This window comes from Solibaculum intestinale, from assembly GCF_040096205.1.
Classification (GTDB): domain Bacteria; phylum Bacillota; class Clostridia; order Oscillospirales; family Acutalibacteraceae; genus Solibaculum_A; species Solibaculum_A intestinale.
The window spans coordinates 1-57,671 of the sequence record NZ_JBBMFD010000014.1; the positions used below are offsets into that span (position 1 = coordinate 1).

The 57,671-nt window shown below is 55.4% G+C and carries 50 protein-coding genes and 1 riboswitch (1 of these 51 running past the window's edge); of the genes, 25 read left to right on the forward strand and 25 right to left on the reverse strand.

The window, feature by feature from the left end:
* Positions 1-82: 82 nt before the first annotated feature.
* Positions 83-772 carry a response regulator gene (locus WMO26_RS08630; RefSeq protein ID WP_349219649.1) on the reverse strand — a complete coding sequence of 230 codons (690 nt, stop codon included), beginning with the start codon at positions 770-772 and terminating at the stop codon, positions 83-85.
* Positions 765-2,303, reverse strand: a complete 1,539-nt coding sequence (locus tag WMO26_RS08635; protein ID WP_349219651.1) for a DUF4118 domain-containing protein — start codon at positions 2,301-2,303, stop codon at positions 765-767. The genes WMO26_RS08630 and WMO26_RS08635 overlap by 8 nt, the downstream gene beginning before the upstream one ends.
* Before the next feature lie 484 nt (positions 2,304-2,787).
* On the opposite strand from WMO26_RS08635, the gene WMO26_RS13605 reads away from it, so the two are divergent.
* The 14 genes from WMO26_RS13605 (at position 2,788) to lexA (ending at position 20,999) form a co-directional block, all read left to right on the forward strand.
* Positions 2,788-2,877 (forward strand): potassium-transporting ATPase subunit F, encoded by a 90-nt coding sequence (locus WMO26_RS13605; protein WP_353963368.1) that lies wholly within the window; start codon positions 2,788-2,790, stop codon positions 2,875-2,877.
* Complete coding sequence (gene kdpA, locus WMO26_RS08640) at positions 2,874-4,559, forward strand: potassium-transporting ATPase subunit KdpA (RefSeq protein WP_349219653.1); 1,686 nt, start codon at positions 2,874-2,876, stop codon at positions 4,557-4,559. The genes WMO26_RS13605 and kdpA overlap by 4 nt, the downstream gene beginning before the upstream one ends.
* 12 nt (positions 4,560-4,571) lie before the next feature.
* Positions 4,572-6,629 carry a potassium-transporting ATPase subunit KdpB gene (gene kdpB / locus WMO26_RS08645; RefSeq protein ID WP_349219654.1) on the forward strand — a complete coding sequence of 686 codons (2,058 nt, stop codon included), beginning with the start codon at positions 4,572-4,574 and terminating at the stop codon, positions 6,627-6,629.
* 15 nt (positions 6,630-6,644) lie between these two features.
* Entirely contained in the window at positions 6,645-7,301 is a 657-nt protein-coding gene (locus WMO26_RS08650; protein WP_349219656.1) for a potassium-transporting ATPase subunit C, read from the forward strand.
* A 188-nt stretch (positions 7,302-7,489) separates the two neighbouring features.
* Positions 7,490-10,141, forward strand: coding sequence for a DUF4118 domain-containing protein (locus WMO26_RS08655; protein ID WP_435431552.1), 2,652 nt, complete (start codon positions 7,490-7,492; stop codon positions 10,139-10,141).
* A gap of 98 nt (positions 10,142-10,239) precedes the next feature.
* A riboswitch (cobalamin riboswitch) is annotated at positions 10,240-10,426 on the forward strand.
* A gap of 156 nt (positions 10,427-10,582) precedes the next feature.
* Positions 10,583-12,067: a prenyltransferase/squalene oxidase repeat-containing protein gene (locus tag WMO26_RS08660; protein WP_349219660.1), complete on the forward strand. Its 1,485-nt coding sequence runs from the start codon at positions 10,583-10,585 to the stop codon at positions 12,065-12,067.
* A gap of 89 nt (positions 12,068-12,156) precedes the next feature.
* Positions 12,157-12,942: a DUF4430 domain-containing protein gene (locus WMO26_RS08665; RefSeq protein ID WP_349219661.1), complete on the forward strand. Its 786-nt coding sequence runs from the start codon at positions 12,157-12,159 to the stop codon at positions 12,940-12,942.
* Positions 12,939-13,829 carry an energy-coupling factor transporter transmembrane component T gene (locus WMO26_RS08670; protein ID WP_349219663.1) on the forward strand — a complete coding sequence of 297 codons (891 nt, stop codon included), beginning with the start codon at positions 12,939-12,941 and terminating at the stop codon, positions 13,827-13,829. Before WMO26_RS08665 ends, WMO26_RS08670 begins: the two co-directional genes overlap by 4 nt.
* Positions 13,802-15,487 (forward strand): ABC transporter ATP-binding protein, encoded by a 1,686-nt coding sequence (locus WMO26_RS08675; protein WP_349219665.1) that lies wholly within the window; start codon positions 13,802-13,804, stop codon positions 15,485-15,487. Before WMO26_RS08670 ends, WMO26_RS08675 begins: the two co-directional genes overlap by 28 nt.
* Positions 15,451-16,170 carry an ECF transporter S component gene (locus WMO26_RS08680; protein WP_349219666.1) on the forward strand — a complete coding sequence of 240 codons (720 nt, stop codon included), beginning with the start codon at positions 15,451-15,453 and terminating at the stop codon, positions 16,168-16,170. The genes WMO26_RS08675 and WMO26_RS08680 overlap by 37 nt, the downstream gene beginning before the upstream one ends.
* A gap of 119 nt (positions 16,171-16,289) precedes the next feature.
* A complete protein-coding gene (gene metG / locus WMO26_RS08685) occupies positions 16,290-18,260 on the forward strand; it encodes a methionine--tRNA ligase (protein WP_494338189.1) in 1,971 nt (656 codons plus the stop codon).
* A 175-nt stretch (positions 18,261-18,435) separates the two neighbouring features.
* A complete protein-coding gene (locus WMO26_RS08690; RefSeq protein ID WP_349219668.1) occupies positions 18,436-19,242 on the forward strand; it encodes a TatD family hydrolase in 807 nt (268 codons plus the stop codon).
* Positions 19,239-19,841: a TIGR04100 family radical SAM protein gene (locus tag WMO26_RS08695; RefSeq protein ID WP_349219669.1), complete on the forward strand. Its 603-nt coding sequence runs from the start codon at positions 19,239-19,241 to the stop codon at positions 19,839-19,841. The genes WMO26_RS08690 and WMO26_RS08695 overlap by 4 nt, the downstream gene beginning before the upstream one ends.
* 564 nt (positions 19,842-20,405) lie before the next feature.
* Positions 20,406-20,999: a transcriptional repressor LexA gene (gene lexA / locus WMO26_RS08700; RefSeq protein ID WP_349219671.1), complete on the forward strand. Its 594-nt coding sequence runs from the start codon at positions 20,406-20,408 to the stop codon at positions 20,997-20,999.
* A gap of 110 nt (positions 21,000-21,109) precedes the next feature.
* Here the strand turns inward: lexA and WMO26_RS08705 are convergent, their stop codons facing one another.
* Complete coding sequence (locus WMO26_RS08705) at positions 21,110-21,277, reverse strand: CDIF630_02480 family spore surface protein (RefSeq protein WP_349219672.1); 168 nt, start codon at positions 21,275-21,277, stop codon at positions 21,110-21,112.
* Between the two features lie 255 nt (positions 21,278-21,532).
* Between WMO26_RS08705 and glnA the strand changes: the two genes are divergently transcribed.
* Positions 21,533-22,864 (forward strand): type I glutamate--ammonia ligase, encoded by a 1,332-nt coding sequence (gene glnA, locus WMO26_RS08710; RefSeq protein WP_349219674.1) that lies wholly within the window; start codon positions 21,533-21,535, stop codon positions 22,862-22,864.
* Positions 22,865-22,961: 97 nt separating this feature from the next.
* On the opposite strand, the gene WMO26_RS08715 is transcribed toward glnA, so the two are convergent.
* The 3 genes from WMO26_RS08715 to WMO26_RS08725 are packed head-to-tail and all read right to left on the reverse strand — an operon-like array spanning position 22,962 to position 24,831.
* Positions 22,962-23,843, reverse strand: coding sequence for a DUF4097 family beta strand repeat-containing protein (locus tag WMO26_RS08715; RefSeq protein WP_349219676.1), 882 nt, complete (start codon positions 23,841-23,843; stop codon positions 22,962-22,964).
* Positions 23,844-24,515 (reverse strand): DUF1700 domain-containing protein, encoded by a 672-nt coding sequence (locus WMO26_RS08720; RefSeq protein WP_349219677.1) that lies wholly within the window; start codon positions 24,513-24,515, stop codon positions 23,844-23,846.
* Positions 24,508-24,831 carry a PadR family transcriptional regulator gene (locus WMO26_RS08725; RefSeq protein WP_349219679.1) on the reverse strand — a complete coding sequence of 108 codons (324 nt, stop codon included), beginning with the start codon at positions 24,829-24,831 and terminating at the stop codon, positions 24,508-24,510. The genes WMO26_RS08720 and WMO26_RS08725 overlap by 8 nt, the downstream gene beginning before the upstream one ends.
* A gap of 262 nt (positions 24,832-25,093) precedes the next feature.
* Between WMO26_RS08725 and WMO26_RS08730 the strand changes: the two genes are divergently transcribed.
* The 8 genes from WMO26_RS08730 (at position 25,094) to WMO26_RS08765 (ending at position 34,750) form a co-directional block, all read left to right on the forward strand.
* Positions 25,094-25,939, forward strand: coding sequence for a DegV family protein (locus tag WMO26_RS08730; protein WP_349219681.1), 846 nt, complete (start codon positions 25,094-25,096; stop codon positions 25,937-25,939).
* A 615-nt stretch (positions 25,940-26,554) separates the two neighbouring features.
* Positions 26,555-28,165 (forward strand): sensor histidine kinase, encoded by a 1,611-nt coding sequence (locus tag WMO26_RS08735; protein ID WP_349219683.1) that lies wholly within the window; start codon positions 26,555-26,557, stop codon positions 28,163-28,165.
* Positions 28,143-29,012 carry a response regulator transcription factor gene (locus WMO26_RS08740; protein ID WP_349219684.1) on the forward strand — a complete coding sequence of 290 codons (870 nt, stop codon included), beginning with the start codon at positions 28,143-28,145 and terminating at the stop codon, positions 29,010-29,012. The genes WMO26_RS08735 and WMO26_RS08740 overlap by 23 nt, the downstream gene beginning before the upstream one ends.
* Before the next feature lie 93 nt (positions 29,013-29,105).
* Positions 29,106-30,452 carry an ABC transporter substrate-binding protein gene (locus WMO26_RS08745; protein ID WP_349219686.1) on the forward strand — a complete coding sequence of 449 codons (1,347 nt, stop codon included), beginning with the start codon at positions 29,106-29,108 and terminating at the stop codon, positions 30,450-30,452.
* 161 nt (positions 30,453-30,613) lie between these two features.
* The gene (locus WMO26_RS08750; RefSeq protein ID WP_349219688.1) at positions 30,614-31,576 is read left to right on the forward strand and encodes a carbohydrate ABC transporter permease; all 963 of its coding nucleotides are present in this window, start codon (positions 30,614-30,616) and stop codon (positions 31,574-31,576) included.
* Positions 31,577-31,672: 96 nt separating this feature from the next.
* Entirely contained in the window at positions 31,673-32,434 is a 762-nt protein-coding gene (locus tag WMO26_RS08755) for a carbohydrate ABC transporter permease (protein WP_349219689.1), read from the forward strand.
* A gap of 36 nt (positions 32,435-32,470) precedes the next feature.
* A complete protein-coding gene (gene bglB / locus WMO26_RS08760) occupies positions 32,471-33,511 on the forward strand; it encodes a beta-galactosidase BglB (RefSeq protein WP_349219690.1) in 1,041 nt (346 codons plus the stop codon).
* 216 nt (positions 33,512-33,727) lie between these two features.
* A complete protein-coding gene (locus WMO26_RS08765) occupies positions 33,728-34,750 on the forward strand; it encodes a PfkB family carbohydrate kinase (RefSeq protein WP_349219691.1) in 1,023 nt (340 codons plus the stop codon).
* Positions 34,751-34,838: 88 nt separating this feature from the next.
* On the opposite strand, the gene WMO26_RS08770 is transcribed toward WMO26_RS08765, so the two are convergent.
* From WMO26_RS08770 to WMO26_RS08780, 3 genes are all read right to left on the reverse strand, one after another.
* Positions 34,839-35,780: a DUF975 family protein gene (locus tag WMO26_RS08770; RefSeq protein WP_349219693.1), complete on the reverse strand. Its 942-nt coding sequence runs from the start codon at positions 35,778-35,780 to the stop codon at positions 34,839-34,841.
* A 77-nt stretch (positions 35,781-35,857) separates the two neighbouring features.
* Positions 35,858-37,300: a flotillin family protein gene (locus WMO26_RS08775; protein WP_349219694.1), complete on the reverse strand. Its 1,443-nt coding sequence runs from the start codon at positions 37,298-37,300 to the stop codon at positions 35,858-35,860.
* A gap of 18 nt (positions 37,301-37,318) precedes the next feature.
* Positions 37,319-37,975 (reverse strand): NfeD family protein, encoded by a 657-nt coding sequence (locus WMO26_RS08780; RefSeq protein ID WP_349219695.1) that lies wholly within the window; start codon positions 37,973-37,975, stop codon positions 37,319-37,321.
* 233 nt (positions 37,976-38,208) lie between these two features.
* On the opposite strand from WMO26_RS08780, the gene WMO26_RS08785 reads away from it, so the two are divergent.
* Complete coding sequence (locus tag WMO26_RS08785; protein ID WP_349219697.1) at positions 38,209-39,156, forward strand: helix-turn-helix domain-containing protein; 948 nt, start codon at positions 38,209-38,211, stop codon at positions 39,154-39,156.
* Between the two features lie 162 nt (positions 39,157-39,318).
* Here WMO26_RS08785 and WMO26_RS08790 read toward each other — a convergent pair whose 3' ends face one another.
* Genes WMO26_RS08790 through WMO26_RS08805 form a run of 4 tightly spaced genes read right to left on the reverse strand, consistent with a single transcriptional unit; the run spans position 39,319 to position 41,942 of the window.
* On the reverse strand, positions 39,319-40,206 hold the full coding sequence (locus tag WMO26_RS08790; RefSeq protein WP_349219699.1) for a hypothetical protein: 888 nt from the start codon (positions 40,204-40,206) through the stop codon (positions 39,319-39,321).
* Positions 40,203-40,841, reverse strand: coding sequence for a hypothetical protein (locus WMO26_RS08795; protein ID WP_349219701.1), 639 nt, complete (start codon positions 40,839-40,841; stop codon positions 40,203-40,205). The genes WMO26_RS08790 and WMO26_RS08795 overlap by 4 nt, the downstream gene beginning before the upstream one ends.
* Entirely contained in the window at positions 40,838-41,407 is a 570-nt protein-coding gene (locus tag WMO26_RS08800; RefSeq protein ID WP_349219703.1) for an anti-sigma factor family protein, read from the reverse strand. Before WMO26_RS08800 ends, WMO26_RS08795 begins: the two co-directional genes overlap by 4 nt.
* Positions 41,361-41,942: an RNA polymerase sigma factor gene (locus WMO26_RS08805; RefSeq protein WP_349219705.1), complete on the reverse strand. Its 582-nt coding sequence runs from the start codon at positions 41,940-41,942 to the stop codon at positions 41,361-41,363. The genes WMO26_RS08800 and WMO26_RS08805 overlap by 47 nt, the downstream gene beginning before the upstream one ends.
* A gap of 413 nt (positions 41,943-42,355) precedes the next feature.
* Between WMO26_RS08805 and fusA the strand changes: the two genes are divergently transcribed.
* The gene (gene fusA / locus WMO26_RS08810) at positions 42,356-44,419 is read left to right on the forward strand and encodes an elongation factor G (protein WP_349219707.1); all 2,064 of its coding nucleotides are present in this window, start codon (positions 42,356-42,358) and stop codon (positions 44,417-44,419) included.
* A gap of 159 nt (positions 44,420-44,578) precedes the next feature.
* On the opposite strand, the gene WMO26_RS08815 is transcribed toward fusA, so the two are convergent.
* From WMO26_RS08815 to WMO26_RS08870, 12 genes are all read right to left on the reverse strand, one after another.
* On the reverse strand, positions 44,579-45,175 hold the full coding sequence (locus WMO26_RS08815) for a hypothetical protein (RefSeq protein ID WP_349219709.1): 597 nt from the start codon (positions 45,173-45,175) through the stop codon (positions 44,579-44,581).
* Between the two features lie 164 nt (positions 45,176-45,339).
* Complete coding sequence (locus tag WMO26_RS08820; RefSeq protein ID WP_349219711.1) at positions 45,340-46,107, reverse strand: acyl-[acyl-carrier-protein] thioesterase; 768 nt, start codon at positions 46,105-46,107, stop codon at positions 45,340-45,342.
* Positions 46,104-48,422 carry an ATP-dependent Clp protease ATP-binding subunit gene (locus WMO26_RS08825; RefSeq protein ID WP_349219713.1) on the reverse strand — a complete coding sequence of 773 codons (2,319 nt, stop codon included), beginning with the start codon at positions 48,420-48,422 and terminating at the stop codon, positions 46,104-46,106. Before WMO26_RS08825 ends, WMO26_RS08820 begins: the two co-directional genes overlap by 4 nt.
* 141 nt (positions 48,423-48,563) lie before the next feature.
* Positions 48,564-49,136, reverse strand: a complete 573-nt coding sequence (locus tag WMO26_RS08830) for a CDP-alcohol phosphatidyltransferase family protein (RefSeq protein ID WP_349219715.1) — start codon at positions 49,134-49,136, stop codon at positions 48,564-48,566.
* Between the two features lie 54 nt (positions 49,137-49,190).
* Entirely contained in the window at positions 49,191-49,922 is a 732-nt protein-coding gene (locus WMO26_RS08835; RefSeq protein ID WP_349219717.1) for a hypothetical protein, read from the reverse strand.
* Positions 49,923-50,178: 256 nt separating this feature from the next.
* Positions 50,179-51,345, reverse strand: coding sequence for a molecular chaperone DnaJ (dnaJ, locus tag WMO26_RS08840; RefSeq protein WP_349219719.1), 1,167 nt, complete (start codon positions 51,343-51,345; stop codon positions 50,179-50,181).
* Positions 51,346-51,498: 153 nt separating this feature from the next.
* Positions 51,499-53,340, reverse strand: a complete 1,842-nt coding sequence (gene dnaK / locus WMO26_RS08845) for a molecular chaperone DnaK (protein ID WP_349219722.1) — start codon at positions 53,338-53,340, stop codon at positions 51,499-51,501.
* 63 nt (positions 53,341-53,403) lie between these two features.
* The gene (gene grpE, locus WMO26_RS08850; protein ID WP_349219724.1) at positions 53,404-53,964 is read right to left on the reverse strand and encodes a nucleotide exchange factor GrpE; all 561 of its coding nucleotides are present in this window, start codon (positions 53,962-53,964) and stop codon (positions 53,404-53,406) included.
* Positions 53,965-53,979: 15 nt separating this feature from the next.
* Complete coding sequence (gene hrcA, locus WMO26_RS08855; protein WP_349219725.1) at positions 53,980-55,041, reverse strand: heat-inducible transcriptional repressor HrcA; 1,062 nt, start codon at positions 55,039-55,041, stop codon at positions 53,980-53,982.
* A 168-nt stretch (positions 55,042-55,209) separates the two neighbouring features.
* A complete protein-coding gene (locus WMO26_RS08860; RefSeq protein WP_349219727.1) occupies positions 55,210-56,700 on the reverse strand; it encodes a glycosyltransferase family 39 protein in 1,491 nt (496 codons plus the stop codon).
* 20 nt (positions 56,701-56,720) lie between these two features.
* Positions 56,721-56,990: a DUF6171 family protein gene (locus tag WMO26_RS08865; RefSeq protein WP_349219729.1), complete on the reverse strand. Its 270-nt coding sequence runs from the start codon at positions 56,988-56,990 to the stop codon at positions 56,721-56,723.
* Positions 56,987-57,671, reverse strand: partial view of an alpha-N-arabinofuranosidase gene (locus WMO26_RS08870; RefSeq protein WP_349219731.1) — the 3' end only. Its footprint extends 779 nt past the window's final position; 685 of the gene's 1,464 nt are visible here — the last part of the coding sequence; the start codon falls outside the window, past its right edge; its stop codon occupies positions 56,987-56,989. Before WMO26_RS08870 ends, WMO26_RS08865 begins: the two co-directional genes overlap by 4 nt.

Sequence of the window (57,671 nt, forward strand, 5' to 3'; positions counted from 1 at the left end):
CGAATTTCTTCGTCGCCGGGCCCTTTTTATTTCTTTTATAAAGATCACCGGGCCAAGCATGTAAAAGAAGACCTCAAGGCGGTTATTCGTCTACAAACCGGTACCCCACGCCCACCTCGGTCAGGATATACCGGGGATGGGTGGTATCCTTCTCGATTTTGCGGCGGATGTTGGCCATGAATACCCGCAGAGACTGGGGTTCCTCCACGTTGCTGTACCCCCAGACCTGCTTGTTGATGAAGCTGTGTGTGAGCACCTTTCCGGCATTGTCCACCAGCAACACCAGCAGCTTATATTCAATCGGGGTCAGATGGACTTCCTTACCCTCCACAAACACCTTGCGCTTTTCAAAGTCGATGGTCAGCGTGTCCAGAGTAAACACGCTGTTTCTGGCTACCTTAGGCTGGTGCTTGCGCAGCGCCACCCGGATGCGGGCCAGCAGCTCGTTGATGTAAAAGGGCTTGGTAATGTAATCGTCCGCCCCCATGTCCAGCGCCTGCACCTTTTCTTTCTCCTGCCCTCTGGCCGACACTACGATCACCGGCACGTCGGAAAAGCTTCGGATCTGCTCGAGCACCTTAAGCCCGTCAATATCCGGCAGCCCCAAATCCAGAAGAATCAGATCGGGATTATTGGAGAGAAAGAGGGAAATCCCCTCTAAGCCGGTGGCCGCCGTCTCGTGGCGGTAACCGTTGGTTTTCAGGGAGATGGACAGAAAATTTTGAATGTTCTTATCGTCCTCAATGATGAGAATGCTGGGCTCGTTATTCATCCGGTTGCGCCTCCTTATCGAGAGGAAGTGTGAAGCGGAAGGTGGCTCCGCCGTGGGCGTTGTTTTGGGCGGTGATCCTGCCGCCGTGGGCTTCGATGACCGACTTGCAGATGGACAGCCCCAGCCCTACGCCCCGGGAGGAATCCGACTTCTCCGTTCTCGAGGAGACGAAGCTTTCGAAGATATGGGGAAGCAGGGTGGGATCGATTCCGCCGCCGTTGTCGGACACTTCAAATACCGCTTCATTTTTCTGGCGGAATACCCGCAGCAGAATCTGGCTGTCGGGCTTCGTGTGCTGAAAGGCGTTGTCCAGAAGATTCACCAGCACCTGCACCATCAGCCGGCCGTCCATAGGAACCAAAAGCAGCTCGTCCGGCATCTGGATAGACAGCCGGTGCTCCCTCTGCTGTTTTGCAGCCCTGCCGCAGGCTTCGGATACAATGTCGTCCACCACCTCGTCCTGCTTTTGGATGAGAAGCCGGCCGTCCTGAATCCGGGTCATGTTCAGTAGGTTCTCCACCATGTTGTTGAGCCACATGGCGTCATTTGTGATGTCGGACAAGAGACTCTTAACCGTGTCCCGGTCTAGCTCGCCGAAGGATTCCATCAGAAAGCTGGTAGATCCGGCAATACCGGTCAGCGGGGTGCGCAGGTCGTGGGAAATGGAACGCAGCAGATTGCTTCGGAGCTTTTCTTTTTCAATTTCCATGCGGATTTCTTCCTGTTGGCGGCGAAGCTGTTCGCGCTCGATGGCCATCGCCGCCTGGGACAGGACGGTGTTCAGAAAAAGGGAGCGATCTTCACTCCACTTTTGGTCTCCCCTGTAAAAAGACGCCACTCCCAGCACATGGTTGCTGCTTTGCAGAGGAGTGAACTGCCAGCTGGAGTTCTTATAATGGCCGGTGCCGCAGCCGCACGCCTCTTTATGAGAGAAGCACCACTTGGCCAGGTCCCGGTTCATGTCGGCCACTTTTGCGTCCTCCCCGTCAAAGGAAACCACGCGCAGCCCCTGTCCGTCCTTGTCGTCGCTTTCCAGATAAAGAATGCACCGGTACTGGTATTCGCTTAGGATTTTTAAGGCGTGCAAGGCGATTTCCTCCACGCTCGTCAAATTCAAATACCGTTTGCTGATTTCGTACAGCCGCCTGGCCTGACGCTCGTTGCGTTTGGCCGTATCCGCGTGCTGCTGCAGCCGCTTGGCCAGGGTACCGGTAAGAGTAGAGATCACCAGAAAAATGAGAAAGGTGATGATATAGTTGGGATCGCTTACCAGGAACGTCCACACCGGGTCGGTAAAGAAGAAATTGAAGGCGAAGACGCATACCACTGAGGAGAAAAATCCCCAGCCGTAACCCTTCGTACTGATATTTACCAGAAGCACCCCGGTCAGATATACCATTAATATATTTTCTTCCCGAACGCTTTCCAGGTGTTTAAACCCGATGGAAATCAATGTGCAGAGAAGCAAAATCCCCGCTGTCTTGAGAAAGTTGATCCAAAACCGGCTGGCCGCCGAAACGGATGTGTTCATCCCCATCTCCGCCCTTTCTGCAAAGGTAACGTATACCTTATTATACACTGTTTTTTCATTCAGCAAAAGTCTCCCATAAAAAAACGGGAAATAAAAACAAACGGGTTTCTGCTGATAGCTTAGGCAAAAACCCGTTTGTTTTTATTTGTATTCATTATAGCATCGCGAAAATAAACCCTGCATAAAGAAGAAGAACGATCACATAAAGATTCCATTAAGATCAATCAAGCTTTTAAAAATGCAAATGAAAATAGGCCCCAGGGTACGCAGAGGAAGAAGAAAGGCGTTTCCTGTATTGCCGGCGGCCCTTGGTGAGAATCACCAGTAGAATTTCCACGAACCGGCTGTGGTTTGTCAAAACAAGGAATGCCGTCTTGTTCTTAACGAAATCTTAATGTGCCTTGTCTGTACCTTCACACCGTTTTTACTGCAAAGGCTCTATAATACATCCTGTTCAAAAATAAACTGAAAAGGAGCAAGAAAAATGGAAGCTGTTGTAGCCATCGCAGGCGTGCTGGCGCTTGCACTGCTTTCGTATTTGTTCTATGTACTGTTTCGAGGTGAGAAGCTATGAGCTATGTAATTATGCAGGACGTGGGGTTTCTGATTTTGCTCATCGGCCTTGGCATTCCCTTGGGCATCTACATGTACAAGGTTATGCTTGGCAAAAAGGTTTTTCTCACCCGGATCCTTCGTCCGGTGGAGAACGTTACCTATAAGGTGATGGGCGTCAACCCCAACGAAGAAATGGGCGCGAAAAAATACGCGTTATCCGCATTGGCATTTTCTCTGTTTGGATTCATTTTCTTGTTTTTGCTGCATCTGTGTCAGGGCTTTCTGCCGTTAAACCCCGAAGGACTGCCCGGCACCAGCGCGGACTTAGCCTTTAACACCACATCCAGTTTCGTTACCAACACCAACTGGCAGGCGTATTCCGGCGAGTCCACCCTTTCTTACCTGACCCAGATGCTGGGCCTGGGCGTGCAGAACTTTGTTTCCGCCGCCACCGGTATCGCGGTGCTCTTCGCCCTCATCAAGGGCTTTACCCGCCGCCAGTGCAGAACCATCGGCAACTTCTGGGCGGACCTGATCCGCAGTACCGTATATATCCTTCTGCCTCTCTCCCTGATCGTGGCCGTTCTGCTGGTCTCTCAGGGCGTGGTGCAGACCTTCAGTTCCTATCACGATATTGTTACTTTGGAAGGCGCGGCCGGGAGCGTTCCAGTAGGCCCGGCGGCCAGCCAGATCGCCATCAAGCAGTTGGGTACCAACGGCGGCGGCTTCTTCGGTGTCAATTCCGCCTTCCCGTTGGAAAACCCCACCGCATTCTCTAACCTGCTGGAATGCTGGTCCATCTACATCATCCCGGTTGGCCTGTGCTTCTCCTTCGGCAAAGCGGTCAAAGACAGCAAGCAAGGCCGGGCGATTTTTCTCGCTATGCTTATTTTGTTCGTTGTCGCTCTCATCGGCGTTACGGCGGCTGAGATTTTCACCGCGCCCCAGTTTGACGGCGCTGTGGTGTCTGGCAACATGGAGGGCAAGGAAGTGCGCAACGGCGTAGGTGCTTCCAGCCTGTGGGCGGCGGTAACCACTGGCGCGTCCAACGGCTCGGTAAACGCTATGCACGACTCTTTTACGCCGCTTGGCGGTATGATTCCCATGTTCCTCATGCAGCTGGGTGAAGTGGTCTTCGGCGGCGTGGGCTGCGGCCTTTACGGAATGCTGGCCTTTGCATTGCTGGCGGTGTTCATCGCCGGCCTCATGGTGGGCCGTACTCCCGAGTACTTAGGAAAGAAGATCGAAGCCTTTGACATGAAGATGGTGTGCCTTGTGATTCTGGCCCCGCCTCTTCTTATGCTTATCGGTCCTATGCTCACCGTTATGAATCCCCAGACGCCAGAGTGGCTTACCAACTCCGGCCCCCACGGGTTCTCAGAAATTCTCTATACCTATGCCTCCACCGGCGGCAACAACGGCAGCGCCTTTGCCGGTTTTAACGCGAACACACCCTTTACCAACATTCTTACCGGCTTGGTTATGCTCATCGTCCGATTCGTCCCCATGGTGGCGATTATTTTCCTGGGCGGCAACCTGGCGAAGAAAAAGATTGTGCCGGTCAGCGACGGAACTCTCTCCACCTCCAACGGCATGTTTGTGGGACTTCTGATCGCCGTCGTCCTTCTTGTGGGTGCTCTGAGCTTCCTGCCGGCGCTGGCTCTGGGTCCGATTGCCGAATTCTTTACAACCTTAGGTTAAAGGGGGATCACGATGAAACAGACCCATTCGAAAAAAGACATCTATCTGGATGCGGTAGGGCAGTCGTTTCGCAAGCTGTCCCCCCGGATTCAGATTAAAAACCCGGTGATGCTGGTAGTTTACATCGGCGCCATCTTCATCACCGCCCTGTATTTCCTCACCTTTGCCGGTATCAAGGACGGCGAAGGCTGGTATGTACTCACCATTGCATTTATCCTCTGGTTTACCGTCCTGTTTGCAAACTTCGCGGAAGCCATCGCTGAAGGCCGCGGCCGGGCGCAGGCGGATACCCTGCGCCGGTCCCGCCGGGACTGCAAGGCCAAAAAGCTCAAGGAGCCCCGGCCCGACGCGGACTATACCGAGGTGCTCTCCAATGAATTGAAACCCGGCGACGTGGTTCTGGTAAGCGCCGGCGAACAGGTGCCTATGGACGGCGAGGTCATTGAAGGCGTCGCTTCGGTGGACGAAAGCGCCATCACCGGCGAGTCGGCCCCGGTCATCCGTGAGTCTGGCGGCGACCGCAGCGCGGTTACCGGCGGCACCACGGTAGTGTCCGACTGGCTGGTGGTCAAGGTTACCGCCCAGGCGGGCAACAGCTTCCTGGATAAAATGATCGCCATGGTGGAGGGGGCCTCCCGCAAAAAAACCCCTAACGAAATTGCCCTGCAGATTTTGCTGGTTACCCTGACCATCATCTTCCTAGCGGTGGCGGCCACCCTGTTGCCCTTCTCCGAGTTTTCAAGCGAGCAGGCCGGGGCCGGCAGCGCCGTTTCCCTGACGAACATTGTTGCTCTCCTTGTCTGCTTAGCGCCCACCACCATCGGCGCTCTCCTTTCCTCCATCGGCATCGCCGGTATGAGCCGTTTAAACCAGGCGAATGTCCTGGCCATGAGCGGCCGGGCCATCGAAGCGGCGGGCGATGTGGACGTGCTGCTTTTGGATAAGACCGGCACTATCACCCTGGGAAACCGCCAGGCCAGCGAGTTTCTGCCCGTTTCCGGTGTTACCGAAAGGGATCTGGCCGATGCGGCCCAGCTTTCCTCCCTGGCGGACGAAACGGCGGAAGGCCGCAGCATCGTGGTTTTGGCCAAGGAACGCTTTGGCATCCGCGGCCGGGACCTGTCGGATAAACACGCGAAATTCATTGAGTTCTCTGCCAAAACCCGCATGAGCGGCGTGGACTTGGATGGAGAAGAGATCCGCAAAGGCGCCGCCGACGCGGTAAAGGCCTACGTAGAGCAAAAGGGCGGAGAATACCCCCAGGAGTGCCAGACCATGGTCGAGCAGGTGGCAAATGCCGGCGGCACGCCCTTGGTTGTCGCCAGAAACGGCAAGGTGCTGGGCGTGGTGTACCTCAAGGACATCGTCAAAAACGGCGTCAAGGAAAAGTTTGAGGACCTGCGCAAGATCGGCATCAAGACCATCATGATCACCGGTGACAATCCCATGACCGCCGCCGCCATCGCCGCGGAAGCGGGTGTGGACGACTTTATGGCGGAGGCCACTCCGGAAACCAAGCTCGAGCTCATCCGCCAGTACCAAAAGGAAGGCCATCTGGTCGCTATGACTGGCGACGGCACCAACGACGCCCCGGCCCTGGCACAGGCGGACGTGGCGGTCGCTATGAACTCCGGTACCCAGGCGGCCAAGGAAGCGGGCAACATGGTGGACCTGGATTCCAGCCCCACCAAACTGATTGAAGTGGTGCGCATCGGCAAACAGCTTCTGATGACCCGCGGCGCCTTGACCACCTTCTCCATCGCCAACGACGTGGCCAAGTACTTCGCCATCATTCCGGTGCTCTTCGCGGGAATTTTCCCCCAGCTTGCGGCTCTCAACTTTATGCATCTGACCAGCGCCACCTCCGCCATTCTGTCAGCCATCATCTATAATGCCCTGATTATCGTGGCGCTCATTCCCTTGTCTCTCAAGGGCGTCAAATACCGGGAAGTTTCCGCCGGCAAGATGCTCAAACGCAATGTGCTCATCTACGGCCTGGGCGGAATCGTCGCTCCCTTTATCGCCATCAAACTGATTGATATGATTCTGACCTTCTTCGGCATCGTATAAAGGAGGAAAACAAGCATGGAGAAAACACAAGTGCCCGCCAAGAAGGAAAAAATGCGGGTTTTAAAACCGGCGCTCATCTGCGTGCTGGTGCTTACCCTGCTGTGCGGCGTGATTTACCCGCTCCTGGTGACCGGCATTTCCCAGCTGTTCTTCCACGACCAGGCAAACGGCAGCATCATCACCGTGACTCTGAAAAAGGATTTGACTGTCACCACCACCGACGAAGAAACCGGAGAGGAATCCACCCAGGTCTATCCGGCCGGGGAAACGGTGGCCATCGGTTCGGCCTACATGGGGCAGGAATTCACGAGCCCTCAGTACCTGATCGGCCGGCCTACTCCCGGCGCGCCCACCAACCTTTCCCCGGAAAGCGAGGAGCATGCCCAGATGGTGCAGGAGCGCATCGACTTCTTTCATGAGCTCGATCCTTCCAACACCGCCGACATCCCCATGGACCTGCTGACCGTTTCCGGCAGCGGCGTGGACCCGCAGATTTCTCCCGAAGCGGCCGAATATCAAGTCAGCCGTCTGGCGAGGGAGCGGGGCATGAGCGAGGAGGATGTGCGCAAGATTATTGAAAAGCATACCTCCGGCCGTTTCCTGTGGATTTTCGGAGAACCGGCGGTCAACGTATTGCTGGTAAATCTGGAGCTGGACGGATACATTGCGTAACCGTTCTACAGTACCCGCCGCCTTTGTACTTTTTAGAAAGCGCAAGGGCGGCTCGTCTATAATCGCAACCGGCCGTGTTCTTTGCTCGGGCGTTTCGTCCGAAAGAGCGCGCGGCCGTTGGGCAGAGCGCTTTGAAAAACGAATTCAAAGCGCGCTTTGCCATTTTTATAAGAGAGGGGATGACCGTTGTGTCCGAAGACGAACTGCGCCCGGATCCCGATGCGCTGCTCGAACAGGTCAGTACAGAAGAACCAAAACAGAACAAAGGCAAGCTGAAAATCTTTTTTGGCTACTGCGCCGGTGTTGGCAAGACCTACGCCATGCTCCAGGAAGCCCACGATTTGCTCGACAGCGGAGTGGACGTGGTGGTAGGCTACATCGAGCCCCATACCCGGGCGGAAACCATGCGCCTGGTGGAAGGGCTGCCGATTCTCCCAGTCAAGGAAATCCCCTATAAAAATATTATTCTGCGGGAGTTCGACCTGGACGCAGCCTTAAAAAGGCATCCCCAGGTGATTCTGGTAGACGAACTGGCCCATTCCAACGCCGTCGGCGTACGCAACAAAAAGCGTTATCAGGACGTGGAGGAGCTTCTCAACGCGGGCATCGACGTATACACCACTGTCAACGTCCAGCACATTGAAAGCCTCAACGACGTCATTCAGGAGATCACCAATGTCTCGGTGCGGGAAACGGTGCCCGATTCCATCTTCGACGATGCCCAGAAGGTGGAACTCATCGACATCGAGCCGGAAGAGCTCTTAAAGCGGTTTCAAAGCGGGAAGATCTACCGGCCAGACCGGGCCGCCACCGCCATGCACCACTTCTTTACTCGCCAAAACCTGGACACCCTGCGGGAAATCTCCATGCGCCGCACCGCCGACCGCATCTACCGGGACAGCGCGGCCAAAAACGGTCCCGCTGCCCGCACGGGAAGCACGAAGCTTTTGGTCCTCATCGGCATGTCCCCCTCCTCGGCGAAAAACATCCGAGTAGCCGCCCGGATGGCGGAGTCCTTCCATGCGCCCTGGACGGCGGTGTTCGTGGAAACCCCCGAGACCGAAAACGCATCTCTGGAGGAAAAGAAAATCCTGCGCGATCATATGACCCTGGCCGAACAGCTTGGTGCCCAGGTGGTCACCCTCTACGGGGAGGACGTGGTGCTCGTGGCCGCCCGGTACGCTCAGCTAAACGGCATTACCAACATCGTTATTGGCAAAAGCCGGCGAAAACGGGGAATTCTTCACTGCTTCGAGGAGGATTTCGAGGACCGGCTCATCGGGGAACTGAGCGACGTAGAGGTGCACATCATCCCCGACGCCGGCCGCCGGGAAATTCCCTATAAAAAGCCGGGGCATGTGGACGTTAAAAACAGCTTTCCTTTTTCTGTGGCGGACCTGCTCAAAACCCTTCTGGTTCTGGCGGGAGCCACTGTCGTTTCCATCCTTCTGCGGGGGGCGGATATCGGCGCGCAGAACAGCGCCATCGTCTACATTCTTTCCGTGGTGCTTATTTCGCGCTTTACCACCGGGTATCTTTACGGCATCCTCGCATCGGTCATTGGTCTAATCGGTTTCAACATCATCGACACCTATCCGTATTTTACCTTCGATTTTATGAAGACCGGGTATCCCATCACCTTTGTCATCATGCTCTGCCTGGCGGTAATCACCAGCGCCCTGACCGTGCGCATCAAAAAACAAGTGCAAAATTCCGCCGCCCGGGAGCAGCGCACCCAGATTTTATACGAAATCAATAAAAAGCTTCTTTCCACCCGAGGTCTGCGCAACATCGTCAATCTGGTCAACGGCTATATCGTCAAGCTGTTCGGCCGTTCGGCGGTCTTTTATACCATGGACAAGGACGGCCAGCCCGGCGGCGTACTGCTGGAGGCGGAGGATGAACGCAGTGCCGAAACCCTTCTGAGCGAAGAGGAAAAGGCGGTGGTCCAATGGGTGTTTCTCAACCGCAAGCGGGCGGGCTGCGGCACCGATACCCTGCAGGGGGCTTACGGGTTTTATACGCCGGTTATGTCCCAGGGCAGCGTGCTGGGTGTGCTGGGCGTTTCCTGTGAAAAGGGGGCATTGAGTCCGGACAGCCGGGCCTTTCTGCGGATGATCATTTCCCAGGTGGCTATGGCCCTGGAGCGCCAGCGCCTGTCCGACGAGCAGCGGCAGGTAAGCGTGGATTCCGAGAAGGAGAAAATGCGCAACAATCTTCTGCGCGCCATCTCCCATGATCTGCGCCAGCCCTTGACTGAGATTCACAAGGCTAGCGAAACCCTGGTCAGAGAGGATCGAACGGACGCAAAACTGGCGGGCTACATCGAGAAGGAATCGGCATGGTTAATGCGCATGGTGGAAAACTTGCTTTCGGTCACCCGGCTGCGGGAGGGAAGCCTACCTCTCAAAAAGGTTCCCGAACGTGTCAAGGCGGTGGCGGAGGAAGCGGCCGCCCGGATGAAAAACCGATATCCGGACCGTATTTTTTCCGTTTATGCAGCGGATCCCTCTCTCCTTGTTTTCATGGACGCCACGCTGATTGAGCAGGTGCTGATGAACCTGATGGAAAACGCCGTGCAGCATTCCCCGGCGGATACCGCCGTCGATATCCGCATCCAAAAGCGCATCCGCACCGTGCTCATTGAGGTGTGCGACCATGGCAGCGGAATCGCCAAGGAGAAGGTGGCCCATCTGTTTGACGCCGACGCCACCGCCGCTTTAAACGGCGGCATCGGCCTTTCTCTGTGCAAATCCATCGTCAACGCCCACGGCGGTGAGATGCGCGCCAAAAACAACAAGGATGGGGGCGCAGTCATCGGTTTTACCCTGCCGCTTTGAGAAAATCCTTGCAAATTTGCGTTTTTTTCTGAAGATTTGCGGCAAAGCTTAACTGTGCTTGACAGAGGGACAGGAAAAAGGCTATACTAAAGCCAAACCTAATATCGTACGTCTGCCGGTTGCAGCTTGCTGCAAGAATAGGGAATGCGGTGCAAAGCCGCAGCAGCCCCCGCTACTGTAAGAAGGGACGAAGCGCTTTTTCAAATGCCACTGGGAAACTGGGAAGGCAAAGGCGCAAAAGGACGATCTTCGAGCCAGGAGACCTGCCGCAGACGAGTCGCACAGATTTTCGGTGGGAAAATACATGGCGTTTGAGAGCGGCTGCCTTTGAAAGGCAGCGTCTTGCGTTGCGTAAAAGGACCGGATTTCGGTCCTTTTTTCTTTTGCCGGAAAGAAGGCGGCGCGGTAGGATGGAAAATTAGAAGCGGAGGGATTCGTAAAATGAAACATCTGAGTAAAACCATGCTGGGCGTTCTGCTGGCGCTGACGCTGCTTTTGTCGGCGGCGCTGCCCGCGGCGGCCCAGGAACCGGTGAAAGCCGCGGCTGTAAGCGACCAGGAACTCCACGACGCCCTTTTCGGCGCGCTCGAGTGGGCGAAGCTGGGGGAAGATACTTTATTAAATGACGCTTTTCTGGAGACGGCGGGCATCGGCGGGGAATGGCTGGTGCTGGCTGCCAGCCGGGCCGGGCTGAAAGAGGACTATTCCCGGTACCTGACTGCCCTGACCGCCTATGTGCAGCAAAAATACAAGGAAAACGGCAGTGCTAACGCCTTTCGCAATACCACCGACTGGCACCGCATTACCTTTGGCGTCCTTGCCTGCGGAGGGGACCCCACCCATGTTGGGGAGGACCAAAACGGCAACCCCATCAACCTGATTGCCGACGGCGTCTATAACCGCAAAGATGAGAACGGACAGGGGGTCCTTCCCAACCAAGGCGTCAACGCTTTGATTTATGGCCTGCTGGCGCTGGATACTATGCGTTATGAGGTGCCCTTAGACGCGCTTTACGACCGGGACGACATCATTCAGGGCATCCTGGAGAACCAGACCACCACCGGCGGATTCGCGTGGTTTGGAGATAGCTCCGACCCGGACATGACCGGCATGGCCATCCAGGCCCTGGCCCCGTACTATACCTCCGACAAGGTGTATTCCTACACCTCCGCCGTCCAGAAGGATCCGGACGGCGCTCCCGCCGCCTGCCAAAAGACGGTGCGCCAGGTGGTGGACGAAGCCATCGAAAGCCTCGTGCCCCAGCAGCTGGCCACCGGCGATCTGTATTCCCCCTGGTCCGTAGGCCCGGAAGCCACCGTTCAGCTGGTCATCGGTCTGTGCGCGCTGGGAATTGACCCCGCCCAGGACAGCCGCTTTGTCACCGAAGACGGCAAGACCCTTATCGACGGCATTCTGCGTCACCGCAACGAAGATGGCAGCTTCGGCAGCGGCGCCATGTCCACCGAGCAGGTGGCCTACACCCTTGCCGCCTATACCCGCCTGCGTGCAAACCAGCGCGACCTCTTTGATTTCCGGGCGGAGACCGACGCCACCCGGTTTGTCCTGGAGGCGAACGGCGAGACCATCGAAGTCCCGGTGACTGCCGGGCAGACGGAATATGCCGTCACCCTGCCGGCGGGGACTGCCTCGGTCAAAGTGGCGAACCTTCCAATGGGCCCCTATGATACGGCGGACGTTGCCGTGGGCCAGGAGCTGGCCGTTGCAGACGGCGGCAAGCTGACCGTAACGGTCACCGGCCGCGCCGGCGCCGTCACCGAATATCTTCTCACCGTCAGCCTGATCACGGCGAACAGCGACGCGGAGCCCTCTCCGCCCACCGGCGTGCCGGCAGCTGCTTCGGCGGTGGTGCTGCTGGGCCTAAGCGCGGCGGCCGTGATCGCCCTGCGCAGAAAAGCAAACGCATAAAGAGTCTCGAACAACCGATTAAAAAACCGGGTGTTTCCGTTTGAATCAAGCGGAAATACCCGGTTGCTGAATGCACAGGGAGGATTCGTATGAAGAACCAAACCAAACGCTGGGCGTGGCTGCTGCTCTTGCTGGCGGCGGCGGTGCTGTTCTCCGGCTGCAAGGTGGAGTTTCCTCAGGACCGGCCGGCAGAGAGCAGTTCTCTTTCCACCCAGTCCCTGCCTCAAAGCGCAATCAGCACTTTACCCGAGGAATCCTCTTTGCCGCAAGCGCCTTCCCAGCCGGACGGCGACTCCACGTCCTCCCAGCCGGCAGACGGGGGCGAAAGCGACCCGGCTTCGTCAAAGCCGTCCTCCCCGCAAAGCAAGGCCCCCCAGCAGCCCGCGGACGGTTCGTCCGCCCAAAGCCAAGGCAGTTCCTCTCAGGGCGGGGGAGAGGCGTCCGTCCCCTCGCCCGGTGTGCCTCAAACCCTCACCTGTACCCTTTCCATCCGGTGCGACAACATTCTCAAGCATATGGATCTGCTCGACCCTGCCCGCAGAGAATTCGTCCCTGCCTCCGGCGTTATTTACGCCGCCCGCCAGGTGACCTTCCAGGAAGGCGAGAGCGTCTACGACGTGCTCAAAAGGGAGGCGGACGCGGCGGGCATCCCACTTACCAAAAGCGGCAACGCCCTGTTTAAGACCATCTACATCACCTCCATCCAGAACCTGCGGGAAAAAGACTGCGGCGAAACCGGCGGCTGGATGTACCGGGTCAACGGCCAAACGCCGGGAATGAGCTGCGCGGCCTACCAGCTTAAGGACGGCGACCGGGTGGAATGGGACTATACCGTGGTCAAGGGGGACGTGGGGGTCGTGGAGGGAAGCGAATGACGAACAGCGGCTTTTCCTCCTACCATCCGGCGGTGAATTTTTTGTTTTTCGCCGCGGTGCTCCTATTCTCCATGTTCTTTCTCCACCCAGTTTTTCTGGGCATTTCCTTTGTCTGCTCCCTCGCCTATGCCGTGCGGTTAAACGGCGTGCGAGCGATAAAATTCAGCCTTTTGGGGTTACTGCCCATGATGCTCCTGGTGGCTCTCATCAACCCCGCCTTCAATCACGACGGGGTGACCGTTCTCGTGTATGTAAACGACAATCCCATCACCCTGGAAGCGGTCTGCTACGGCCTGGCGGCGGCGGTGATGTTCGCTTCGGTGCTTTTGTGGTTCTCCTGCTACAACGCCGTGATGACTTCCGATAAGTTCCTTTCCCTGTTCGGCCGGGTGATCCCGGCCTTGTCCATGCTGCTGTCCATGTGCCTGCGGTTTGTGCCCCGCTTCAAGGCCCAGGCGAGGGTCATCGCTCAGGCCCAGCGCTGTGTGGGACGGGACCCGGGGGCAGGGAGCCTTCTGCGCCGGGCGAAAAACGGCATGCAGATTCTCTCCATTCTTACCACCTGGGCGCTGGAAAACGCCGTCGACACGGCCGATTCCATGAAGGCCCGGGGTTATGGGCTCAAAGGGCGGACCAGCTTCTCCCTTTACCGGTTTGACCGGAGGGACACGGCGGTTTTTCTCGGCCTGCTTAGTTTGCTTGTGCTGGTGTTCGCCGGGGCGGCCTTGGGGGAAAACAGCATGCAGTATTTCCCCCGCCTCGTTCAAAAAGAGGTGACTGGCCTGAGCGCGGTTATTTATGCGGGATACGCCCTTTTGTGCCTGACCCCGCTGATTCTGGATGGAAAGGAGGCGCTAAAATGGCGGCGGTTGCTCTCGAAAACCTGACCTTTTCTTACCCAAACCGAAAAACGCCCGCCCTTCGCGGCGTAACTCTTTCGGTCAAGGAAGGGGAGCTTGCGGTCTTATGCGGCAAGTCCGGCTGCGGGAAAACCACGCTTCTTCGGCAGTGCAAACCCGCCTTGGCCCCCCATGGGGAGAAAAGCGGGGAAATTCGCCTGTTCGGCCAGCCCATCGCCGCCCTTTCCCCCCGGGACCAGGCGGCGAAAATCGGTTTTGTCCTGCAAAACCCGGACAACCAGCTGGTGACCGATAAGGTCTGGCACGAGCTGGCCTTCGGCCTGGAAAGCCTGGGAGTGGAAAACGCCGCCATCCGCCTGAGGGTGGCGGAGATGGCCAGCTTCTTCGGCATCGGCCCCTGGTTTCATAAGAACGTGGCTGACCTGTCCGGCGGGCAAAAACAGCTGTTGAACCTGGCCTCCATCATGGCCATGCAGCCTCGCCTTCTCCTGCTCGACGAGCCCACCTCCCAGCTTGACCCCATCGCCGCGGCGGAGTTTTTGCAGACGGTGCGAAAAATCAACCGGGAGCTGGGAGTGACGGTTCTTTTGACCGAGCACCGGCTGGAGGAAGCCGTCCCCATGGCCGACCGGGTGGTGGTTCTGGACGAGGGCCGTATCCTGGTGGACGCGCCGCCCAAGGAAGCGGGGGAGAGGCTCAAGGCCCTTGACCACCACATGTTCGCGTCTATGCCCGCCCCCATGCAGATTTACGCTGCCTTGGACGCGCCGCCCCCATGCCCGCTGACTGTGCGGGAAGGGCGGCAGTTTTTGTCTAACCTGTTTCGGGAGAACCCGCCTAAGGTCAAGGCGCTGCCGGACAGCCCTGCGCCGAAGGGGAAAGGCGAGCCCGCTCTGGAACTGAAAGACGTGTGGTTTCGCTACGAGAAAACCGGCCCCGACGTCATCAAGGACCTGTCCCTGACGGTGGACAAGGGGAGCATTTTCGCCGTGATGGGGCAGAACGGGGCGGGAAAGACCACCCTGCTCACCCTGCTCACCGGTCAAAACCGCCCTCTGCGCGGCAAGGTGCGCATTCGGGGAAAGGAGATCGGAAAATATAAGGCCGGGGAGCTTTTCGACCGATGTCTTGCCATGCTGCCGCAGAACCCCCAGGCCCTCTTTGTCAAAAAGACCATCCGGGAGGACCTGATGGAGATGCTGCAGGGGTGCGGCCGCCAGTCGGCGGACGCCCGGCTGATAGAGACGGCGAAGCTGGCCCAAATTGAGGACCTGCTCGACGCCCATCCCTACGACGTCAGCGGCGGCGAGCAGCAGCGGGCGGCTTTGGCCAAGGCATTGCTCTTAGAGCCGCGGATTCTGCTGCTGGACGAACCCACCAAAGGACTCGACAACCACTATAAGGAGATCCTCAGCGGTATCTTAACCCGCCTTTGCGGCCAGGGGGTCACAGTGCTGCTCGTTTCCCACGACATTGAGTTTTGCGCCAAGTACGCCCACCGGTGCGCCCTTTTCTTCGACGGGTCCATCGTCTCCCAGGGAGAGCCCAAGGCCTTCTTCTCCGGCAACCGGTTCTATACCACCGCCGCCAACCGGATGGCCCGCCATCTGTTTGCGGACGCGGTGACCAACGAGGAGGTGATTGCCCTATGCCGCGAAAACGGCGTTTCCCCGTCAAGACCTTGATTTCTCTATTCCTGGTTCTGGTGCTGGTTCCCGCCACCATCCTGCTTGGCGTCTTCGTCCTGCACGACCGGGCCTATTACTTTATCAGCCTTCTGCTGATTGTCTACACCATGGTTCCCTTTTTCCTTCTTTTTGAGAAGCGAAAGCCCCAGGCCAGGGAGCTGGTGGTGATCGCCGTGCTCTGCGCCATCGCGGTGGCGGGCCGGGCGGCCTTCTTCATGCTTCCGCAAGTCAAGCCTATGATGGCCGTCGTCATTCTTGCGGGGGTGGCGCTTGGGCCCCAGGCGGGATTTCTGACCGGCGCGGTCTCCGCCTTTGTGTCCAACTTTTTCTTCGGCCAAGGCCCCTGGACTCCGTGGCAAATGTTCTGCTTTGGCATCGTGGGCTTTTTGGCGGGCCTCCTCTTCCGGGAAGGAAGGCTCAAACCCGGGCGCATCTCCCTATGCGTCTTCGGCGGGCTTTGCACCCTTGTGATTTACGGCGGCATCATGAACCCGGCTTCCGTGCTTTTGGGCTCATCCAAGCTCACCTGGGGGGCGGTGCTCACCTCTTACCTGACCGGCCTGCCCATGGACCTGATCCATGCGGCTTCCACCGTGGTGTTTTTGCTGGTCCTTTCGAAGCCCATGCTGGAGAAGCTTTCGCGGATTCAGATCAAATACGGCCTTTTGCGGGATTCTTAAAAAAGCGGACGTTTCGTCCGCTTTTTCCTTTGTTTGGGCCCTTCGGTTGAATTTCAGAAAGAATCTGGTATAATAATTCTTTATAGACGTCATATCCAAAACTGCGAGGAGGAACCATTATGAGCAAAACCTTTTACATCACGACGCCAATCTACTACCCGTCCGACAAGCTGCACATCGGGCACGCCTATTGCACCGTTGCGGCCGATACCATGGCGCGGTATAAGCGAATGCAGGGATATGACGTGATGTTTTTGACCGGCACCGACGAGCACGGCCAGAAAATTGAGGACAAGGCGAAGGCCAAAGGGGTCACGCCCAAGCAGTATGTGGACGACATTGTCGACGGCATCCTCAAGCTGTGGAAACTGCTCAACATCTCCAACGACAAGTTCATCCGCACCACCGACGGTTATCACGAGGAAGCGGTCAAGAAGATTTTCAAGCAGCTCTACGACCAGGGGGACATCTACAAAGGGCATTACGAAGGGTGGTACTGCACTCCCTGCGAATCCTTCTGGACCGAAACCCAGTTAAAGGACGGCAAGTGTCCCGACTGCGGCCGGGAGGTCAAGCGGTCGGAGGAGGAAGCGTATTTCTTTAAGCTCTCCGCCTATGCCGACAAGCTGGTGGAGTATTATAAGGACCATCCGGATTTTGTCGAGCCCCAGTCCAGGCTCAACGAAATGATCAACAACTTCATTAAGCCCGGCCTGGAGGACTTGTGCGTTTCCCGCACCTCTTTCACCTGGGGCATTCCCGTGGACTTTGACCCGAAGCACGTGGTTTACGTGTGGATCGACGCGTTGAGCAACTACATCACCGCTCTGGGCTACGGCTCCGGCGACGATTCTCTCTATCGGAAATACTGGCCCGCCGACGTGCACCTGGTAGGCAAGGAAATCGTACGGTTTCACACCATCATCTGGCCCGCCATGCTTATGGCGCTCAACCTTCCGCTGCCTAAGAAGGTGTTCGGCCACGGCTGGCTGGTCATCGGCGGGGGCAAGATGAGCAAGTCCAAGGGGAATGTGGTGGACCCTGTGGTCCTGTGCGAGCGGTACGGGGTGGACGCCATCCGCTATTTCCTTTTGCGGGAAATCCCCTTCGGGTCGGACGGCAACTTTACCAACGAAGCCCTGGTCAGCCGCATCAATTCCGACTTGGCCAACGACCTTGGAAACCTGGTATCCCGCACCCAGGCGATGATCGAAAAGTATTTTGCCGGGACGCTTCCCACAGAGCGGGAGGCCCAGCCCATTGACGAGGACCTGATTTCCCTTGCCAAGGCCACCAAGGAAAACGCGGAGAAATATCTGGACAACATGCAGTTCTCCAGTGCCCTTGCGGAAATATGGAAGCTGATTTCGAGAACCAATAAGTACATCGACGAGACCATGCCCTGGGCCTTGGCCAAGGACGAGGCGAAAACGCCCCGCCTGGCTACGGTGCTCTATAATCTGGCGGAATGCATCCGCATCAGCGCCATCCTCATTGCCCCGTTTATGCCTTCCACCACGCCGGTGATTTTGGAAGGCCTGGGCCTGTCGGGGGCGGACGCCAAGTGGCAGGAGACAGCCGTATGGGGCTTGCTGCCGGAGGATTTGACGGTGAAGAAGGGTGCCGCCCTTTTCCCCCGCATTGATATGAAAAAAGAGCTTGCGGAATTGGAAAAGCTCACGGGCCTGGACGCCGCCGGCCACACGGTGGAAAAGAAAGCGGAGAAGGCCCCGAAACAGGAAGAAAAGCCCCAAGGGATCGCCACGCTCATCGGCATTGAGGACTTTGCGAAGGTCGAGCTGCGCGCGGCGAAAATTAAGCTTTGCGAACCGGTCAAAAAGTCCGACAAGCTTCTGCGTCTGGAGCTCGACGACGGGGAAGGCATCCGGCAGGTGGTTTCCGGCATCGCCAAATGGTACCGGCCCGATGATCTGGTGGGCAAGACCGTCATCCTGGTGGCGAACTTAAAACCCGCCAAGCTGCGCGGCGTGGAAAGCTGCGGTATGATTTTGGCGGCAGATGCGGCTGAGGACGATGTACGGGTGGTCTTTTTGGACGATGCGGTGCCCGCAGGCGCCAAAATCCGGTAAGAGAAAACCGGGTTTGCAGATGAGGAAAGCCGGTAAAAGCAAGAGCGTTTTTGCGTCTGCCCCAGCCTGCTTATTTTGAACCAATTTCGAACCGGGAAAGCCGAAGAAATGAAAAACGGCGGGAAAGCAATTTGCTTTCCCGCCCTGTTGTCATCAAACCCAAAGGAGGGTTCCTATGTATGGCATTTTTGATTCCCACGCCCATTATGACGATGAGGCCTTCCGGGAGGACCGGGATGCTCTGCTGCAGAGCCTGCCAAAGCAGGGCATCTGCGGAGTAATCAACTGCGCGTCCGACCTGCCTACCGCCCTAGAAAGCATCGCGCTTGCGCAGAAGTATCCTTTTGTGTTTGCCGCAGCGGGCATTCATCCCCACGAGGCGGCAAAGGCCCCGGCGGACTGGTACGAGCAGCTTTGTGCCCTGATCGAAAATCCCAAGGTGGTGGCCGTGGGCGAAATCGGCCTTGACTATCACTATGACTTTTCTCCAAGAGACCTGCAAAAGCAGCTGCTGATCAAGCAGCTTGCCCTTGCTAAGGACTGCGGCCTCCCAGTGATTTTACACGACCGGGAAGCCCATGGGGACATGATGGAAATTTTGCGAAAAGCCCGTCCCAAGGGCGTGATGCACTGCTTTTCCGGCAGCGTGGAACTGATGAGGGAAACAGTGGCGTTGGGTATGTACATCGGTCTTGGCGGCGCTGTCACCTTCAAAAATGCCCGGGTGCCGGTGGAGGTGGCCAGGGAAGTGCCTCTCGACCGGCTCCTTCTGGAAACCGACTGCCCGTATATGACGCCGGTCCCTTTCCGCGGCAAACGAAACGATTCCACGTTCATCCCGCTTACGGCGCAGAAAATTGCGGCAGAGCGGGGAATGGACGCGCAGACGCTTGTGGACCAGTGCCGGAAAAACACCTGCGCGCTTTTTGATATCCCGGAATCCTCGTTACTTTACATGACAGAGAGTGAGAGACAGTTATGACCATTACCTATGAAGTGGGCAATTCCCTGTACGTGAACATCACCAACCGCTGCCCCAATGCCTGTGAGTTCTGCGTGCGCACTCACGGCTCCAGCTACGGCACTGCCGAGAGCCTGTGGCTCGATCGGGAGCCGAGTGTTCAGGAAATCATCGAGGACATTGAGAAGCGGGATTTGAGCCGGTACAAGGAACTGGTGTTCTGCGGGTACGGCGAGCCTCTCGAGCGAATCGACGAGCTGTGTGCAGTCAGCCGTGCGCTCAAGGAGCGGCATCCGTCGCTTAAAATCCGCGTCAATACCAACGGCCTGTCCGACTTGATTCACGGGCGAAAAACGGCGCCACAGCTAAAGGGTCTGGTGGACGTACTTTCCATCAGCCTCAACAGCGCCACTCCCGAGGATTACGACCGGATTTGCCACCCGAAGTTCGGCCTCAAAGCCCATCCGGCTCTTTTGCAGTTTGCAAAGGAAGCAAAAGCGTATGTGCCGCGGGTGGTGCTCTCGGTGGTGGACACCATCGGCAAAGAGGAAATCGAGAAATGCCGGGTCCTGGCAGAGACGGCGGGAACCGAGTTTCGAGTGCGAAAATACATTCCGTGACAAGAGATACATATCCGCTGGCCTTAAAATGGCGATACCGCAGGCTGGCAAGGCAGTTACAGCCGCCTCGCCAAAGCGGGGCCAACCGGGACTTCCGATTGCCGCGAGGACAGGCTGGAATACTTGCGAAACGGCGCAGGCTTTTGCATAGGAAGGCTTTCTTTCCCTGCCTGCCGTTGTGCGCCGCTCGTATCGGGTGCGCAAAGAAAATAAAAGAAAAACCGGGTCCATTTCGGACCCGGTTTTTCTTTCTTTAGCTTGAGGGGTGCTTTGAGGAGGGTATATGTACCCACGCGAACGGTGCGGCTCCGTTTCTCTTCGGGGTACATTTAGATTATAATCAGGTTCTTTTGCCGAGATATGAAATCGATATGAATAATCTTAAAACAATATATGGCAGTGCATTTTGTGAAAAATATTCATACAAAAGGAACGTTTGTTTGCAATTTTCAAATTTGTATGGTAGAATAAAACCGGTAAAACCAGCGTGTCATCGCAAAGCTGTTCGGCAGGGGGATGGCCCTCATGCTGGGTGGGATTGCGGGATGATAGGAGGAGCAGGCGATGAAGGAAATCAGCGAGGCCCAGGCGAGGATTTATAATTTTCTCCGCGAGCGTATCCAGACGGACGGGGTTCCCCCTTCCGTGCGGGAAATCTGTACGGCCACCGGCATCCGCTCCACGTCTACGGTGCATTACCACCTTAAGGCGTTGGAGAACGCCGGGTACATCAGCCGGGACGAGGGGCTCAATCGTTCCATCCGCATTGTTGGGGAAAGCGCCCGGTTTATCCCGGTCCTCGGTCGGGTTACTGCCGGCCAGCCGATTCTGGCGGTGGAGAATGTGGAAGATTATTTGCCCTTTACCAGCCGCCTCAAGCGAGCGAGTGAGCTGTTCGCCCTGCGGGTCATGGGAGAAAGCATGATCGGCGCCGGGATTTTGGATGGGGACATCATCGTGGTGGAGCGCACCCCTACCGCCAAGAACGGCGAGATCGTGGTGGTTCTTATTGACGACGAGGCCACCTGCAAGCGGTTCTACAAGGAAAACGGGCACTACCGCCTTCAGCCGGAGAACCCTGCCATGGAGCCCATTATTACCGACCATGTGGCGATTCTGGGAAAGGTCGTCTCCTGCATCCGGTATTACGAGCCGTAATCCAAAAAAGAGAAAACGCATCCGTCTGCAGCATTTGCGGCCGGGTGCGTTTTGTCGTGTTGTCCGTGCCGTCAAGGGATGGGCGCGGAAACGGCGGTTTGATGGCGGATTTATTTGTGGTTGCTGTCTACCCAGTTTTTGTTCTGAATCACGTGGTCCTCATTTGGAATGGCCATGTTGGTTTCCTCATCGCGGGAATCGGGATGGGTGATGGCCTGGTAATAGAAAGCGCCGGTCAGCTTTTCCGGCTTTGCGGATTTTTTCGGGTCTTTTTTCATCCGTGACACACCTCCTTTCCTTAATGTGTACGTGTGCCATCTTCTTTATACGCCCCATTTCGTCAGCGGATTTTACCAATCCTTCCAGGGTGAATCGGTCTTCTTTGGGGCAAAATAAGAGCTTGAACGGCAGCCGGATCAATGCTATAATGTGTAACAATGCAAAAGGCGCCGGACACGGTACGAGCAAAGGCCTGACGGCGGTGTTTTCAGGAGGAGCGGATCCTCTTGCAAGGAAAAAAAGGAGGCCAAACTGTGATCAAATACACCAGGGAAGACATCATGCGTATCTGCACGGAGGAAAAAATCCGTTTCATCCGCCTGCAGTTTACCGACATTACCGGTTCGCTGAAAAATATTGCGATTACCACAAGCCAGCTGGAAAAAGCGCTGGACAACAAATGCATGTTTGACGGTTCGTCCATCGAAGGCTTCGTGCGCATCGAGGAATCCGATATGTACCTGGTGCCGGACCTGGACAGCTTTGTGATCTTCCCGTGGATGGATGCGCCGGGCCGCACCGCCCGCCTCATCTGCGACGTGTACCGTCCCGACGGGAAGCCCTTTGCCGGCGACCCGAGAAGCGTGCTGCGCTCGGTGCTCGATCGGGCGGCTAAGATGGGCTACACGTTCAATGTTGGCCCGGAATGTGAATTTTTCCTTTTTAAAACCGATGAGGACGGCCAGCCCACCACCGACACCAACGACAAAGGCGGTTATTTTGAATTAGGCCCCATCGACCTGGGGGAATACGCCCGGCGGGACATTTGCCTGGTTCTGGAGGACATGGGCTTTGAAATCGAAGCCTCCCATCACGAGGTGGCCAACGGCCAGCACGAAATCGACTTCAAGTACGACCACGCCCTGCGCGCGGCGGACGATATCATGACCTTTAAGCTGGTGGTCAAGTCGGTGGCCATGCAGCACAAGCTGCACGCCACCTTTATGCCCAAGCCCCTCTTTGGCGAGGCGGGCTCCGGGATGCACATCAACATGTCCCTGCAAAAGGACGGCAGGAACGTCTTTGACGATCCCAACGGGGAAAACGGCCTGAGCAAGGAAGCCTACGGCTTTATCGCCGGCCTGATGGAACACATCACCGGCATGACCGCGGTCACCAATCCCTTGGTCAACTCATATAAGCGGCTGGTACCCGGTTTTGAAGCGCCGGTTTATATTGCCTGGTCCGCTTCCAACCGCAGCCCACTCATTCGCATTCCCGCCTCCCGCGGCATAGGAACCCGTATTGAGCTTCGCAATCCCGACCCGGCGGCAAACCCCTATCTGGTGCTGGCTTTGTGCCTGGCGGCGGGTCTCGACGGCATAGAACGGGGACTCACGCCTCCTCCTGCCATTGACGGGAACATTTTCCTCATGAGCAAGAAGGAGCTGGAGGAAAAGAATGTTCGCAGCCTGCCCGATTCCCTCAAGCATGCCATCCGGGATATGACTCAGGATCAGCTGGTACGGGATACTCTGGGCGAGCATATCTACAACAAGTACGTGGAGCATAAGCTGCACGAATGGTACGAGTACACCACCCGGGTCACTCCGTGGGAGCTGGACCGCTATCTGGTGCGCTATTGATTTTATAAAGAAAGGCCCCGGCGTCAATGCCGGGGCCTTTTTCTGTATAAATACGAAGGCTCATTTATATGAAAGCAATGAAAGCTGAAACACGCCGTTAGTTGGAGGCGGGCCCCTGCCGCAGCGCTAGGCCGCCGGCGGATACCTTGCCTTCAATCTTATACTGGCCGCTTCCCAAAACGCCATTGATGTCCTTCTTGGCGGCATTGTTATAGGAATTAAGGTCAAAGTCGGAGGAGATGCTGCCGGCGCTGGCGTGCAGGTTGACCACGGCGGAGGCGTCAGAAGGAATGGTCACGTCCGCATTGCCCGCGCTAACCTCTACTTCGATGTCTCTTATCAGGCTGGTCACGTTGGCAATCAGCTTTCCGGCGTTTACGTCGCCGTCAAAACCGCCCACAATGCCGTTTACCTGCATGGTTCCGGCGTTGACCTTCAGGTCCAGCTCCAGGGCCTGCACCCCTTCGCAGGAAAGAGAACCGGCGTTGAGGGTCAGATTCACCTCGTCCAGACCCGACAGAGCCTCCACCCTGGCGCTGCCCGCGTTTACCTTGATGTCCAGATCCCGGGCGTAGGCTTTGGGCAGATATACCGTCAGCTTGCGCTCCCAGGCACCGAAGTTGAACCATTGGAAGCGCTCGTCCACATAGACCGACAGGGTATCGCCGTCCCGCTCCACCATCAGCTCCGGCTTGCGTGAGGCTCCGCTCTGCTTGTATTCTGCGGAAAGCTGGGGGTCGTCGGTGAGAATCACATTGAGTTCGCCGGCATTGGAAGAAATCTCGACCTTTTCAATGCCCGCAAGCGCCGCGCTTTTGCGGTCCTGATAGTCCTCCACCGGCTTTCCCTCCGCCGTGATGTAGCGCCCCTTAAAAAAGTCAACGATTTCGTCCTTCGCCACCGCCGCGCAGATGCTTCCCGCTATCAGCGTCACGCCGAATACACACGATAGGGTGATGATTACCGATCGCATTTTCATTTAGATTCCCTCCCTGCAAAGCTTTGCACAGAATTTGATGTAGATGGCGATAAAGCGAATGAAGTAATAGGAGACGTAGTACATTCCGATGCCCGCCAGACCCGACAGGGCGATGAGGCTGACTCCCAAGAGCGAAAAGATCAGCGGAAGCATACCCGAAAAACTCACGATTGCGCCCACCATCACAGCAAGCCCGCCGCCGAACAGGGAAATCGGTACGGCCCACAACGCGATCACAGTGCAGGCCAGGGCGATGAGAATCCAGACGCCCAGGAAAAAGTTAAAGAGCACCACCAGCACAATGCCCAGAGCCTGGCTCCCTTGGGGCCTTTCCCGGGATGCAGGGGTGCCCTGCGCGGTCCCTGCCGGTGCGTAAGGCCGCAAAGATGGTTCCTGGGTTGCTTGTAATACAGGCTCGCCGCTGCCCGGATCCGGTTTTCCCGTTGCTTCGGCGTCAGGCCCGCTTCCTTTCCCGCCTGCCAGCTCCTCGATATAGGCCCTTGCAAGCTCGGATGGGTCCCCCAAGGCCTCCGCCACCTCCTCTGGGGTCTTCCCGTTTTCCTGCCCGGCGCGGAAATGTTCAATGTAATCGCTGAGGATATCCTCCCGTTCGCTGCGGGAAAGGGGAGAAAGGGCCTCGTTGAGCGTCGTCAAAAATTGTTCCTTATTCACTTTCCTCACCTCCATGAATGATCGTGTCAACCTGGGCGGAAAACCGCCGCCATTCCTCCACGAGCAAGGATAAAAATTCCTTGCCCTTCGGTGTCAAGGTGTAATACTTCCGCGGCGCACCGCCCTGGGATTCGCGCAGATAAGAGGTCAGGTAGTCATCCTGCTGGAGCCTCCTGAGAACCGGGTAGACCGTTCCGTCGGAAATATCAATGCCTTTGGTCAGGGAAGCCGCAATTTCATACCCGTAGCGGTCACGGCTGTCAAGCAGCGCGAGCACGCATAGCTCCAGTACCCCCTTTTTAAACTGAATAGTCATGGCGTCACCTCACAATATTAAATTTGGACAGGTATTATTTCATAAATAATACTGAATATAAAACGAAATAGTACATTTGTCAATAGCCTCAGCGCTTTTTTTCTGCGAAATTTGCAATTCATGCGAATTTATGGTACACTCCCTTTGGAAATTTGTAAAATTGGGCTTGACAAGGGAAAAAGAACCGCCGTTTTAGGCGCCGGCAATCGCGCTGTCCCGGCAAAGCCCGCCATTTTAAGAGGAAAATAGGAGTCATTGGCAGATGGAGAACATCATCATTACAGGGGACAGCACCTGCGACCTGTCGCAGGAACTAAAGGAACGCTATCGGATTGAGACGGTGCCTCTTTACGTGAACTTCGGTGAGGAAAGCCGGCGGGACGGGGTGGACGTCCAGCCTGACGATATTTACGCCTATTATAATCAGAATGGGAAGCTTCCCACTACCTCCGCCACTACCCCTGCCGATTATATGGAGTTTTTCTCCCGCAAAGCCAGGGAAGGGGACGCGGTGATTCATTTCAACATCAGTTCCGGCTTTTCCGCCGCTCATAACAACGCCTGTCTGGCTGCTAAGGAGTTTTCCAACGTCTATGTGGTGGACTCCAAGAACCTCTCCACCGGAACGGCTCTTTTGATGCTCCGCGCCTGTGACATGGCCAAGGAAGGGGTCCCGGCGGCGAAAATCGCCGAAGAAATGAAACGGCTGCGGGACAAGGTACGTGCCAGCTTTATTATCGACAAGCTTGAATACCTGTGGAAAGGCGGGCGCTGCTCCGGTATTACAGCGCTGGGCGCCAACCTGCTGCGCCTAAAGCCCTGCATCGAGGTGGAAGACGGCAATATGAAGGTGGGGAAGAAGTTCCGCGGCAAACTGGGAGACGTGCTGGAAGAGTATGTGGAAAACCGTCTGAAAGGAAGAGAGGATTTGGCCCTCGACCGCATTTTTATTACGCACGCCGGCATTGCCCAGGAGCACATCGACCGGGTCAGACGCAAGGTGGAGGAATTTGCAAGCTTCCATGAAATCCTGGTGACCCGAGCGGGGTGTACCATCAGCAATCACTGCGGCCCCAATACCCTGGGTGTTCTTTTTATCACAAAATAGGGAAATTGAGGGGATAATAGGGAATTTATTTCAGAAATTTGCGCCGGATAGAGGAAAACTCAAATAATTTTTTTAGCAGTCGCAAAAAATGCTTCTGAAAAAAAACAGGAATTTTTACGTCTTTTCAAACGTTGCTTTTTTTGTAGAAATTAGTGGTGAATGTCTAATTTTTATAAGAAAATCAACGCCTCTCGCTCTGTCTGGATTTTTATGGATGTATCAGATTTGTGAACGCAACTGACGACATTGCCATAAAAAGGCCGGTTTTGCTGCGAAATAAATGGCGTTTTTAATAAACAAAATATTGCCTTTTCATCAAGTTCACTTGACAGACTGACAAATCTGATATAATATATAGTAAAAATTGATGGAAAACGACCACGGTTCCAATTTCGGGAGAGAGTAATTGGGAGAGTTGTGAAAATGCTAAAAAGTGTCGGTGGTCTGTTCCGCGGACTTTCTCGTTTTTTTGTAAACTTGAAGATCCGGCACAAGTTCCAGTTGGTTTTCACAATTTTGTTGATCTTTATTTTTTCCGTTACTTTCTTGGCTGCGCAACTTTCGCTGGATTCTTACAATCAGGTGCTCTTTGAGCAATCGGCGCAGGTTCTCAATATGTCTGCGCTGAATGTGGAGTCGGTGGAGAAATCAGTGGATACCATTACCCATATCATGATTACCGACGACGCCATCTTCGAAGAGCTTACCGGCATCAACCACAGCGACATGACGGATGCAGACCTTCGCTGGGAGATTCGCCGGTTGATGAAGCGGTTTTGGCGGTTTTCCTATTCGGATGCCTGCATCCGGTCCATGCAGTTTCTCTTTCCGGACGGGCATGTAGGGAAAATCGGCCAGGACGCGGAAATGAGCGAGGAGTTCCAACAGGAGTTGACTGCTCTAGCCGAAGAGGCGGAAGGGGACATTGCGGTTTACGATACCATCCTGGATGGAACCACACTGGTTTTTGTCCGTCAATTTCGAAACCGGGCGCACCTTAAGCGCAGCGAAGGGATTCTCATTATTCGGTATGACCTGCAAATGTACCTGCGCAGAAACAACGTACCGTCGCAGCTGGACCCGAATATGAAATTCTATATGCTCACGCAGGACAGCGTCGTTTACCCCGGCGGAGCGGAGAACGAGGCCTTTTTGGATGACCTGAGGCAGCGCGATCTTCCGAGCCGCGAAGGATACACGTTTGAAACGGTCAATGGAAGCAAACAGTTCATTGCGTATCAGTATTCAGAAGGCCGGCACTGGCTGTATGTGATTGCCATCGAATATAACCATATTTTCCAGAATATCATTGTATTGAGAAATACGTTGATCGTGGCTTTGGCGGTCCTTCTTCTGTTGGCCCTGTTTGTGACAAACCGGCTGATTGCCTCCATTACCCAGCCTCTTGACCGGCTGGTTGCCTATATGCAACAAAGCGAACCTACCGGCACCCAGCCCCCGCGCAACCAGAAACTGGCGGAGCGCGGCGATGAAATCGGGTATCTCTACCGTAATTTTTCGCTTTTGGTTTCCCGCATCGACCGTTATGTGAGCGAGGACTACAAAAAGCGCCTTCTTTTGAAGGACTATCAGTACCGCTCGCTGCAAAGCCAAATCAATCCCCATTTTTTGTACAACACCCTGGATTCGATCAATTGGTTAGCCAAGCGCTCCAGACAGAAGGACATCTCGACCATGGTGGAAGCCCTATCCCACTTGATGCGCTATTCCATCAGCAAAAACGACGCATCCACCATTACCCTTCGTCAGGAGATTGATATTGTAAAAGACTACATAGATATTCAGTCCATCCGGTTTGGAGAGGAACTTCAGTTTGAACTGGATGTGGAGGATGACCTTTATCCCTATACTTTGCCCCGGCTGACCATTCAGCCGATTGTGGAGAACTGCATGAATTATGCGGTAGGGGCTACCGACCACCCGTGTGTGGTGCGGCTGGAGGCGCACAGCGAAGGCAATTGCATCCGTTTGTGCGTGTCGGACAGCGGACCGGGTCTAAGCCCGGAGGATTTCGAAAAGATCGCATCCTTCAAAACATCGCCTCACGGCCTTGGAATCGGACTGAAAAACATCAATGAGAGAATAAAGCTGTGTTTCGGAGAAGAGTATGGAATGAGCTTCGAGAACAACCCAGGCGGAGGCTTGAAGGTGATTCTTACGATTCCGAAGGTGGTGAAAGAGGATGTACAAACTGCTCATAGTTGATGATGAAAAGATTAGCCGTGAGGGATTAACGGAATGCATTGACTGGGAAAAGTACCAGGTTCGGGTAATCGGAGCAGCGCAAAACGGGAAGGAAGCCATGGCAATCATCACCGCGCAGCATCCCGATTTGGTTATTACCGATATAAAAATGCCGCTTATGGATGGAATAACCCTGATCGATCAGGCGCGTATGCTGTCGCCGGATACGATTTTTGTCGTCCTCTCCGGCCACGGGGAGTTCGAATATGCACAAAAGGCGATGCGCTGCGGCGTGAAGCACTACCTGCTCAAGCCGTGCAATGAAGAACAGATTGCGGAGATGCTGGTGGAGATCAAGGCCGAGCGCCTGCAAAAGCAGCGCCTGGATAACTTAATTAAAACGATCAATGAAAATATGGAAAAGATGCCGGATGCAGTGAGGGAATTATTTCCTCCTGACTTTGCCACCTGGGCGGACAAAGATCAGCTTGACTATCTGGAGACCCGGCATGGAAACATCGCCCAGATTATCATCCGCTATGTGCAGACACATTATGCGGACCCAAATTTGTCACTCAAGCAGCTTGCGCATGAAGTAATATTTATGAACGATGGTTACCTTGGGAAGCTTTTCAAAAAGGAGGTGGGCGAAAAGTTTACACAGTATGTTCTCAAGGTACGCATGGAAAATGCGAAGTATCTGATTGAAAACAGCGATGGCGAAAGGCTTTATGAGGTGGCCACACAGGTTGGCTTGGGTGAGAACCCTCAGTATTTTAGTCAGGTGTTCAAGAAGTATGTGGGGTACACTCCCAGCGAGTATAAACGCACCCTGCAACAAAACCCACAAATAATTGAACAGAATTGACGGTTTTTTTTATTTCTTTTCGGCTCGACTTAGTTTATTATAGGTCTGTGACGAAACTTTCGTCCACAAAATTCATAGGAGGTTTGTTGAACAATGAAAAAGACATCTCTTGTTCTCTGCCTGCTGTTGGTCCTCATGACGGTTCTTTCCGCATGCGGCGGCGACAGCGGCACCAGCAGTACCGGAACCACTTCCGGCGCTACTTCCACGCAGGCGTCCAGCGAGGACACCACGAGACCGATTACCCTGGGTATTTCCTGGTGGGGCGGTTCTACCCGTCATGACTACACCAACAAGATTCTTGACCTGTACAAGTCCAAGAATACCAACGTCACCATCAACGCTGAGTATGTCAGCTGGGACGACTATTGGAGCAGCATGAACACCAAGGCCGCTTCCAACACCCTGCCGAGCGTTATGCAGCAGGACTATGCGAAGATCGGTCAGTTCATTGACAACGGCACCATCGTTGACATGACCGCGCAGGTTGAGAATAAGAACCTGGATCTCTCCGACATCAAGGGCGATGCCTTCTATGGCGGCAAGATCGACGGCAAGCTGTACGGCATTTCCACCGGTGTTAACGCGTTCTGCTACCTGTACGATGCGACTGCTCTGAAGGATGCCGGCGTTACCGCTCCTTCCGAGAAGTTCACTTGGGACGAATTCGACACCATTTCTAAGGAAATGATGTCCAAGGCGAATCTGCCGACTGTTCCGCTGATTTCTACCGACCCGAAATTCTTCGTTGAGATGTATGTCCGCAACCAGGGCAAGCATATGTACTCTGAAGATGGCAAGACCTTCGGTTTTGACAAGGCTCTCCTTCAGGAAGCCTTCCAGGTTCAGGAAGATCTCAGCAAGTCCGGCAACGCTCTGAGCCCTGACATTGTTTATGCGGCTAATCAGGATAACGACCTGCTGGCCCAGAAGAAGACTTGGGGCGAACCGCTGTGGAGCAACCAGGTTATCAACGTTATGAAGCTGGCCAACGACGAAACCCGTGACTTCCAGCTCACCATGATGCCCGGTACCGACAATGGCGGTATCTACCTGAAGCCCTCCATGCTGTGGTCCATCACCAGAGACTGCCCGGAAGCCGATCGCAATGCGGCTGCCAGACTGATCTCCTTCATCCTTAACGACATCGAAGCCAATAAGCTCGCTGGCGCGGATCGTGGTGTTACCATCATGAAGAAGGTCAACGAAGCTCTTGTTGCAGAGGCTGACGCCAACAACAAGAAGGTTTACGATTACATCGACGTGGTCGGCAAGTATGCCACCGAGATCGATCCTCCGGAGCCTGTTGCTGGTTCTGAAATCACCAAGGAAATCAAGGATCAGTTCGACGCCATCGTGTACGGCAAGAAGACCGCTCAGCAGGCTGCTGACGATTGCTGGAACAACAGCGAGCAGATCTTTGCAAACAACGCTGGTTAATCTCAGATCCATCGGTATTTTTGTAGATTCCTATTCTGCAGCGAAGTAATAAACTGAGTCTTGTGACAGAAAGACGCAAAAAGTCAGCGCTTTTTGCGTCTTTCCTGCCGAATACTTGAAATTAGGTGTTGATTACAGGACTGGATAAGGAGTTGTCTGTGGTGAGAAATGCGAACGCTGCTGTAAAGCAGCCGAAGAACCAGCTCACACGTCGCAGCGGTTGGTCATCGTTTATCAACAGCGAAAACGCGGCTGGTTATATTTTCCTTGCACCGTGGCTGATCGGATTCCTGGTATTCACCGCTTATCCGATCTTTGCATCCCTGTATTATTCCTTTACCAACCTCAATCCCTTGAAGGGCTTGGGGAAGGAAACGTTTGTCGGCTTCCAGAACTATATCAATATGTTTACGACCGACAGCGTTTACTATACCGCATTGCGTGTTACGTTCGTGTATGCACTGGTATCCGTGCCGCTGCGTCTGATTTTTGCGTTGCTTGTTGCAATGCTCCTCAATCGGAAGTCCAAGGCCTCTGGTGTGTATCGTACGATTTATTATCTGCCCTCCATCGTCGGCGGCAGCGTTGCTGTTGCTGTTATGTGGAGATCCCTCTGGATTCAGGAAGGTACCATCAACGCGGTTCTTCAGTCTATTGGTATTCAATGTGATTGGGGCTGGCTAACACAGCCATCCACGGCACTGATGTGTCTGATTATTCTAGCGGTCTGGCAGTTCGGCTCTTCCATGCTGATCTTCCTAGCTGGACTGAAGAACATTCCTGCTGAGTATTACGAGGCAGCGACGGTGGACGGCGCGGGCCCATTCCGCAAGTTCTTTAGCATTACCATCCCGATGCTGACCCCGGTTATTTTCTTCAACCTTATCAATCAGTTAATTCTTGGCTTTACGGCCTTTACGCAAGCCTATATTACGACCCGCGGCGGCCCGATGAACGAAACGATGTTCTACGCGTTGCATCTCTACCGTCAGGGCTTTGAGTACAACAAGATGGGCTATGCTTCCGCTATGGCGTGGATTTTGCTGATTATCGTTGCCATCATGACGGCGATTATCTTTAAGTCCTCCAATTCTTGGGTTTACTATGAGTCGAAGGGGGAATAAGATATGAAAACAAGAAGACAAGTTGGAACCGTAATCTATCATATTTTCATGATCCTCTTCGCATTGCTGATGCTCTATCCGATCGTTTGGATGGTCATGAGTTCACTCAAACCCAGTATTGATGTTATGTCCAAGTCCTATGAACTGATTCCGAGTACTTGGGATTTCACCAACTACTACAAGGGCTGGGTTAACGGTATCAGTAACATCCCGTTTAGCACCTTTACCTGGAACTCTCTGTACATTTCTGTTCTGGCAACGCTTGGTACCATTATTTCGTCGTGCCTTGCCGCTTACGCGTTTGCGCGTTGTAAGTTTAAACTGCGCGGTTTCTGGTTTGCCTGCATGCTCATCTCCATGATGATGCCGATTCAGGTCGTTATGATCCCGCAGTACGTGATGTTCCAGCAGTTTGGTTGGGCTCAGAGTTCTTTGCCTCTGATCGTTCCGGCCTTCTTCGCCGCTTCCTACGGTCCGTTCTCCATCTTCCTGATGATGCAGTTTATGCAGGGAATTCCGAGAGATCTGGATGAAGCGGCCACTATCGACGGCTGCGGCAAGTATTCGATTTTCTTCCGCATTATTATGCCGTTGGTCAAGCCCGCTATTGCGTCGGCTGCGATCTTCGCTTTCTACTGGAAGTGGGACGACTTCATCGGCCCGTTGCTTTACCTCAACAAGCCGCAGAACTACACCATTTCCATGGCCTTGCGCATGATGTCCGATAAGGACGCCATTACCGACTGGGGCGTTATGTTTGCAATGAGCACCGTGTCCCTGATCCCGACGCTGATTATTTTCTTCTGCTTCCAGAGATATCTGGTGGAAGGTATCAGCACCACCGGTCTGAAGGGCTAATCCATTGACCTTACTCTCACAATAAGGGGTTTCAAAATGAGTATTGATCAGGAAAAGCTTCAACTTGCCAAAAAGGTGCTTGATGTTCTTCTCAAGACCGAGCGCAAGGACGGCTTTTATGACCACATGAACATGGACAACTGGGAATGGCCGGTTGGGGTTGCACTGTACTGCATGTTCAAGATTTATAAAAAGACTGGTGATCTGGACTTTTATAATGCCTTGATTGATTGGTACGATAAGCAGCTTCAGAAGGAGCCGCCTCATCGCAATGTCAATACGGTTGCCCCAATGCTGACCATGGTTTGCCTCTATGAGGAAAACAAGAACCCGGTTTATCTCGAACATATCGAGAGCTGGATCAATTGGGTCATGAATGAGATGCCTCGTACCGAGTACGGCGGCATGCAGCACATGACGGTGTGGAATCGGCACAATCAGCAGTTGTGGGACGATACCCTTTTTATGACGGTGCTTTTCCTGGCGAAAGCCGGAAAGGTGCTTGATCGTCCACAGCTGGTGGACGAAGCAAAATATCAGTTCCTGTTCCATATTAAGTATTTGCAGGACAAGCGTACCGGTCTTTTCTATCATGGCTGGACGTTTGATTGCCGGCATAATTTTGCCAATGCCTTCTGGGCGCGCGGCAACAGCTGGTTTACTTCCGGTGCGGTAGAGTTCATCGACATTGTCGGGGAACGTGACGCGACCACTCGTTTTGTAGAGGTTGCGTGGAAGGATCAAGTGAAGGCTTTGATCAAGTATCAGAGCATCAATGGTCTTTACAATACTCTCGTCGATGTAGAAGAAAGCTACTGGGAAACTTCGGCCACCGCCGGCATTGCTTATGGACTGCTCAAGGGTATCCGTATGGGTTTGCTGGACAAGGAAAATGAATTTTACGCGATGAATGCGGCTAATGCAGTTCTCGCGAAGATTCAGGACGACGGGATTGTGGCCGGTGTGTCTTACGGCACGGGAATGGGCAAGGATTTTGATTTCTATAAGAATATCAAAATTTGCCCGACTGCCTACGGCCAGGGCCTTGTACTGCTCATGCTTACGGAACTCATCTAAGCGACTTATGTTGTATAAAAGGGCTGCCTTTCATGGGCAGTCCTTTTTCATTAACTCGAAAAATGCAGAAAAATAGGAATTAAAACCAAAAAAACACGGTTTTTTTGCAGAAATATCGCAGTTTCCTTCTTCCCATTTGGATATTTCGCAGTATAATGGTAAGCGTAAAGTTATGGATGCTTCCAGGACATACAAAAGAATAGGAGTGTTTATTCAATGGCAAAAGTTGTTACCTTTGGTGAGCTGATGCTTCGTCTGGCACCTCCCGGCTATCTGCGTTTCACGCAGGCGGATACCTTTACCGCTACCTATGGCGGCGGTGAGGCGAACGTGGCGGTTTCTCTTGCGAATTATGGCATGGATGCCGCTTTCGTTACCAAGCTGCCGGAAAACGACATCGGTCAGGCCGCGGTGAATTCCCTTCGCCGCTATGGCGTGGACGTGAGCAAGATCGTCCGTGGCGGCCCCCGTGTGGGTATTTACTATCTGGAAAAAGGCGCTTCTCAGCGTCCTTCCAAGGTCATTTATGACCGTGCCGGTGCTTCCATTGCTCTGGCTCAGCCTGGTGATTTTGACTGGGATTCCATCTTCGAGGGTGTGTCCTGGTTCCATTTCACCGGCATCACCCCCGCTCTGGGCGACAATGTGGCGGCCTGCTGCCTGGAAGCCTGCAAGGCTGCAAAGGCAAAGAACATTACGGTCAGCTGCGACTTAAACTTCCGCAAGAACCTCTGGACTTCCGAGAAGGCTGGCCAGGTTATGGGCCAGCTGATGGAGTATGTGGATGTCTGCATTGCCAATGAAGAGGATGCGGAGAAAGTCTTCGGCATCCGCGCGGCAGCTACCGATGTGACCACCGGCAAGCTCAACCACGACGGATACCGTGAAGTGGCCAGCAAGCTCAAGGAGCGCTTTGGTTTCTCCAAGGTTGCGATTACTCTTCGCACCAGCATCTCTGCCAACGATAATAAGTGGGCGGCCATGCTCTATGATGGAGAGGATTACTACTTCTCTAAGAGCTACGACGTGCATATTGTGGACCGCGTTGGCGGCGGCGACAGCTTCGGCGGCGGCCTGATTTACGCGCTGCTGGCCGGTAAGTCCTCCAAGGACGCACTGGAGTTTGCGGTTGCGGCTTCCTGCCTGAAGCATTCCATCGAAGGCGACTACAACGCCGTTTCCGTCAAGGAAGTGGAGACGCTCGCCGGAGGCGACGGCACCGGCCGCGTACAGAGATAATTACGCTTGAAAAAAGCGACAGCAAAAGAGGCCATGCGAGTAATCGCATGGCCTCTTTGTTATGCAGAGAGAGGGACGGTAGTTTATGTTACGCGTTTGGATAGGAAGGCGGAAGCTGGGAATTGGCCGGGGAAGCAAAGCCAAGCTCCTCCAGCGAGCATTGGCCGCTCTGGATGGCGTTATGCCGGCACTGGGCGTAGAGCTCCGCATAGGTGGCCTGCAGATAGGGGATCAGGAAAATGATGCTCACAGCTCCAAATCCACAGGTAAGAAAAGTGGCGCCGAGGACAGCCAGATACCAGGGGAAGAAGGACCAGTAGAGACCGAAAATGTGCCCCTTTTGTCCCCAAGTCATGATCTTGCTCAGTTCCATCGCCCGGCGGTATCCGATTTGCGGATTGTCCGCCAGGATCCAGGGGATAAAGACGTACCGCAGCGAAGCAATAATGGGAAGCACAATAAGACCGATGACCACAAGCAGCAGAAGCGGCATTAGAAAGGCAACGCTTGCATTGGTTTGTGCAACCGCCATGATCACAAAGATCAAAGCATAGGGAACCAAAGCGGGCAGCGTCCACAGGAATAAGAAGAGATAACGGTAGGCCATCGCTCCGACCACCTTCCAGTAAGAGGTGCGGGTAAAGGCGCAGAAGAGATTCTGGTACCCCGGGCGCGCCGGCGTTTCCCGGTTGCGGGAATACCAGTTGAGCTCGCCTACCTGGAGGGGATGGAAGGCAAAAAATTGCGGCAGGAAGCTCATGACCACCGTAAGGATCATGGTAGGCAGCATCCGCAGGAAAAACTGCGAGACTTCGTAGTAGGAACCGTAGGAATACGAACCGTACGAATAGGAATTGTTGAGCAGAGAAGGAAACAGAGAGGAAAACATGGCTGTGGAAGAAACGATACTGAGCAGCCAAGTAATTCCGTAGGTAATGCCCCAAATGATCAGGGAGGCCAGCAAGGCGCTCCAATACTTATTGGCCAGGCTGTATTTCGCCCGCTGTTTGAGTTGTCCACAGGTCCACATAAGGATACCTCCAATGAGCTGGATTACAGCGCAGGAAGAGGGGTCTTCCTAGCGCTTCGGTTTATAAAGCGAACAGGTTACGCATCCTTGGATTTCTCGGGCATGCCGTCCTCCGAGACAGCCGTTTCTTCCGCGCAGGAGGCTGCGGCCGGCTCCACCGATTCGCCCAGCCAATCGGGAAGCTCCATTCCCGCCTGGCGGAAGAGGTCCTGAAGCGGCGGGACCGACTTGAGCATCCCCGAGAGGAAGTTTGCCGTGGTGGGAGCCCCGTTTTGGCCGTTCATCGAATCCCAGACCGTCACCTTGTCGATCTTTAGGTTCTTGATGGCATCCACCTGGATGCGGGTGAGCTCGGGAAGCTTGTCGGCGATCATCAACTGCACGCCGGCCGACGGATTTCCGCCCGCCGCCGCCACGATCTTGGAAAGGCCGGCGGCCTGCTTGGTCAGCAGCTCTTCCACACCCTTTGCCTGGGCTTCCATTTTTGCAAAGATGGCGTCCGCCTCGCCTCGGGCCCGGCGGCGCAGCTGCTCGGCTTCCGCTTCCGCTGCAATTTCCTTTTCCCGCTTGGCGATTTGAGCCTTCACGATGATATCCGCTTCCTGGGACGCTTGTTCCAAAGACGCACGGGTCTTTTCTGCCTCCTGCTGGGCTACATAGGCTTCCTGCAGCGCCTTGGCCGCCTGTACTTTTTCCGCCGCTGTGGCAATGCGCAGCGCCTCGGCCTCCTTTTCCCGGCGGGTCGCTTCCGACTGGGCGATTTCCACCCGCGCAGCGTTCTCACCCTGGATAGCGGTAGCGTTGGCGGCGGAGACATTGATGCGCTGGTCACGCTGGGCGTTTGCCTGGCCGATGGCCCCGTCCCGGTCCTTTTCCGCCACGCTCTTCTTGGCGTCGTTGATTGCCTTAGCAGCGGCTTCCTTACCGAGCGCTTCAATATATCCGGATTCGTCGTTGATGTCGGTGACATTGACGTTAATCAGCCGCAGGCCAATCTTTTTGAGCTCGATTTCCACATTGTTGGACACCGCCTCTAAAAACTTATCCCGGTCGGTGTTGATTTCCTCAATATCCATGGTGGCGATGACCAGACGCAGCTGGCCGAAAATGATGTCTTTGGCGAGTTCCTGCACCTCCTGGAGCTTGAGGCCCAAAAGACGCTCGGCAGCGTTTTGCATGACGCCCGGCTCGGTGGAAATGCCCACTGTAAACCGGGAAGGAACGTCCACTCGGATGTTCTGCCGGGAAAGGGCGTTTTGCAGGTCTACGTTGATGGAAATGGGCGTCAGGTCCAGATACTCGTAGGCTTGCACCAGCGGCCAGATAAAGGCGGCGCCGCCGTGAATACAGCGGGCGGAACGCTGCTGACCGTTTTTATCCGCCCCAACCTTACCGTAAATGACCATTACCTTGTCGGACGGACACTTGCGGTAGCGGGTGGCAAAGGTGAGCAAAATCAGGAAAAGAACCAGAACAATACCGCAAATCAAAAAATAACCGTGATATCCATGCGTGAACATACCCCTTTCGTCGATTGCTTAATTTTCTTTCTCTACAACCAAAAGATCGTTGACCAGGTCCACCACCCGCACCACCGTGGAGGGCTTCAAATCCTCGTCGCCATAGGTGATGGCGTCTAGCTCGGAAAACCGCTCCTGAATGGTCATGGTGATTTTTCCCTGCCCTTCGCCCTTTTTCGGGATGCGGATATAAACTACACCCGTCTGCCCTAGGGCGTTGCGCAGGGAAATGGTCCCATTTGATTGCAGCCGGGTGGCCCACTGGTAGAACTTAGCCACGCCCAAGAGCGCCACCGCCCCCACCATAAACCCGATCAGCAGGGAAAGCGCCGCAGGAACCTGAGATTGTACACAGACAATGGCGGTCCAGGAAAACAGGGTAAAAAAGGCTACGATTCCCTGGAAGGTAAAGAGCCGCAGAGACGGGTCGCCCCCAATGTCCCCAGGTGCGTCGGCCGGGTCCATAGAGCTGTCCGGCGTTCCCGCATCGCTTCCACCGGGTGTACCGGCATCCGGGTCCAGGCCGGAAGTGTCACTGGCGTTGAAGTCCCCATCCCCGTGGCCCAGGCCGAAGAGGGAGAGAACGACCTGCAAAAGCAGCAGCAGCGACGCGGGAAACGCAATGCAGTAGAGAACCTTGAGTAAGCTGGACAGACCTTCCCACCATTCAAACATAAGCAACACCTCTCTGCTGTAACTTCAAATTACCATAATTATACCGATTTCGATAACATCTGTCAATATAATTTACGCAAAATATGAAGAAGTTTTGAATAAGGCCAGAGTGCGCCGTCGAAAAAGGACAATTTTTTCGAGGAAATTTTCGCATACGCCCCTTGTAATTCTCTTTCAAATCTGATAAAATACTTATGTAAACAAGATTTACTTTGCGCAAGGTGGTGAGAGAAATGTCAAAGCAGGCTCTTGGTCAGAAAATCAAGGAGCTGCGTCTCGCAAAGAAATTGACGCAGCGGGAAGTGGTAGGAGATTTCATCACCCGTAACATGCTCAGCCAGATCGAAAGCGGCACGGCCACCCCGTCGGTACGCACGCTTGCATATTTGGCGAAGGTGCTGGAGGTGCCTGTTTCCACCCTGCTGGAGAGTGAAGAAACGCAGGGGGTAGCAGCTGATCTGGCGGAGGCGAAGCGGCTCTACCGCCAAGGAAAATTAAAGCCGTGCATGGCGGCGCTCTCTCGGGTGGAAGAGGAATTTGCTGACGAAGCGAACGCCCTCAAAGCGAAGGCTAGCCTGAAGCTGGCGCAGGAGGCGCTTTTGGCGGGGGACTTTGACCAGGTACGCGGGCATGCCGGGAATGCCATCGCGTTCAACGACGACACCATCTATGGTTCTCAGTCCATCAAAGCGGAAGCTCTGCTGTGCCTCGACGAGGTGACAAACGAGGGCTGGGATTACTTTATGCAGTACCAGAGCGCGCTGCAGTCCTCTTTTCTCAGCGCCCATTCCTCCCTCATCAACGCCGAGATGTACTTAAACGAGGGCAATTTCGATCAGGCGCAGATTGTGCTGAAGTCGCTGGAAGGGGGAGGGTACAGCGAAAGCATAGACATGGGGCGTATCAAGCTGCTGCAAGGCCGCGTGGCTATGGGGCGCGGAAAGTGGGACGAAGCCCTTTGTCTCTTCCGGGAAGCGGACGAATGCTGGGCGGACCTGCCTAGGCACGCGCTGCGGCCTTCCCTGTACCAGAATATGGAGCAATGTGCCATTGAGCTGGGGGATTACAAGCAGGCCCATTACTTTGCCACCATGCGCCTTGCGCTAGCCACCGGCGAGGCGCCGCCCTGCGAGCCGCAGGAGGAAGTGAGCAAAGTCCCGAACCACCGCGTGATACGCTAAGGAAACCTATGCGAACAGGAAGAGATTCATGCGGGAAAAAGCCTGGCATCCAAGCTTGGATGCCAGGCTTTTTCGGTTTGCTAACTGCATTTTTTCAACCCTGCGCTGCAAACGAGGGGAGGAATAAGTCGTACCTGCTTGCGAAGAAAGGCGAAAGGAGAATCAGGACTCGGCCGGGAGGGAAGAAACGTCTAGGGGTTCGGACGATTCCAGCTGGGAAGATTCCGAGTAGGAAGAATCCGATTGAGGAGAATCGTTTCCGTCTTCAGGTCTGCTGGAATACGGATCATAAGAATCGCCGTAAGAGGGATTGTGCAGTTCCTCATATGAGGTCAAGCGTCCATCCTCATACCGCCCGGTATAGAGATTGGGAACCGTATCCCCAAGCGTTGAAAGGCCCCTGTAGTTGATCAGGTTCAGGCGTACCGCGTCCGGTTTCTCGACGACATACTCCACATAAAGCCGTGCGCCGGTCATATTATAATTCATGGAGCTTGGGCCTCCTGTGATGGTCATTGTACCGTCCTCAGACACGGTTTTTACATTGTCCCGGTACAGGGTAAGCAGCTGGTCGCAGGCCTCCTTGTCATTATAACGCACCGTAATGTTACGGGTAACCCGCAGTTGGTTGGAAGGTATTATCTTTACGTCGGCGCTCTGGTCGTCCAGGGTCAGCGTCGTGGCATCGGAAGCATCGATCTTATCCGATACGGCGACCGAGTACTGGTACCGGTCCATCCTTTCCTCCAGCCATACCTTGGTCACGTCGCTTTGGAAAACAGCGGTGACGCCGTAGGCAATCAGGCTGCCCACCAGAATCAAGCAAACGAAGAAGATGCTCAAACCGTCAAACTGAATGCGGGGTTTTTCATCTTTGGAAAAGTAGAGGTAGAGGAGCATTTCAATCCCTAGGAGGATCATGATGATGGGCCAGCCGATGGCAATGGCCTTGCCGAAGTTTAGGTCGGTAAAGTTGGAAACCAGCAGCAGCACTCCCGCTACAATCAGGATCGCCGCCATGGAAATGTTGCCTACGCGCCAGCGCCTCATTTGTCTTCCTCCTTCGTGTCAGAATGTAGGTCCTGCTCGTAATAGGGAATATCCTCCTCCTTAGGGGCCTTAGGCTTAGTGGCTTTGAGCAGATAAACACCGCCGAAAATCAGAGCGCCGGCCACAAGAATCTGCCAGAAGAGATTGCGGATGCTACGGATGAGATTGAAAATTCGGTTGATCTGTTCGCTGGAATAGTTATTGGAAGAAAGGATCATATCCAGGACGATGTTAAAGCCATTGTTAAGCAGGAAGAGCACGCCCAGCACAATCAGGATCCAGGCCAGAATTTTGCCCCAGCTCTTGCCTTTGGGCGTAAACTTGTCAGGAAGGTGGAGCCATTCGAAGATGCCCAGATTTTCCTGGGCCATCTGCCGGGGGTCCACCAGCTGCTGATTGATCAGGTTCTTCTTGGTTACCGCGTCAAAAATGCTGTAGCAGAAGAAGACCGGCAGAAAGAACAGCAGCAGGGAAAAAACGTTCCCGAAGAAGCTGACGGTAAGGCTGCTTAAAAAGATGGTTCCGAAAAAGAGGACCATCAGCTGAATGCCCTGTTTGATCAGACCCAGGTACATGTGGCCCGCGCCGGGCAGAAAAGAAAAGAGAATGGTCAGGAAGGTGCTTTTTGTTTTCATTTCGTCGTCTCCTTTTCGGATTGGGATGAGGCCTTTGCGTTGCTGCCCTTGAGCCAGTCGGCCAGTATGTCGTAAAGCTTAGGGGAATCTTCTTCCTTGCCTTCGTAAGCGTCTTGGTTGAGATGTTCCTCTTCCTTTTGCGTAGGCTTGGGTGCGGCCATGGAGTTGAGCCCCGTGGTAATCTGCCCGGTAAACTGAGTCAGTGCGTTGGCGCTGGCGGGCAGAGCCTGGGCCAGGCCTTCGCCGAAGTTTGTGAAAGCGCCGGTGAAGGTGATGACCAGTGTGGCCACGGCCGCAGCCGTGTAACACCAGATCATCCTCCTGCGAAATTGTGGCGTCACCGTTTTGAGCACTGGCTTGGGAACGGGCCGTACCGCAGGCAGGGAATCCATCACCTCATCGGCGAAGTCCACCCCACAAACCTTTTGCCCTTCCAGCAGACCGGTAAACGTTTGAAGACAATGGTCGCAGCCGAAGAGATGCGCTTCCATTTCGTCCCGGCGTTCCTCGTCCAAGGTGTTATCTATGTATTGCCGCCACTGCGCCTCGTCGTAATGCTTCGTCACAATTCTCACCCCACTTTCTTTTAATCATCTGTTTGGCCCGGTAGAGCTGGGATTCCACGGTTTTTTGTGCCTGGCCAGTGATGGCGGCGATCTGCGCCACGCTGCGGCCTTCCATATGCCGCAGCCGGACCACCCTGGCGTACCGTTCCGGGAGACTGTCGATCACCGTCAGGAGTTTCCGGTACTCGTCGCGAAGCTCCACATCCTCCTCAAATTCTCCGCCCGAAGGCTCATTCCCGTTCTCAGGGAATTCCGTGGTATGCTGGAGATGTCGGGTCCATTTCCGCTTAACGTCGATCGCTTTGTTGGTCGCAATGCGGCAGATCCAGGTTTTAAAGCCACGCCCCTCGTACCGGTCCAGCGACAGATACGCGTGGATAAACGCCTCCTGTGCCACATTTTCCGCTTCCATTTCATCTCGCAGGATGGAATAAGCGATGGAGTAGAGCAGGCCCTGGTACTGTTTGACGATCTCTTCAAACAGTTCTTTTTCGCCGGATAAAATCCTTGCGACCAGTTCTTCTGCATGGGCCATCGGCTTTCCTCCCATCCTTTGAATTTCGTTTCCTTGGTACCAGTATAATAGACGCGGGCCGAAAACAAAACCCTGCAAAATCGCCCATGGAAATAGTCGGCAGTTTCTCCGCACGGATTCCGGCATTTTTGCAAATGTTGCACACCGTCTTCGGTATACTCGGGACAAGCGCCGCATATTTATGGGTAGCAGTCACACAAAGAAGGAAATACTGTCACAATTGCACAATTCAAACGATAAAAATTCATGAGCTAAGAAAATTTTTATGAAATGCGCTAATTTTTCTTGAATTGTGTGGGCAAATACGCTATAATTATCCCTGTCGGTATTTTGGAACTGTGAAACATGGCGATACCGAAATGGCAAAGATGCCAAGTTCGTGCAAATAAGTACATCGGAAGGGGAATCTTACCTTGAAACAGTATTCGGCCAAAGACATTCGTAATGTTGTTCTTACGGGACATGGCGACTCAGGAAAGACCTCTCTGGCAGAGGCCATGTTGTTTCTCGCAGGAGCGACGGACCGCCTGGGCAAGGTAGCCGACGGCAATACCGTGTGCGACTTTGACCCGGAGGAAATCAAACGCAAAACTTCCGTTTCCACGGCGGTCGCGCCGCTGGAATGGTTGAATAAAAAGATCAATGTGATCGACACGCCCGGCCTGTTCGACTTTGCAGGCGGCCTGTGCGAGGGAATCCGCGCGGCAGAGCTGGCAGTGATCGTGGTATCCGGCAAGACCGGCGCATCCGTTGGCGCGGAAAAAGGATACAAGGCGGCGGAGAAGCGCGGTATCCCGAAATACTTCTTCATCAGCCGTCTCGACGAAGAGAACAGCGATTTTTTCAAAAGCTACCAGTCCCTCAAGGACGCGTTCGGTGTGACGGTCTGCCCGATTATTATGCCCCATGTGGAAAACGGCAAGATCGACTGCTTTGTGGATCTTTTGAAGCTCAAGGCCTATTCCTGCAGCGGCGGCAAACGGCATGAGGTCCCCATGCCCGACGTGGATGACCGCTTAAGCGAAATGCGCGATGCCATAGCGGAAGCCGTGGCACAGACCAGCGAAGAATTGATGGAAAAGTATTTCAGCGGCGAGGAGTTTACCTCCGAGGAGCTGATTGCTGGGGTTTCCTCCGGTGTGCGCAACGGGGAAATTACCCCGGTGTTGGGCGGTTCCGCATCCACTCTCGACGGCGTTGGTCTTTTGATGGATAACATTGTGTCCCTGGCTCCCTCGGCAGAGGAAGCGGCGGGCGAGATGGGGGAGACCCCTTCCGGCGACGCAGTGGAGCTGAAAGTGAACGAGAGCGAGCCCACCGCCGCGATTGTTTTCAAAACAGTGGCCGATCCCTTCGTGGGCAAGCTTTCCTATTTTAAAGTGATCTCTGGCAAGATGACGCCGGAAACCCAGATGGTCAATTCCCGTACCGGGGCTACTGAGAAAATCGGCAAGCTGTTGACCATCCGAGGCAAAAAGCAGGAGGATACGCCTTGCGTGGTAGCTGGAGATATCGGCGCAGTGGCGAAGCTTACCTCTGCCAACACCGGCGATACCTTGGCGGCTGTGTCCCGTCCGGTTACTTTGGCGGGAATCGACTTCCCGGCACCCAGCCTTTCCAAGGCGGTCACGCCCAAGGCAAAGGGCGATGAGGAAAAGATTGCGGCGGGTTTGGCAAGACTCAAGGAAGAAGACCCCACCATCCGGGTGGAAAACAATATCGAGACCCATCAGATGATTCTAAGCGGCCTGGGCGAGCAGCATCTGGACGTGATTGTTTCCAAGCTCAAGCAGAAGTTTGGTGTGGACGTGGAGCTTTCCGCACCTAAGATTGCCTACCGGGAAACCATCCGCAAGAAGGTGAAGGTCCAGGGCCGGCATAAGAAGCAATCGGGCGGCCACGGCCAGTTCGGCGACGTGTGGATCGAGTTCGAACCCTGCGATGGGGATGATCTGGTGTTTGAAGAAAAGGTGTTCGGCGGCGCGGTGCCCAAGAACTTCTTCCCGGCGGTGGAAAAGGGTCTACGTGACTGTGTACAGGCAGGCGTGCTGGCGGGCTATCCCATGGTGGGCCTGAAGGCCACATTGGTGGACGGCTCCTACCACCCAGTGGACTCTTCAGAAATGTCCTTTAAAATGGCGGCCAGCCTCGCTTACAAGGCGGGTATCCCTCAGGCGGGCCCGGTTCTCCTCGAACCCATCGGCAGCCTGAAGGTGTACGTGCCGGAGGCGAAGATGGGCGACATCATCGGGGAAGTCAACAAGCGCCGCGGCCGCGTGTTGGGTATGGATGCGGGTCCGGACGGTTTGCAGGAAGTCAGCGCCGAGGTGCCGGTGGCGGAAATGGCGGACTTTACCACCTATCTGCGCCAGGTGGCCCATGGCCGCGGGCATTTTACCTTGACCTTTGAGCGTTACGAGGAAGCGCCTCCCTTTGTGGCCCAGAAGGTCATTGAGGAAGCAAAGAAAGCCGAATAAACGTACAGAATAAAAAGAAATCAGCCCTGTCTGTTTCCGGACAGGGCTGGTTTTTGTGTTTCTCAGAGGCAGCATGGGCGCTGGGAACGCGCACATACATCAGCTATGGGAGGATGCCTTACCGGGAACAGAAGAATTCCCGCCCAGCCGCACCTTTCTTTAAGAGGACGTGGAAGAAGCCGATTGGGAGGGGAGGGGAGCGGAGGATTCCGGAAGGGCGGACGGGGTGTAGGGGTATGGTCGCGCATAGGGACCTCTTTCCGTAGGATCTGGCGCATAGGTGAGCGAGCCGTGCTCGGCTACATAATAGTAGATCTCCTCCATCAGCGCATACATGCGATTCAGATCGTCTACAGAATATCCGCCGGTGATACATGGCTTATCATATCCATCAAAGCAGGAAAAGCCCGTATCCAAGGTATAGCGAATGCGCCCGCCGCCTTTCACAGTAAACTCCAGAGAGTAGCTCCAGCCTCCGACACGGTGCAAGGGCGATCTGGAACGTCTGTGAAAACGAAAGGTATCCAATTCCTCAAGAACCTGAGCGATGTATGCGGTATCAGGGGTTTCATATCGCGCATAGAGCCAAGCGTCAATTTCCATGGATTCAATTTCCTCTGCTTTGAGAGAAATCGCGTCGGAAAAGCCGATGTTTGCATAGAGGGCGTAATCCACCGCGTACCAGATTCCGCCCGCCAAGAGCACCAGCAAAAGAAAAAGAGGGAACCGATGTGGTTTCCAAGACCATTTTATCATAGCATAGACTCCTTCTGATTCCTCTGCGTTGCTATCTTAGAAAATCAGGCGATCTTTCCCTTGTCATGAAAACTATTATTCACATCCAGTCTATCAGATAACAGACGCAAAAACAACGTGATTTTAACAAAACAGCCTGCCTATAAAAAGGCAGGCTGTTTTTATTATTTGCTTTCCTCCACCGTGCAGCGCCCCTCAAAGCAAATGCCCCGCTGGGTCACGCCGCGAAACAGGAAGGCGTTTTCTCCGCTCTCGTCCGCCCCCGCGTGGATGGCGATTTCTTCGCCTTCCAAGGCTTCCTTGAGAAAGGAAATCTGATACCCGGTCAAAACCCGCCCGTCCATGCTGCCGGGAATAAAATCGGTCAGCAGGTCCGCGTAAACGGTGTTGTTAAGATGGCCGTTGTAATCGGTATCCGAATAGCGCACAGTGCGCACGCCCACCTGCGGCAGCCCGTCTGGGAGGATGAGCTTGCCCGGGTCGGATGCGCCCACGCTTTCGAGCGGCTGCATGTGAATGTCGTACTTTTCGAAGAATACCTTTGGCCGAAGCACCCGGTGGGTATGTGGGTCGATCATCGCAAAGGTCGTCACCGATTCCACCGCTGTCTCTCCCTTCGCATCCGTGAAGCGGTAGCAGCGGATGAACTGAGCCCCTTTGTTTTCCCGGTGCCAGGTGGTCAGGGAAAACCGTTCCTCCAGCGTAAGCGGACGATAAATTTTGCAGCTGGTACGGGACAGAACAAACACCAGCCCGTTGTCATAAAGCTGGGCGTAGGACATGTTCCCGCCTGACAGATGCAGCTCTCCCACCTCCTGCTGGTACTTGAGGATGGAAGAGGGCTTTAAGTGCCGGTGCTGGTCCCCGTCAAAGGTTCCCACGTGCCCGGGCATGGTATATTGAGGCGGATATCCGCCGACAAATTCGCTCACAGAGAATCCCCTCCTGATTCAGCCGTTACCGAGACATGCTCTCCCTTTGCCTGCAGCTTGAGCACACTGGGTGGATTGTCGCACTGGTTCACCAGAATGGTGGCAATGCGATCCTCCACCTCCCGGCGGATGATGCTGCGCAGGTCCCGAGCGCCATGCTTGCCGTGCCCCGCCAGTTTCGCCAGCAGCGCGGTGACCGCCTCGTCCCAGGAAATAGAGATCCCCTTTTCATCCACGGCCTCTTTGAGCTCGCCCAGCATCAGCTCTGCGATCTTTTTCAGGTCCTCCGCGTCCAAGGGCCGGAACACTACGATTTCGTCCACCCGGCTCATAAATTCAGGGCGCAAGAAGTCGGACAGGGCTTTGAGCGCCCGGTCCCGGCTGGCGTCGTAGGCGGACTTGGCGAAGCCCAGCGCGTTGGTATCCCGGCTGCCGGCGTTAGAGGTCATGACAATGACCGTATTTTCAAAATTCACCGTCCGGCCATGGGCGTCGGTCACCTTACCCTCGTCGAGAATTTGCAGCAGAATGTTCATCACATCCGGATGCGCCTTCTCGATTTCGTCGAACAGCAGCACCGAATAGGGCTTGCGGCGGACCTTCTCGGTCAGCTGCCCCGCCTCGTCGTACCCCACATAGCCAGGAGGAGAACCGATGATGCGGGAAACCGAATGCTTTTCCATGAATTCGGACATGTCCAGACGGATGAGCGTCTCCGGCGTATCGAAGAGCTCGGCCGCCAGCACCTTCACCAATTCCGTTTTGCCCACGCCGGTGGGGCCAACGAAAATGAAGGAAGCCGGCCGGCGGCGTGTACTGATCTGCACACGGCTACGGCGCACGGCAGCCGCCACGGCGGACACCGCTTCCGACTGGCCGATGATTTTCTTGCCGAGTGCCTCCTCTAAGTGAGACAGCCGTTTAAGCTCCGACTGCTCTACCCGAGCGGCGGGAATCCCCGTCCACAGCTCCACGACCTTGGCAAGGTCGCCCTTGGTCACAGCATTGCCAAGCGCCGTCGGCGCCAGCTCGTCGATTTTCGTCTGAAGTTGGGCGATTTGGGCCCGCACCGAGGCGAGAGTCTCGTAATCGGTAAATTCCGGGTCCTCCGCCATGCTTTCTTCCCGCTCGCTCAGCTCCTTGGCCCGTTCCACCGCCTTGTCGTACTCTAGAATCACGGTATTGCGCAAAGAAGCATGGGCGCAGGCTTCGTCCAACAGGTCGATGGCCTTGTCAGGCAAAAAGCGGTCGGTAATGTACCGTTCCGAAAGGGAAACGGCGGTGGCAAGAAGCGAATCCGGAATGGAAACCCGGTGGTAGGCTTCATAATAGTGCTTGATGCCCTTGAGCATCTCCACCGTTTCCTTTATCGAAGGTTCCTCCACCGTCACCGGCTGGAACCGGCGTTCCAAGGCGGAATCCTTCTCGATATACTTGCGGTATTCGGTAAAGGTAGTGGCGCCGATTACCTGGATCTCTCCCCGGGACAAGGCGGGCTTTAAGATGTTCGCCGCATTCATGGAGCCTTCCGCGTCGCCGGTACCCACCAGGTTATGCACCTCGTCAATGAATAAGATTACGTTGCCGTCGGCCTTTACTTCGTCGATCAGGCCTTTGATGCGGCTTTCAAACTGGCCGCGAAACTGGGTCCCCGCCACCAGAGCCGTCAGGTCCAGCAGGTGGATTTCCTTTTTCGCCAGCCGCATGGGCACATCCCCTGCCGCAATACGAAGCGCCAGGCCCTCGGCAATGGCGGTTTTGCCCACACCCGGCTCACCGATCAGGCAAGGGTTGTTTTTCGTGCGGCGGGAAAGAATCTGAATGACCCGGTAAATCTGCTGGTCCCGGCCGATGATGGCGTCGAGCTCTGAGCGCTTGGCCTTCTCGGTGAGGTTGGTGCAGTACATGTCCAAATACTTGCGCTTTTTGCCGTTCTTTTCCTTTGACCGGCGTCCCCGCTTGGGTGCCGACTCCTCCTCGCCGTCTACTTCCCCGACCACATGCTCCAACTCTTCCTCTTCCGACCCGGGCTGGGCGCCGAAGAGGTTTTGCAAAAACGGATAGGTAGCTGCTCCGCCCGGCTCAAAGTTTTCATCGTCCGGGTCGCCTGCGGCACTAATCATGTCCGTCATCTGTTCGCTTAGATTCTCAATATCGGAGTCGCTGACTCCCATCTTGTTCATCAGGTCGTTGACCGGCTTGATACCCAGTTCCTTTGCGCACACCAGGCAGAGGCCTTCGTTATAGCTTTTGTCGCCTTCCATGCGGGTGATGAACACAACCGCCATGCGTTTTTTGCATCTGCTGCACATCATGATTGATTACCCCCCTGCATCCCAATGGGACGCGGTACAAATATAGGGAACATCGCCCAACTCGTCCGAGTTTTGCGTATCCGTTTGCGAAAGAAAAGGGGCCCGGCCACATTTGTTACAGGCCGCGCCGCCTTTGAACCGTTATTTTTTTGGCGTTGCCTTGAGCAGTTGAAAGAAGAGCATGGCATACCGGATCAAGGCGAACACCATGAACGCCGCTACGATTGCCACCAGAATGGTGATGGCCAAATCGTTCATAGCCGGGATAAAAACAATGACCAGCATCACCGCGTAGAACACCATGGTCGCCACCTTGCCGAACCACAACGCCGCGGTAGGCCGTGCGCCCCGGCGCAGAAGCACCAGGCTGCCGATGCCCATGAGGATTTCCTTTGCAAGGAAGATCAGCACCAGAGGGATCAAAAATTTATTCTGCTGATGCATGATCGCGATGCAGATGACCACCGTCGCCTGAGTAAGCTTGTCGGCAATGGGGTCAAGAATCTGCCCGAGCTGGGTGATTTGATTGAAATGCCGGGCAATATAGCCGTCGAGCATGTCGGTAGCGCCGGAGATGAGAAGCACCACGCCCGCGGAAATCCCGTAGTCCACCGCCGAACGTTCTAGGTACAGATAGATAAACAGCGGGATCAGCAAAATCCGGAACACCGACAGCAGGTTCGGGATAGTCAAATTCTTTTTAAAGTAAGACATATCGGATATCATTCCTTCCGAAGAGCAATTCATTCTGTTTGCCGATTCGTTCTTTTAAACAGCCGCGAACAGCCCTTCGGTAAACTGCAACAGAATGTTGTGATCGAGGACAAAGCGGAACAGGTAAGAGCTTTCGATGGTCTGGGTATTCAGGAAGGGGATGGTGTCTCCCCACAAGGTTATGGCAAACCAGCACAGCGCCGTGACACACAGCGCCATAATGGCGGCGTTTAGTAGCCCCAAGACTCCGCCCAAAAACCGGTTGACGCCCCGCACAATCGGAATGTTGACCACCAGGTTGGCCGTACGGGATAAAAGCCGGATGAGAAACCAGCCCAAAATCAGGAATACCAAAAGCAGGATACCGCGCAGCATGAGGATGACCACCGGTTTTACCACCGTGTCCACAATGGCTGCCGCCGCCGCGGCGCTTTGCCCGGCGATGGACTCCTGAATCTGCGGCGCCAAATCCTGCACCGAATAGCCAAAACTTTCGATGAGCGAGGAAAGGAAGCCAGGAAGGCCCGCAACCGCCTGCCCGATGATGTCCTCCAATTCGGTGGAGGAAACGGTGGCCAGCTGTACCTGTACCCGGTCTACCAAGGCGTTACGCAAGCCTGCGTCAAACAGCCAGTCCGCCGCCGCGAAGGAAAGAAACACCGCCGCGAAGAATACCGCAATGTTCCCCACCGTGCGGATAAAAATAGAGGTAAATCCCCGCCTTGCCGCCGACCAAATGAGCAAAAACGCCAGCGCAACGAGAATCAGATCGAGAAAAAGTCCCATATCAAAAAACAGGCCCCTTTCAGGCAAAATGAGAAGTACACTTGCTTTTCTTAGACGTAGCAAAAAAGAAAAACACTGCTGATTAAAACCAACCATCGGTTTTTCCCAAAACTGCCATAGGCGTAACAAATATACTATAGCACAATCGCCGCCGTATTTACAAGCATATGCTGCATTTTGCCCCAAAATGTTGTAGCCTATCCCATACGAAAACCGGCATGCAGCCGATAGGCCGCATGCCGCACGAAGCTTCCCCTTAACTGATAAAATCCTTGAGCTTGTCGAAAAAGCCCTTGCGCTTTTGGTAATTGTGGTCGGAAGCGTTCGACTCGAATTCCTTGAGCAGTTCCTTTTGCTTTTCGGTCAGGTTCTTGGGGACCTCGATGGTCACCCGGACAAACTGGCTGCCCTTGCCCCGGCCGTTTAAGTGGGGAATACCCCGGTCCTTGAGCTTAAACACGTCCCCAGGCTGGGTGCCCTCGTGCACGTGGTAGCTGACTTTGCCGTCCAGGGTAGGAACCGTGATGTCCGCCCCCAGAGCCGCCTGGGAGAAGGTCAGGGGAATCTCGCACCACACATCGAACCCGTCCCGCTCAAAGAGAGGATGGGGCCGCACGTTGACGGTAATGTGCAGGTCGCCCGCCGGGCCGCCGTTGGCGCCGTAGTCGCCCTGGCCCCGCAGGTTGACGCCCTGGCCATCGTCGATACCAGCCGGGATAGTGACCTCCAGCCGCCGCGAACGTCGGATCTGGCCGGTGCCGCTGCAGTTTTTACAGGGTGTGTCGATGATCTTGCCCTTGCCCCGGCATTTCGAACAGGTGCGCTGGGTCTGCATCACGCCGAAGGGGGTGCGCTGGGTCACCCGGACCTGGCCTCTGCCTCCGCATTCCGGACAGGTTTTCGGGGAAGTCCCCTTTGCTGCACCCGAACCGCCGCATTCCGGGCAGTTCTCCACCCGCGGTGCGTTTACCTCCACCTTGCAGCCCTTGGCCGCCTCCTCAAAGGAGATGGTGACGGCGGTGTTGATGTCCGCGCCGCGTCTTGGAGCGTTGGGGTTGGCAGAGCGGCTGCTGCCCCCGCCGAAGATGGAGCCGAAGATATCGCCTAAGTCCCCCATGTCGCCGAAGTCAAAGCCGCCGAAGCCGCCGCCTCCATAACCGCCGGCGCCGTACCCGCCGCCCGCGCCATAGCTGGGGTCTACTCCGGCATGGCCAAATTGATCGTAACGCGCCTTTTTGTTGCTGTCCGAGAGAACCTCGTAGGCTTCGTTAACCTCCTTGAACTTGGCCTCGGCATCTTTGTCGCCGGGGTTTAGATCCGGATGGTATTGTTTTGCCATCTTGCGATAGGCCTTTTTGATTTCGTCCTCCGACGCGTTTTTTTCCACGCCGAGTACTTCGTAATAGTCGCGTTTTTGAGCCAAAGTAATCCCGCCTTGTATGAAAAGTCATGGGTCGTGGCCGCCGGGCGGCCACATGCGTCTGCTATGTAACCGCTCTTCCATAAACAGGCGAACGCGTAAGGAGGAAACTCCCCCTTACGCGGTACGTCGCCCGGTTTGGTTCAAACGGGTTTCTTATTTCTTGTCGTCATCCACGTCGTGGAACTCTGCGTCGTAAACGTTGCCGTTTTCATCGGTCTTGGGGCCGTCGTTGGGCGTGCCGGCACCGGAGGAAGCTTGCTGCTGAGCGGCGTTATAGATTTTCTCGCCCACCTTCATCAGCGACTGCTGCAACTTCTCCTGGGCGGCCTTGATCATCTCCACGTCGGTTCCCTTGAGCGCTTCCTTGAGGGCGTCAATGTCCTTCTGGACCGCGTCTTTTTCCGCCGCATCAATCTTGTCGCCTGCTTCGGTGAGGGTCTTCTCCGCCTGGTACACCATCTGGTCGGCGGCGTTCTTCGTGTCTACCTCTTCGCGGCGCTTCTTGTCTTCCGCTGCGAACTGCTCGGCGTCCTTGACCGCTTTTTCAATGTCGTCCTTGCTCATGTTGGTATTGGAGGTGATGGTGATGTGCTGTTCCTTGCCGGTGCCCAGGTCCTTGGCGGACACATGGACGATGCCGTTTGCGTCGATGTCGAAGGTGACCTCGATCTGCGGCACGCCGCGGGGCGCGGCCGGGATGCCGTCGAGACGGAACATGCCCAGGGTCTTATTGTCACGGGCGAACTCGCGCTCGCCCTGCAGAACATGGACTTCCACGGAAGTCTGCCCGTCGGCAGCGGTGGAGAACACCTGGCTCTTCTTGGTGGGGATGGTGGTGTTGCGGTCGATGACCTTGGTCATGACGCCGCCCATGGTCTCGATGCCCAGGGACAAAGGCGTAACGTCCAGAAGCAGCAGGCCCTTAACCTCGCCGCCCAAAACGCCTGCCTGGAGCGCCGCACCGATGGCCACGCATTCGTCGGGGTTGATGCCCTTGAAGGGCTCTTTGCCGGTGAACTTCTTGATGGCTTCCTGCACCGCGGGAATGCGGCTCGAGCCGCCCACCAGAAGGATCTTATCCAGCTCGTTTACGGAAAGGCCGGAGTCCTTGAGGGCCTGGCGAACCGGGCCCATGGTGTTTTCCACCAGATCCGCGGTCAGCTCGTTGAACTTGGCACGGGTAAGCGTCATGTCCAGATGCTTCGGGCCGGTGGCGTCGGCGGTGATGAAGGGGAGGTTGATCTGGCTGGTGGTCACGCCGGACAGCTCGATCTTTGCTTTTTCCGCCGCTTCCTTTAATCGCTGCATGGCCATCTTGTCATTCGACAGGTCCACGCCGGTTTCCGCCTTAAAGTTCTGTACCATCCAGTTGATGACCCGCTGGTCGAAGTCGTCGCCGCCCAGGCGGTTGTTGCCGGCAGTGGCCAGGACCTCCTGCACGCCGTCGCCCATCTCGATGATAGACACGTCGAAGGTGCCGCCGCCCAGGTCGTAGACCATAACCTTTTGATCGGTTTCCTTATCAATGCCGTAGGCGAGCGCCGCGGCAGTGGGTTCGTTAATAATGCGCTTGACCTCCAGGCCCGCGATGGTACCCGCGTCCTTGGTGGCCTGGCGCTGGGCGTCGGAGAAGTAAGCCGGAACCGTGATGACCGCCTCGGATACCTTCTCGCCCAGGTACGCTTCCGCGTCCGCCTTGAGCTTTTGCAGGATCATGGCGGAGATTTCCTGGGGCGTATAGGCCTTGCCGTCGATGGTGACCTTGCGGTTGGTGCCCATGTCCCTCTTAATGGAAGCGATGGTGCGGTCAGGGTTGGTGATGGCCTGGCGCTTTGCCACCTGGCCCACCATGCGTTCGCCGTTCTTAGAAAGCGCCACCACCGACGGGGTGGTACGCGCGCCTTCCGCGTTGGTAATGACGACCGGTTCGCCGCCCTCGATGACGGCTACACAGCTGTTCGTCGTACCCAAATCTATGCCGATTACCTTTGCCATACTGAAATTCCTCCTAAACGGTTTGATTTTCTATCTGTGAATCTATGAAAAACGCTGCGAACGTTAATTGGCTACCTTGACCATGCTGTAACGGATGACCCGGTCGCCGGTTTTATAGCCCTTCTGGAAGCACTCGACGATTTCGCCGTCTCCCGCTTCCTCGTCCTCCACATGCATCACCGCATGATGCAAGGACGGGTCGAGCGTTTCGCCCACCGTGGGGATTTCCTCCACCTTGAGCTTTGCAAGGGCATCGAGAAACTGCTTGTGGATCATTTCCACACCCTTCTTAATGTCCTGCGCGTCCCCCTGGGCGGTCAGCGCCCGCTCCAGATTGTCAAGCGCCGGGAGAAACTCCGCAACCGTCGACGCCTTCGCGTCGTTCCAAGTAGCGTCCTTTTCCTTGGCGGTGCGTTTGCGGTAGTTGTCGTACTCCGCCGCCGTGCGCAGCAGCAGCTCCTTTTGCTCTTTGAGCTCCTTTTGCAGCTGCTCCACCTGCGCCTGCAACGGATTTTCCGCCTCAGGCTCCTTCGCCGTGTCCTGCTCCTGATTTTCCGCCGCTTTGTTTTGAACCGTCTCGTTTTCCGCGGCCTTCGTTTCCGCCTTTGCGTCTTTCTTTTTCAATGTGCGTCCCACCTTCTATGTTTGTTGTGAATCCGCTTGTGACCCGCCTCCTTCGTCCAGGTCCTCCGATAGGAGGTTGCCTAAACGCAGGGCGAAATATTCAAGGCTTGGGATGATTTTTGAATAATTCATCCGGCTCGGTCCGATGACGCCGATGGTGCCGCCCTCCCGGCTGCCCAGCCGGTACCGGGCGATGACCACGCTCGAACCCGACAGCTCCGGGGTGGGGCTTTCGCTTCCCAGCACCACGTTCACGCCTCCGTGGTATTGATGGAGCAACTCGGCAAGCTCCTTGCGCTTGGCTAAAAACTCCATAAGCCGCCGTACGTGCTCCCCGTCAAACTCCGGATGGATCAGCAGGTTCGCCTGGCCTTCCAGCCGTACCTGCGCCTGTGCCGCCTCGCTCGCCGTCTCGTACAGGCCGATGAGCAGCGGGGTCATGGTGAAGGCGTGTTCCCCTAAAGACGCGGCCAGCGTCTGGACAAAGGGAAGACAGATGTCCGACAGGGGCACGCCGCAGACATGTTCGGCCGTCACCCGGCGAAACCGTTCGCACAGCTCCGGGGTAATGTCCGTGTCGGTCTTAAACAGCTTCGATTTCATCATGCCCGCCGACGTGACCAGTAAAAGGATGGCTAGCCGCCGTCCCGCCGCGATCAGCTCGCATTTGAGAATGACCGCCGTCTCGCTTTCCGGGGTGGTGGACAATGCCGCAAACCGGGTCAGCTGCGCCAATGCCAGCGACGCGTTTTCCAAAAGCCGTTCCGGGTCGTCGGCGTGTTCCTCCAGCATTGTATCAATAAACCGGCGCTCTTCCTTTGTTACCGGGGCATGGGACATAAGCTTGTCAATATACAGCCGGTATCCTTTCGGGGACGGAATCCGCCCAGCCGAGGTGTGCGGCTGCTCCAAGAGGCCAAGCTCGGAAAGCTCAGCCATGTCGTTGCGGATGGTAGCAGAGGAAACCGCTCGGTCGAGGGCCTCCTGCAACGCTTTGGAACCAACTGGTTCGCCCGTGTTGATGTAAGCCTCGATGAGAGCGGACAGCACCTTTAATTTGCGCTCACCAAGCTCCATGGTTACAAACCTCCAGACTGTTTTAGCACTCAATAACTTAGAGTGCTAATCTGAGTATTAATTTACCATTCCCGTTCTTCTTTGTCAAGAGGCCATTTGTAAATACTTTATGTACAAACGAAAAAAGGCGGCCACCCCGGTATGGGGCGGCCGCCTTTGGCATGTTCTTTAAACAAGGGCATAGAAGAGGGCGCTGCCGAAGGAGAAAAGCCCCACCAGAAAAACGCATGCATACTGGGGCCAGCGGATGGGTCGTTTCGCCCGCTCGGTTATCATTTGCCCGGCCAGCGCCAGGAAGAACCCGCCGCATAAAATGGCCGACGCCATATACCGCACGTCCATGGTACAGGCGTGAGGCATTTGAAAGCAGAAGTTTAAGTAAGAGGCTGCTTGCAGCAGCACGTTCCCGGCAAGCAGGGCCAGCGGGAGCCGAGGGCCCCGACCGAACCCTTTGACAAGGCAATAGACAAACGCCGCTGCAATCAGCAAAAGCATCGCCAGGTTTGCATAGACGAGAACCCAGGCGAAGGGGGCGAGGGCCTGGTAGCTGGCCTCGCCGAAGAGGGAGTTCTTGACCACGTACATGGGGATGTTGTAATCGTCCGCCACCGACACGTAGGGAGAGCCGGTGAACTGGTCAAAAGGCAGGGAAAAGAGCCGCTGGAAAACGGAATAGTTGCCCACATACTGAAAGCTGTCCTCCGGCAGCATGGGTACGTAGCCGAAGGGCTGGCCGAAGCGCAGAAAATTGCGCACCGAGTACCATAGCCCCAGCGGCGCGCATACCGCCCCAAAGGCCGCGAACTGGCCCACCAAGCGTCCCTTTTTCCTCGATTTGAGAAACCCATACAGCAGCACGGGCGCCACCAAAATCGCCACAATGCCGCAGGAGAGCTTGGTCATCATGCCAAGCCCGATGCACAGCGCCAGCAGCAGGATGTTGCCGAAGGTCTGCCGATAGTACCACCGGATGGTAAACAAAACGGTAAGCAGGAAGAACAGGAGCATTAGAATGTCGTTGTTGATGCCGCTGCTCATGTAGAGCATGGTGGGGTGGAAGGCGGCGAAGAGAAGGGCGCACAGCTGAAAAACCGGGGAAAGACGGAAATAGGCGAGAATCTTTTGAAGCACCACTAAAATCGCCATGGAGTAGAAGACGGTCAGAAGCTGGATGTTTTCCACGCACCGTTCCACCGAGAAACCCAAAAGCAGCCCCGCCTTGACCCACAGGGCTGAGATTATATGATGAAGGGGCGGCTGGTAGAACTGCCAGTCGTCGCTCTGAGGAAGGGTTCCCTCTTCCCAGAGAAGCTGCATGTATCCCAAGTGCCCCTGACCGCCCAAGCCCTCCACGTCGTGCTGGCGGATGGTATAAGGCGTAGCGGCCATGTAAAGAATACGGAGGAACAAGGCCCCCGCCAGCATGAGAAACACCGCCTGCTGCAAGGTAAGCTTGCCCGACAGGTACCGGGCCGCCCCCACGCAGGCGGCCGTCCCTACCAGAAGCAGCAGCACGGCCCGCCAGACGGCGCTTTGAAACAAGGTGATTTGGCTCTGGTCGAAGAAGAAAAAGAGCAAAAGGAGAATCCCGCCCGTCGCCGCCAGAAAGGGGGCGAAGCGGATGGACGGGGGAGAACCGATGGCAGTGTGCGGATTCAACAGACCGCCTCCTTGCGTCGTCAGATGGATTCGGGCCATTTTGACCCGTCAGGATACGGACAGGACAGGCCCTTCTTTCTTGCCCGCACCAGCACGAAACAGCCGCAGTACCGGCAGGCCCCGTCAAAGAGGGCGCCGCACTTCTGACAGACTTTCAGCCTCGCCTGATAGGCCTCGTCGCTTACACACCGTTCCTCGGGCAGGGAAGCGGCGTATTCTTCCACCGTCCGGCGGAAGGCTTCCCCGTCCGTCCGTTCCAGGCAGCGGGGGCAGGGGACCGGATGGGTCATCGGACCGTCACCACCGCCACCGATTTGGCCGGCAGGGTGAAGGATAGGACGTCCTCATTTAAGGTTACGGGAAGAGACATCGGCTTAACCGTTTCGCCCGCCTCAAAATCGTTGCCGGCGTTCATGGCATGTGCCGTGAGCACCCGGCCGGCGGCTTCCTGCACCGCTTTGCCCCGAAGTTCACAGGTAACCGATTCGCTTTCATTGGGACTCAGGTTGCACAAAGTCAGGTTTACAGCCCCGTCCTCCGCCAAGGAGGAGGAAACGCTTACCTTGGGCAAGGTAATTTCCCCGAAGGTATAGTCGGGCGTCTGCACCGCCGCGTCAAGGAGCTTCGCATCCTGATGGACGGCGTACATTTCGATTACGTAATAGGTGGGCGTGCGGACCATTTTCGCCCCGTCGGTGAGGATGGGAGCCTGAAGGACGTTGACCAGCTGGGCGATGTTCGCCATCTGTACCCGGCGGCTGTGGCGGTTGAAAATGTTCAGAGACAGCCCCGCCAGCACCGCGTCGCGCATAGTATTGCGCTGGTAGAGGAAGCCGCGGACGGTGCCCGGCTCCTCGTCGTGCCAGGCGCCCCACTCGTCCACCAGCAGGCCGATGCGGTTTTGGGGGTCGTATTCGTCCATGATGGCGGTGTGCCGGACGATTTCTTCCTCGATTCCCGCCGCGTCTTTG

Excerpts from the sequence above, each read along its gene's own strand:
- WMO26_RS08695 (WP_349219669.1), top strand. The coding sequence starts at position 19,239 with ATGACCATTACCTATGAAGTGGGCAATTCCCTGTACGTGAACATCACC.
- WMO26_RS08725 (WP_349219679.1), bottom strand. The coding sequence starts at position 24,831 with ATGACTATTCAGTTTAAAAAGGGGGTACTGGAGCTATGCGTGCTCGCG.
- WMO26_RS08635 (WP_349219651.1), bottom strand. The coding sequence starts at position 2,303 with ATGAACACATCCGTTTCGGCGGCCAGCCGGTTTTGGATCAACTTTCTC.
- WMO26_RS08795 (WP_349219701.1), bottom strand. The coding sequence starts at position 40,841 with ATGAAAACAAAAAGCACCTTCCTGACCATTCTCTTTTCTTTTCTGCCC.
- WMO26_RS08790 (WP_349219699.1), bottom strand. The coding sequence starts at position 40,206 with ATGAGGCGCTGGCGCGTAGGCAACATTTCCATGGCGGCGATCCTGATT.
- WMO26_RS08835 (WP_349219717.1), bottom strand. The coding sequence starts at position 49,922 with ATGGGACTTTTTCTCGATCTGATTCTCGTTGCGCTGGCGTTTTTGCTC.
- WMO26_RS13605 (WP_353963368.1), top strand. The coding sequence starts at position 2,788 with ATGGAAGCTGTTGTAGCCATCGCAGGCGTGCTGGCGCTTGCACTGCTT.
- WMO26_RS08705 (WP_349219672.1), bottom strand. The coding sequence starts at position 21,277 with ATGAAAAAAGACCCGAAAAAATCCGCAAAGCCGGAAAAGCTGACCGGC.
- WMO26_RS08630 (WP_349219649.1), bottom strand. The coding sequence starts at position 772 with ATGAATAACGAGCCCAGCATTCTCATCATTGAGGACGATAAGAACATT.
- WMO26_RS08775 (WP_349219694.1), bottom strand. The coding sequence starts at position 37,300 with ATGTTCACGCATGGATATCACGGTTATTTTTTGATTTGCGGTATTGTT.
- WMO26_RS08730 (WP_349219681.1), top strand. The coding sequence starts at position 25,094 with ATGGAGAACATCATCATTACAGGGGACAGCACCTGCGACCTGTCGCAG.
- WMO26_RS08690 (WP_349219668.1), top strand. The coding sequence starts at position 18,436 with ATGTATGGCATTTTTGATTCCCACGCCCATTATGACGATGAGGCCTTC.
- WMO26_RS08755 (WP_349219689.1), top strand. The coding sequence starts at position 31,673 with ATGAGTTCACTCAAACCCAGTATTGATGTTATGTCCAAGTCCTATGAA.
- WMO26_RS08670 (WP_349219663.1), top strand. The coding sequence starts at position 12,939 with ATGACGAACAGCGGCTTTTCCTCCTACCATCCGGCGGTGAATTTTTTG.
- metG (WP_494338189.1), top strand. The coding sequence starts at position 16,290 with ATGAGCAAAACCTTTTACATCACGACGCCAATCTACTACCCGTCCGAC.
- WMO26_RS08745 (WP_349219686.1), top strand. The coding sequence starts at position 29,106 with ATGAAAAAGACATCTCTTGTTCTCTGCCTGCTGTTGGTCCTCATGACG.
- WMO26_RS08665 (WP_349219661.1), top strand. The coding sequence starts at position 12,157 with ATGAAGAACCAAACCAAACGCTGGGCGTGGCTGCTGCTCTTGCTGGCG.
- WMO26_RS08735 (WP_349219683.1), top strand. The coding sequence starts at position 26,555 with ATGTCTGCGCTGAATGTGGAGTCGGTGGAGAAATCAGTGGATACCATT.
- kdpB (WP_349219654.1), top strand. The coding sequence starts at position 4,572 with ATGAAACAGACCCATTCGAAAAAAGACATCTATCTGGATGCGGTAGGG.
- WMO26_RS08825 (WP_349219713.1), bottom strand. The coding sequence starts at position 48,422 with ATGATGTGCAGCAGATGCAAAAAACGCATGGCGGTTGTGTTCATCACC.
- WMO26_RS08765 (WP_349219691.1), top strand. The coding sequence starts at position 33,728 with ATGGCAAAAGTTGTTACCTTTGGTGAGCTGATGCTTCGTCTGGCACCT.
- WMO26_RS08865 (WP_349219729.1), bottom strand. The coding sequence starts at position 56,990 with ATGACCCATCCGGTCCCCTGCCCCCGCTGCCTGGAACGGACGGACGGG.
- dnaK (WP_349219722.1), bottom strand. The coding sequence starts at position 53,340 with ATGGCAAAGGTAATCGGCATAGATTTGGGTACGACGAACAGCTGTGTA.
- WMO26_RS08805 (WP_349219705.1), bottom strand. The coding sequence starts at position 41,942 with ATGGCCCATGCAGAAGAACTGGTCGCAAGGATTTTATCCGGCGAAAAA.
- bglB (WP_349219690.1), top strand. The coding sequence starts at position 32,471 with ATGAGTATTGATCAGGAAAAGCTTCAACTTGCCAAAAAGGTGCTTGAT.
- WMO26_RS08715 (WP_349219676.1), bottom strand. The coding sequence starts at position 23,843 with ATGAAAATGCGATCGGTAATCATCACCCTATCGTGTGTATTCGGCGTG.
- WMO26_RS08740 (WP_349219684.1), top strand. The coding sequence starts at position 28,143 with ATGTACAAACTGCTCATAGTTGATGATGAAAAGATTAGCCGTGAGGGA.
- WMO26_RS08680 (WP_349219666.1), top strand. The coding sequence starts at position 15,451 with ATGCCGCGAAAACGGCGTTTCCCCGTCAAGACCTTGATTTCTCTATTC.
- WMO26_RS08780 (WP_349219695.1), bottom strand. The coding sequence starts at position 37,975 with ATGTTTGAATGGTGGGAAGGTCTGTCCAGCTTACTCAAGGTTCTCTAC.
- WMO26_RS08660 (WP_349219660.1), top strand. The coding sequence starts at position 10,583 with ATGAAACATCTGAGTAAAACCATGCTGGGCGTTCTGCTGGCGCTGACG.
- lexA (WP_349219671.1), top strand. The coding sequence starts at position 20,406 with ATGAAGGAAATCAGCGAGGCCCAGGCGAGGATTTATAATTTTCTCCGC.
- hrcA (WP_349219725.1), bottom strand. The coding sequence starts at position 55,041 with ATGGAGCTTGGTGAGCGCAAATTAAAGGTGCTGTCCGCTCTCATCGAG.
- kdpA (WP_349219653.1), top strand. The coding sequence starts at position 2,874 with ATGAGCTATGTAATTATGCAGGACGTGGGGTTTCTGATTTTGCTCATC.
- WMO26_RS08830 (WP_349219715.1), bottom strand. The coding sequence starts at position 49,136 with ATGTCTTACTTTAAAAAGAATTTGACTATCCCGAACCTGCTGTCGGTG.
- WMO26_RS08785 (WP_349219697.1), top strand. The coding sequence starts at position 38,209 with ATGTCAAAGCAGGCTCTTGGTCAGAAAATCAAGGAGCTGCGTCTCGCA.
- WMO26_RS08815 (WP_349219709.1), bottom strand. The coding sequence starts at position 45,175 with ATGATAAAATGGTCTTGGAAACCACATCGGTTCCCTCTTTTTCTTTTG.
- WMO26_RS08650 (WP_349219656.1), top strand. The coding sequence starts at position 6,645 with ATGGAGAAAACACAAGTGCCCGCCAAGAAGGAAAAAATGCGGGTTTTA.
- WMO26_RS08675 (WP_349219665.1), top strand. The coding sequence starts at position 13,802 with ATGGCGGCGGTTGCTCTCGAAAACCTGACCTTTTCTTACCCAAACCGA.
- WMO26_RS08770 (WP_349219693.1), bottom strand. The coding sequence starts at position 35,780 with ATGTGGACCTGTGGACAACTCAAACAGCGGGCGAAATACAGCCTGGCC.